A 56,882-nucleotide genomic window follows, 5' to 3' on the forward strand; every position below is an offset into this window, starting at 1 on the left:
ATGCATGATGGCCCGGACGTCCATCGCGCTCTGCGTGGTGTTGTAGGGTTCGAGGTCCGTGCCGGTGTCGACAGTCTCGGTCAGGCAGGTGGCCAGCGGTCCGTCTGCGCCGAACATCGTGTCCTCGTCAGGCTCTACAAAGGCAAGGAACTCTTCCGCCAACTGGTTGTAGCAGGCGATCGTGCGGTCCGAGATGCCCGAGGCGCGCTGGTCGAAGAGCACGATATCGCGTCGGTCGCGCAGAAAATCGAACAGCTTTGCATTCATGGGAATGGACTGCACAGTATAGCCGCCGGGGCCACCATGCAGGTAGATCACCGGATCGGGTGCGGGAGCGACTGCCCGGGACTTGAGCACCGCAAAGGCCAGCGGGATTGTCTCTCCGCCGTCGGCGCCGTGGGTTTCCGGGACGGCCACCCGGCCACAGATGACCGTCTTGCCCTCGACCTCCAGCGTGCCGATCGGGCGCGGGCAGGCTTCCACAGTTACGGGATACCGGTCGTCGTGGCTCCCCTCTTTCAGTCGATCGAACGCGGGGTCGGTGGCCGATGTCATCAGGGCGATGAGGGTCACAATGATCTGATCGGGGGACATGACGGGCCTTTCGGGTCAATGCTTGCGTGGGTGATCGATTGCCCGGCGCCACTGGACATGCGGCGCCGGGCAGGACGTGCGGCTGTCACCCCGGAGCACCCGGGACGAGGTTGTGACACCCGATACGTTCAGAATAGCACATAGCCGCCGACGCCGTTGGTCAGCGTCATTGTCAGGGTGTTGCCGTTGCCACTCCGGTTCCGGACGAGGACGGCAGACCCATGGGCCCCGTCGGTGCAATGCACCGAAGTCGCCTCGCTGCCGACCGTGCCAGGGGCATGGCGGAACAGGCCGGTGCAGAGATTTCCACCACCAGAGACCGTGAGGGCATAGGCGCCTTCCTTGTGGCCGAAGATCTGACCGGTCAATGAATCTCCGCCGTAGATCGTGCCCGATCCGCGGATATTGACGTTCGCCGATGCGGCAGACGGTTCGTGGCTCGCGGTCGGGTGATTTTCCCGCAGATAACTCGCGACGGCATCATGCGCCGAGGACCGCTGCGACCGCGAACAGGAACTGCCGACGGCGATCTCGCGCCCGACCGGGTTGTAGAGCGCGGTGCAGCCGCTGGCGAAACGCACCTCTATCTCGCCCGACGTGCGGGCGTGCAGTTCGGGCACGTCGGGTCTGCCGCCGATCGTGCCGCCCGTCGGCGCGCCGCTCTCGCGCAGATACCGGCCCGAGGCCCAGCCCGTGATCCGTCCGTCCGGCGTTTCGATATGGCACCACCGGCCGTTTCCTTCGCCGCGACACCCGAGGTTGCGGAACACCGCCCCATTTGGCGCCCGTGCGACGACTCGGTTCGAGGTTCCGGGACCGGCGCGAAGGTTCAGCGTGTCGTTGGACGCAACGCCATGAACCTGCCAATAGTCCGGACCCATCTGGGCCAGAGCCGCGCCGGGAAGCGCAACAATGGCGCCCAGGGTCAGCCCGAAAGCCGCCACCCCTGTCCTGAAGAATTTGCCAATTCTAATCATGTCTTGTCCTCCTAATTGCGCATCGGGGTTTCCGGGTCGCCCGGTCAGCCCGCGATGCGGCAGCCTGCTTTTTCACCGTAATTGTCTTCGATCCGCGCCGTGGTCCCGTCGAACGAGATGGCTCCCCAAAACGCCACGAAGTAATCGCCGGGCGTATCCACCGATCTGAGCGAACCGACATACACGCTGTCGCCTTCCTCAACCCGGATCGCCGGAAGCTCGGTGTCGAAGGTGGTGATCGTCACGCTTCGGGCGTTGTCACCGCAGAACCATTCCTGGGTCTCCCTGGGGTCTTCCAGCATGAACTGGGCAACCAGCTGGCCCTCGCGTTGCAGGTATTGCCTTTCGACGCAGACGCGCAGGTCAGGGTCCTTCCAGCATTCGTCGCGCCCCTTGATCCAGCCCCTTTGCGTGGCGCGCAGCAGGTCCTCCGCCTCATTCGCTCCGGCATCGAGACCTTTGGCAACGGACATGGCCGCGGCGAACCGATCCGCCAGCCGACGGTCGAGCGCGGCAAGCGCGGGGTCATCGCAGACAAGCTTTTCGGCTGAGCTTTCGGCCTTGGCGCAGTCGAAGGCGGGACCATCCTGCGCATGGCCCGCAAACGGAGTTGCGAGGAACGTCAGGAGGGCGGCGACTTTGGTCGGGGTCATCACGGGGCCTTTCATGGATGGAGGGTGCAACTGGGTCATGCGGTCGCCGCACCAAGAATCGCCAGAGTGAAGATCGTCCAGTCGTTCAGGATATGGACGGCTGCCGAGACCCAGATGTTGCGGGTGATCAGGTAGGGCATCAGCAGGATCATCCGGACCGGAACAAGGCCGATCAGGGCTTGGGACACGTTCCACTGATAGGTCGGAAGATGAACCAGCGCGAAGATCACGGAGATACCGAGGGCCGCAAGGACGACGGCCGATTTTCGGGCAAGCTTGCGGTCGAGGAAGGCGAGAAAGGCCAGGAACGGCAGGATGGTGAATATCTCTTCACCCAGTAACTGCACGCCGGTCCATCCGAAGAAGATCACCTGCTCGATACCCGTCGCAGCCGCTGCACGATCTCCGGCGGGGTTGGCCGATGTTTCGAACAGGTTGTTCACCAGTATCCCGACCGCTCCGGTCACGATCATGTTCAGCACGAAGAAGCCGAGAATGATCGCGATGTCCTTTCCCCTGAGAGGGCGGAACAGGGCGCGCGGGGCCGCAGTGCCAGCGACCAACGCAAGCGTGATGAGGGGGATCATCACGAAAAGAAGCGCCGGTATGAACGTGCCGATCCCGGTTGTGAATAAGGGTTGAGTGGTGATGAGCGCGCCAAACGCGACCGCAACCGATGCCAGCACGATCAGCCATCCGGCATTGCTGATAGCGACGGGATTACCGCGATAGAACGGGAAGTCGCAGTCGGTGCGTTCAAATCGGAACATGTCGTTCAGGTCTGTTGCAGAGGGGCTGCGGAGACCAGCTTCAGGCATGATACAACCTCATAAAACTCGGCACAGGCCAGCACCTCTTTTAAGGGACGGACTTCAGACCCGATTCCGACGCTATGCCGGCCCCGAAGCGCGGGCTATCCGGTCTGCGTGTCGTCTATCCGATTTGCGCTGCGCCGCATCCGTCCGCGCCGCAATGTGGCAGAAGGCGCTTCTCCGAAGGTTGCCCGGTAAGTCTGCGCGAACCGGCCCAAATGGGAAAATCCGCAGTCGAAGGCGATGGCGGTCACCGTGTCTCCACCGCCAGCCAGAAGGTTTCGCCGAGCCTTGTCCAGACGGTGTGCTGTCAGTCGTTCCCAAGGCGATTGTTTGACAGACTGCCGGAATGCATCCTGAAGCTGGCGGACCGATACGCCGAGCGCTTCGGCCATGATCGGAACGGTGAGAGGCTCACCAAGATTGGCCACCATGAACTCCTCGGCCCGGCTCACCAGAGAGTGCTGGGGCTTCTCGTTCATGATCCTGTCCATGCCCGTCTGGAACATCATGCGGATATGCTCAAGAACGAGCGCCGCAAACAGGTCCGATGCCGGGCGATGGATCAGCGTCGGCATCGGAGACGCGAGATCGCTGAACAGGTAGTGCATCAGCGCCCTGAACCCTGCGAGAGCCTTCGGAGCGGTTGGCAGAACCGGATCGTCCGTCACAACAGGCAAGACATGGCGCAGCGGCGCTGCATCGAGCGAAATCTTCGCGAGATTGGCGCGAAAATCGCGATGGCGCCCTTTTTCTACGCGTGTCCATCGCTCTGAAGGTCCAAGGGCCAGCGCGGACCCTTCCTGGATCACCGTTTTCCGGCGGTCCATGTGGACGTGAGTCTGTCCGTGCGTCGGGATCATGACCGTCAGGTATTTGTCATCGGCGAGGTCGATTTCATGGCCGGATGAGGTGACGCTCAGTAGGCTTGTCCCGATGTCGGGGAAATCCGCCGAATTTACGATCAGTTTCCTGTCGCGCCCCTTCGACATGTTGAAATGATCAGGGGCGCTGAAAAGAAGCGACCCGAAATCGGCGCGGCTTCGTGCGCTCTCTTCCCAGTGTTTCGAATGATAACTCAACATGATTGCACGCAAAGGGATTGAACCTATGCGAAAGTATAATGAATTACCTTTACCCTGTCTGCACCTTTAACGGCATTTCCGTCGTCTCCATCACGGGGTGACGAAATCGAAATTCCGGCCTTGCGCAACCGCTTCGGCTGACAGGTCACCCTGAAGGAAGAGGGCGCCGTGTGAACCGAGCCCGACCTCAAGCCCCCCTGTTCGTGGCGTGAATGTCAGGTCCGACAGGCGCGAAATTCCCGGCAAGGCCAGCTGGATGACATCCTGCCCCGGCCTGAAATCGGTGATCGTGTCGCCCGGTGCGATATCGCCATCCTCGAACCCGAAGACATCCCCCCAGGCCCAGCCCGTCAGCGTATCCGCACCTTCGCCACCGAACAAAGTGTCATGCCCGATGCCGCCATTGAGCGAGTCGTCGCCCTGGTTCCCAAGCAGCAGATCGTCACCCTTGTTGCCGACCAGAACGTCGTCACCCTGTTGGCCAGTCATGACGTCATCGTCGTTGTAGCCGCGCAGCGTATCGTCGCCGCCCCAGCCGCGAAGGGTGTCGTTGCCGGGCGATCCGCGCAATTCGTCGTTCCCGCGACCGCCGATCAGGCTATCGTCGCCCCCGTGGCCGTTGATCAGGTCGTCGCCATCACCGCCGTTCAGCGTATCGTTCATGCCGAAGCCGCCGATGGTGTCGTTGAACGGCGTGCCGTCCAGATCATCTGCTCGCCCGGTGCCGTTGATCACCTCTCCAGCCGTGATCGGCGTGTCGGGATCGACCAGCGTGTCGTCCGGGTGAACCACCGGGTCGGAGAGGTCCACCGCCGATGTAAGCGTGATTTCCATGACCTCGAAGGGCTTGAGCCGCAGCGACACCTCGGGGCTGTCGAAGGTGTGGTCCGTGAAGGCCGCGCGCACGTCGTGTTCGTCGTAGTAATAGGCCCGGCCATCCACCTGGACGGATTGCGACGGGGTGTGGCCCGTGTCGCCGCGCCAGTGGAACCCGTCCGAGCTTTCGGGAGACTGGTCGATGCCGATCTTGATGCCCGTGCCGGTGGCGTCCGGGCCGACCAGCCCGGTCAGATCCACGTCCAGGTTCAGCACGTCGAAAGACCGCGATGAGACATAGACCACCGTCTTGTCCCCGGACTGGTAGGCGTTGATCTCGAAGCTGCCGTCGTCGCCGGCGAATTCGGTCGCGATCAGCTCCATGCCGGGCAGGCTTTCGCGCATCAGGTCGAAGGCCGCGCCGCGGACCGAGTTGGTCACGCGGCCCTCTTCGTCCAGAACCGGGACTTCGCGCGGGCTGCCGACAAGATCGCTGTCGGTGTTGTGCTGCACGGGCCAGACATGGGCACGATCCACGCCGTCTTCCAGCATGTTTTCGAACTGCTCCTGGAGGGTCGAGACCGAGCGGATGCCAACCTCGTCATAGTCCAGCGTGCGGATGTTCCACTCGGTGATGTGCAGGTCCAGGTCCTTGTCGAAGGCCGCGTCCCAGACCGCGAAATCCCGGTCGATGAAGTTCTGTTCGTTGTCGGCGTCAGTATAGGCCAGCTCGGTCTTGTTGTAGTAATAGTGCTCGACGACGCCATCCATGGCTGCGCGGGCCTCGGCCCCCAGTTCGTCGATGATCGCCTGGTTTGCCGCGTCCAGCCGCGCGGTGAACCCGCGCGCATCCCGGCTGCCGATGAAGTCCGACTCGCCCGTGGGGGTTGCCATCTGAACGATGATATCGGCCTGCTGCGCATCGGATAGCCCGGCCGCCAGCATGCCGTCGCGCAGGCCGACCACCGCCAGGTCGGCCTTTTGACCGTATTCGGTTTCGGCCATCGTGGCCCAGTATTCGTTGCCGACTTCGAAGGCCTCGACCACGTCCGCATAGTCGCGCATGACCTGTTCGGCGAAAGGCGAGATGCGATTTTCAACGAAGTCGCCGTAGTCATCGACGCTTTGCAGGCGGGTCGGCACGACAAGCGTGACCTGGGCGTCGTTCTCCCTGGCCCAGTCCAGCATGTCCCTCAGTTCGGGGCGCAGGTCAGTGCCACCGGCGCCATCGGGCACCAGCAGGGTCACGTCCAGCCAGCCCTCGCCGTCGACCAGACCCGCCACAGGATCGCCCTGGCCGGCGGGAAAACGGACATGCTCGATCCCCAGGGCATCCGTGGCGGACGTATAGTTGCCCGTCGGCTCGCCGGCTTCCGTATTGACGGTGAAGACCGCGTTGCCACCGAAGTGTTCGGTCGTTGCAACCGCACCCGTTGCCGTGGCCGATGTCAGCACCGCCGATTTGTCGACGCCGGGTGTGAGGATGCCGGTGTCGCTCAGATCGACCTCATCGACCGGCTCGTCCTCGCCGGCGTCGTCTTCACCCGGTGGAGGGGGCGGGGGCGGTGCAACCGTGTCAGCAAGGTTCGTAAGCCAGGTCGAGGTATCGGCCATCTCGTCCGGTGCGACGCCAAGGAAATAGGCGACCGGTTCGCCTTCGAACAGCAGATAGGTTCCGTCGCCATCCGCATTCGGCTCCAGCGTCAGGCCGGCGGTCACCTCGTCCGCCGTCAGGGGCTCTCCGGCCTCGTCGATCAGGGTCACGGGTTCGGGCGTACCGTCTTCGGACTGCACCTCATATCCGAAAATGGCGACCGGCGCGTTGTCATCGTCACCGGCCACGATCTCATAGCTGTCGCGTCCTTCGAAACCCGCCACGAAATCGCCATCGTCAGCGCGGATCGTGTCCCAGCCTTCGCCGCCCAGAAGCGTATCCGATCCGCTCGTGCCCTCCGGATCGCGCCCGTCGATCAGATCGTCGTCATCCTGACCGTTCAGCCAGTCCTCGCCCCCATTCCCGGTCAGCGTGTCGTCGCCGCTCCCACCTTTCAGGTGGTCGTCCTCTGCCGTGCCATCCAGCGCCTCGCCGGGCTGGATGAGGTTCGGCTCGTGCAGCTGGAAGTTGCCGATCCAGATGGTCTGGTAGAACAACTCGTCCGCCGTGTAGCCCTCGATGATCGCCACCTGTTGGCTGCCGAAAACCACGAAGGCGCCTGATCCGTCCGGCATGTCGCCGATGCCGGCATTCAGCGTGCCATCGAAGAAGGCGCTGCGCGGGTAAATCGCGCCTTCGGCATCGGTGAAGAACACCTGATCCGGCTGTCCGCCGAGCTCCGGGCGGGAGAAGTCGAGGTCCTTGATGACCACCGGCTCCGCGCCCTCGCGGCCAGTCGCAACCATGAACCGGTCGACCCCGTCACCGCCTGTCATCGTGTCGCCGTCGTCGCCCCAGAACCGGTCGTCGCCAGAGCCCCCGTCAATCGCGTCCGGGCCCCCAAGGTTGGAGTCGATGGCCAGGATCACGTCGTCACCCGCACCGCCGACGAAACTGTCGGAGCCGGATATATCATCGAACAGGTCGTCCCCCGACCCCCCATCCATCGTGTCGTTGCCCTCACCACCGAACAGTCGGTCGGCGTCTTGACCGCCGGTCAGAATGTCGTCGCCGGACCCCGCTGAAATCGCGTCGCGCCCGGCACTGCCGTCTATGCCGTCAGCCCCGGACAGGCCCGCGATCGTGTCGTCGCCGGACAGGGCGTCGATTTCGTCCGCATCGCTGGTCCCGACTATAGCATCGTCACCGGGGGTCGCGCCGAAGCCTTCAGGCTCGATCAGAATGTCGTCGCCAGAGGAAGCGACCTGATCAGGTTCATCGGAGGCGTCCGCGGATGGTTCATCATCAAATCCGAAGGCAATCAATCCGATCAGGGCCGGGAACAAGAAAAACAGCAGCATTGCGGCCCCCCAGCCTGAACGCGCATGAACAAAGAATCTATTTTCACTGCCATAATACCGCCATTTTTCGAAGTTGGGCGATAAACAGTTCCGGCCCGATTTGGAAACGATCTCCTTTTATCAATACGTTGCCCGTCTGGGTGCGCCCAAGCCAGCTCACGCTTTGCGGTAAGCGGTGCTTGCCATATCCTTGCCGGGCAAATGCATGTTCCACGAGGTGCCCCATGGTTCAGGATCGGAAGCTGCGACGACGAGATTTTGCGGCCCTGGCCGGAGCGGGCGGTCTGGCCTTTCTCGCGGGGCCGCTGGCGGGCCAGCATGTTTTCAAGGAAGTGAACGCGCTCCAGCCCGGCGAATTCACCTGGCATCCCGAGAGGCAGCCGGTTGGTCCGGTGTCCGTTGTCGTCTCACTCGAAGAACAGCGCGTTCATGTCTATCGAAACGGCGTGCGAATCGCTGTTTCGACCTGTTCGAGTGGAAAGCCCGGGCACGAAACCCCGACAGGTGTCTTCGTGGTGCTTCAAAAGGACCGGGATCACCGGTCATCGACCTACAACAACGCGCCGATGCCGAACATGAACCGGCTGACATGGGGCGGGATTGCACTGCATGCCGGGAACCTGCCCGGGTATCCGGCCAGCCACGGCTGTGTCCGGCTGCCGCTGAAGTTCTCCGCTCTACTCTTCGAAGTCACGCATCTTGGGACGCCGGTGATCATCGCGGCCAGCGGGTCTGCGCCGGACAGCGTTGTCCATCCGGGATTCATCCTCGGGAACTACGAAGAGACAGAGTTCGAGAAGGTCCTTGATACGCTGACCCCGCGCCAGCACCCGTCGGACTGGGACATGGACGGGACCTATCCAATCACGTCGATGATCGCCTCGTCCCACGATGAACGGATCGTCATCATCGAGAACGACCGCCAGGTCGCCGAAGGGCCGCTTATATGGGACGGGAAGCCACTCGGCCCGCATGTCTACGTGCTGCATGGCCCCGACGACGGGTCGCGCGGCATGCAGTGGCAAGCGCTGACCTATGATGGCTCTGCCGAACAGGCAGACCATGACTTGACCCGCGTGGGCACGGACAGGGCGTTCGGCGAGGTGATCACCATCCACAGCCATCCCGGCATGATCTTTGTCTTCACCGATCTTCCATTGCACCCGGACCGGCGGACCGGGCGCGATTTTGTCATTATGTCCTGAGAGGGATGACCTCATGCGCATGTTCGCCATCGCCCTTGCCTTCATGACCTCGCAGGCTGCTGCATCGGACTGGACCATCACGAGCGTCGACGGAGCCGCAACGACCGACGCGCCGACGATATCTTTCGCCGACGGCGGCATCTCAGGCTCGACCGGGTGTAACAGGTTCACGGGCCAGGCCGACGTCGCAGCTGGCAAATTGCAGCTCTCTCCCGCGCTGGCCATGACCCGTCGCGCTTGTCTCGGCGCAGAGTTGTCGACGCAGGAAAACCGCCTGACGACCCTGTTGCAGGGCAGCGTCGAAATGCAGCTCGATCCTTTCGATGACAGCCTGACGCTTGTCGGCAACGGGGTGACCGCGCGTCTTGTCCCCGGACTGCCGCAACCCGCGATTTCATCGGCAGCCTATGTGAGCGTGTCCGGTGTCGATGCCACGTTGAACATCCGAAGTGCGGCCACGACCTCTTCCAGCGTGGTCGCGCATGCCCCACTTGGCATCATCCTGCGCAACGAGGGGTGCGAAGAGGGTAGCGACCGGACATGGTGCCAGATCAGGTTCATCGATGCGTCGGGCATCGAGGGTTGGGCGGCGGCCGAGTTTCTGTCCCCCGCGTCTGCTATTCGTCGCGCGGGGGCTGAGCTGTTCGACCAGATCGGTCGTGTGGATTGCGGCACCGCGGACGGTGCAACCGCTCCCTGCGATTACGGTCTGGCGCGTGAAACCGACGGGTCTGGGGCGATACTGATCTATCTCGCAGACAACCGGCGTCTCCTCCTCGAATTCCGCGGAACCTCCGTGATGGCCAGCGGAAGCGACGGCGCAAGCGAGATCGCGACCGAAATTGGCGACGCTGACGTCGTCGTGACCTCTGGAACCGATCGCGTGACACTTCCCAAGGCAGTGCTACTCGGTGAGTAGGCTGGTCGGCTATCTTGCATCTCTGTCATGGGGGGGGCTTGCCGCGGTGACCTTGGTCGGTGCCATTTTCAGAAACCCGAGCTTACCCGCGATCAACTACGTCATGGTTGCGGTGTTCGCAGCTATCGGCGCTTTCGTCGCCTGGCGAGCGGCGGCAATTGACCAGCTGCTTTGCGGTCTTCCCGCCAGTAAGGAGACCCGGCGCGCCCGACAGGTCGAGTTCATCGCATCATCGGCGATGCTTGGCCTCGGAGCTGTATGCCTGACTGGCGCTTCGCTCCGGATATGGTCGGAAGGCGCTGCGGTCTTCGGATAGGCGGGCAATAGTCCTAATTTTTCTTGAAATTTGCAATGCACAGCAAGTGAAAGCGAAAAGTCTCGATGCTGATGCTGCGTCGCAGCAATCGTAGGTCGCATGAACGTCCGTTAAGGGCCGGGAGCAAACTTGGTCACAAAGGGCGGTGAGCGGTCGTTCGCTGCGATTTGCATGAACGTCCGGAAGGGGCAGAATGCGGTCATCAGAAAGCACGTCCCAAAACGTGGAGGCGGCAGTTGGACCTGGACACAAACGTACCAAGACCCCGCCAGCTTTGCCCCGGGTATCTTTCCATGCTAGCTTTCTCATCTTGGCTTGTTTGGAGGGACGCAGACGACCTTTTATGCTCCGCCTTTACCTCGCCCATTGTTGCAAATTGAACCGCTCCGAAGTTCATCAGACAACAAAAAAATCTTCCGCTATCACTGTTGGATTCCGTTCGAACATTGCGACGTCGACGGCCGCTCCCGCACCTGATCCGTCTGTGTCATAGCGCAGGGTGGTGCCGTCGAAAAGGAAGCGGTGATCGGCGGTCTGGGCACTTTCGCCGAGGTGGAAAGCGTCGGCGGCCACTGCGCCTGTCCCGAGGTTGACCAGCGCGGCCTTGATCACGATTCGGTCTTCTCCGCTGGTGAAATCAGTGATCGTATCTACGTGCTCGCGGCCTAACGTGTCGCTGAAAATGAAGTCGTCCGCCCCTGCACCGCCGGTCAATGTGTCGTTGCCCGTGCGCCCGTTGAGGCTGTTGTCAGTGGCGTTTCCCTGCACGAGATTGTCGAGATTATTGCCGATGGCCGTGAGGTTGTTGACCGGGTTGCCGGTCTTGCCAAGGACGTCCTGTAGGATGATGTCCTCGATCCCGAGCATCAGCTTGTAGCTATTGTGGGCAAGAACAGTGTCGTGGCCGCCCTCCTCGGCGCGAAGTGTCTTTTGACGAGCATTGCCGCCGACCTCTTCGGCGATGTCATCTGCGTGGCGAAGGATGTAGGTGTCGTCACCAAGGCCGCCTTGCAGCGTATCGATGCCTCGGCCGCCATCGAGGGTGTGATCACCGCCCGTACCAATTACGCGATTATTCAAGTCATTCCCGGTTCCAATTCGCGCGATAGAATCTAGTATCAACGCCTCAACCGCCAAACCTGCAAGGGAATAGTCTAAGGAGGCAACTATTGTGTCACCAAAGCCAACAGGTTCCCAACGTGTTCTTTCGAATACGACGTCATTGGGATCGTCGACGTAATATATGTCGTCGCCTGGGCCGCCCCTCATATCGTCAGCACCTGAACCGCCATTGAGTTCATCACCCACCAAACCACCTTTCAGCGTATCATCGCCTCCTTCACCAAAAATCAATTGCTGTGGTGTATGCTTACCGGCGGACAGTATATCATTTCCTTCAGCGCCGTAGATGATGTTGCGTTGACCGTTGTAACCTGAAATTAGATCTGCTGAGCTCGTCCCCCGAAATTCAAAAAATTCTGTTCCCGCAACTTCAAATGAAGTAACTGCTATCATATTGCCGCCTCCACAGGTTCTTGTAGAAAAATACTTTAGGATGACGTTACCATGGAGTCACAGTTACTACCATCGGAGAAGCCCCCTGAAAGTGATCCACCAGCTGGGATAGACCGTCACTTATATTGGAGGATCAGCGATGGATGGGAAAGGCGAAGACACGCTGATCGACGGGAATGTTGACGATGTGTTTGGATTTGACCAGGCGATTGGACCGTGTCAGCTGCTCAAATCCTGATAGCTAAGTTTACAAATGGTACAATGCTCCAGTGCGACGATATTGAGATATTCTGGGTGATCGGATCCTAGAACATGAACCTTACGCGTTCATATACAAAATAAATCCGCCGTATAGGTCAAAGTTGCTGACAGTGAATTTGCTGTCCTCTGGTTCGCACCTCTTTTCGGCGCTGTTCTGGCCAAGGTTTGTTACCACGGCGGATAGGACCGTTGTTATCAGCGCGATATTATTCATGGCGGACATTGGCGCAGCCGCAGCGAAAACTATCTCTGTTCGCGCCTGGGGCCTCGATCACCTGGACGATGCTGCACGGTGTCAGGAAAGTCCGGTGTAAGGACGCCGCGCTGCGGCAGTGTTGGCTCAAGCGAACGGCAGCATTGGGCCGTAAATCACTTGGTGCCCCCACATGGCATCGGTTTGCACAGAAAAACAAACGCTTGCGCGGAAGAAGGGAGATTCTCATGTGGAAGTCCCGCAAATAATGGCGGGGACAGGGCTCTTGATGGTCCCGTCCCCGCAAGAAACCGCTCGCGTGTCACGCTACCAGGCGTCCTTCGCTACAATCTTGACAACAAAAAGCTAATCTCAGCCACCACCGGCGCAGCTTCTCATAGAAATCGCAATCTCGTCCCTTACCTCATCGAACAAATCAGAATTTGCCAGGATATTTACCCTCCCGTAATCCAGATAAACTAGGTCACTTGACTGGCAGGTATTCGCGAATCCGAAAGATTTAACATTTGCCTGGTTTAGTATTTCGAGAGCCATATTGTTTCTCTGATGGATTGGGTGCTGTCGCAAATACGAGTATCCCCCCCTTGCAGATTGCACCTCTGATGCGCGAACCAATACTCGAGCGATGTCCTCTTTGAAGTAAAATGATATCATCGTAATACCATCGTGAGATTTAATCTTTACTTCTTTTACCTCAGACTGATCAATATTTTTTTCATAATAAAGACGGACATCCCCAGAATCGCATTTCCCGATGACCGTTCTATGCATCTTGATCAAACAATTTGACTGCTCGACCACCCAACTAGCTTTTTCGGGTGGCGTGGTTAGGTTCATCGCCGCCGCCAATTTGTCCCAAGTGGAACGATCCGGCTCCGGCGCATCCACCCTGCAGCCCCACACCAAGGCTAGTGACATGAGCGCAACTCTAATCATTGATCAACTTCCTTTTTGGACTGATAGTAGTCGAGATCGCTGATCTCGCCAGCGTCGAATTTTTTCTGCCCTTCGTAGTAGGCTGCACGGTTCACCTTAGGCCCTGGCAGGCCGCGGATTTTCTTGAACACTTCCATGCCTCGAAGCCCTTGCCGCAACAGCATTTCCACGACCTCGCCCCAGCGGATGGTGATTGCGATTGGAAGCCCAGACTTTTCGCCTTGCAGTTTCGCGCGGGCAATGTCCGCATTGGTCCGTTAGCCGACCCCGACCGTTGACATCCCGCAAATCAATGCACAGGGTAGCCCACACATAACCGGGGGTGCTCCGTTCAGGGGCTGAGATGCGCGACCGCGTGAACCCTTTCATAGCTGATCTGGATAATACCAGCGGAGCGAGGTAACTCATGTTCATAGGCGCGCAAGTGTCGCTATATCCGATGACGTCCGATTTCGTGGAGGTCATCATGACCGGGCTCGACGCCCTCACCCCCTACAAATCGGACCTGCGGATCGAAACGGACGACATGTCGACGCTAATGGTCGGCGCGCCCGAACCGCTCTTCGGTGCCATGCGCGACCTGTTCGCGGCATCGACGCGACGGCCTGAGCACGTGACCATGCACGTGACCCTGTCGCGCGGCTGTCCGGGGGAGCCCGATGATCCGACCTGCCGCTGCGACGTGCTGGAAAAAGCCCAGGACGAAAGCCTGGCCGAGCGGCAGGTTCTGGCCGCCGAGGCCGTCCGGTCCGCCGCCGAAACCGGCGTGCAGATCGACCTTCAGTTCTCGCTCTATGTCATGGGCAATGGCGATCACATGGAAGAGATTTACGGCTGCATCGACTTCCTGAGAAACAGCGGCACGTTCCACAAGACGAAGAATTTCTGCACCCGACTGCGGGGTGATGCGGGACCGGTGTTCGAGACCCTGCGCCAGGCCTTCCTGCGCTTCGGTCCGGCGCAGGGACATGTCACAATCGACATGACCGCCTCCGCCAACAGCCCCAGCCTCGCCTGATTCCGCCTGACCGCGGGGGGCGCCGCTCGCGTGCCCCGTGACCGGTGATTCATGTCCGTGGTTCGTCATATCCTTCCGGCCGTCATCCTGGCCATCGCCTGTCTCGGCGGCTGGGAAGCCTACGTCGCCCTGACCGGCACGTCGCCCCTTGTGCTGCCCGCGCCCAGCGACGTGCTGAACGGCCTGCGCGTCGAGCGGACCGCGATTGCGCGTCACGCGGCGGCGACCATCGGGGTCGCGAGCGTAGGTTTCGGCCTCTCGGTGCTCTTTGCCATCGCCGTTTCGGTCGCGCTGCATTTCGCCGGATGGCTGCGCCGCGGGATGATGCCGCTGCTGGTGGCCAGTCAGACGGTGCCGATCGTGGCCCTCGCGCCATTGATGGTGCTGTGGTTCGGCTTCGGGCTTCTGCCCAAGGTGCTTCTGGTCATTCTGGTCACCTTCTTTCCCATGGTGGTCAGCCTTATGGCCGGCTACGCCACCCTGCCGCGGGCCTTCCGCGATCAGCTGGTGTCGATGGGTGCGGGCCGCTGGCAGGTGTTCCGCCGGGCCACCCTGCCCTCGGCACGCGGGCATTTCTTCGCGGGGCTTCGGATCTCGGCCACCTATGCCATCGTCGCCACGATCTTTGCCGAATACGCGGGCGCGCGGCGTGGGCTGGGCATCTACATCCTGACCGCAAAGAACAACTTCCGCGCCGACCTCGTCCTGTCTGCCGTTGTCGTCTCGGCCCTTCTCACGCTGGCCCTGCTGGCGTTGATCCAGCTTGTCGACCGGCTCACCGGCCGCCGGTACCGGAGGGCCACCCATGCTTGAGGTCACCGGTCTGACGATCCGCGCAGGCGGCACGGCACTGGTCGAGGACCTGTCGCTCGACCTTGCGACCGAGCGGCTGACCTGCCTGATCGGGCCGTCCGGCTGCGGCAAAAGCTCTGTCATCAAGTGGCTTTCGGGCGTTCTCGCACTCGAATTGCAGGCCCAGGGCGATGCCCGCCTGGACGAAACGACGCTGTCCCTGCCCCACCCGGCCATCGCCTACCAGCCGCAGCAGGACACCCTGTTTCCCTGGCTCACGATCCTCGAAAACGCGGCCCTCGGGCTCGAGATCAGGGGCGCCCCGCGCAATGTCGCGCGGGACAAAGTCCGCCCGCTCTTCTCCACCTTCGGCCTACAGGGCCACGAAGACAGTTTCCCCGACCAGCTGTCCGGCGGCATGCGCCAGCGCGCCGCCTTTCTGCGCACCATGGTGCAGGACGCCCGCGTCCTTCTGCTGGATGAACCGTTTTCCGCCCTGGATGCCGTCACGCGGCTGAAGATGCAGGATTGGCTGACCGCGCGCCTTGCGGACGATCCCCGCGCGGTCCTTCTGGTCACTCACGACCTTTTCGAGGCGACCCAGATCGCCGACCGCATTCTCGTCATGGGCAGAAACCCCGGCCGCATCGTTGCCGACATCCCCGTCACCACCCCCCGCATCGACCGGACGGAGGCCAGCCTGGCCGACACCCGGTCCATGCTCAAATCCCTGCTACTGGAGGATACAGAATGAAACTCGCCCCCCTCAGCCTTGCCGCCTGCCTCGCCGCGCCCATGGCCATGGCAGACGAGGTCAGCATCGCACTGGACTGGACGCTGAACACCAATCACATCGGCCTTGTCGTCGCACAGGAAAAGGGCTGGTTCGACGAGGCCGGCCTCGAGGTCGAGATCCTGCCCTATTCCGACAGCGCCTCGACCGCGCTGCTGGCCGCCGGCGCGGTGGATTTCGCCTACATGACCGCGCTCGGCTTCATGAGCGCCAAGGCCGGCGGCGCCCCGATCACTGCATTGTGGGTCACGATGCAGCGCGAAGCCGGGCGGCTGGTCTACAATTCCGACCACCCGGACATCACCCGCCCCGCCGACCTCGAGGGCAAGACCTACGCGGGCTTCGGCAGTGCATGGGAAGACGCGCTGATCTCCACCATGATCGAAAACGACGGCGGCACGGCTGACTATGACACAGTCACCCTCGGCACCGGCGCCTACGAGGCGCTGGCCTCTGGCGCGGTCGATTTCACGCTCGAGGTTGCCACCTGGGAAGGCGTGAACAGCGAACTTCTGGGCCGCGACCAGTCGCATTTCGTCTACAACGACTACGGTGTGCCCGAACCGCAGGGCGGCTATATCGGCACCCAGACCGCCACGCTCGAGACTGACCCCGACACCGTCGCCGCCTTCATGGAGGCGACGCGGAAGGGCTATGCCTGGGCGGCCGAGAACCCGGCAGAGGCGGCCGAAATCCTGATCGCCGCCGGCGATTTCCCCAATGCGGACCTCGTGCGCGGCTCCATGCGTGTCATCGACGAAGGGCATTACCTGACGGATGGCACCACACCCGTGGGTCAGATCGATCCCGAGCGACTTCGGACGATGGCGAAATTCCTCTACGACAGCGGCGTGTTGAGGAGCGCGGATGGCGAGCCGCTCGAATGGCCCGGCGACGTGACGGGCTGGTTCGATCAAGGCTGGAGAACGAAGTGACACCAGCACCTGAGCCGAGGCGCCTGCCCTAGGGGCGCACAAATCCATAAGCCATTGACCAGAATGTAAAATACCCCCGCCTCCCACCTGAAATTTTGCTGTGGCCGGGAATCACGTTACGTTCATGGGTGGAAGGAGGTGATACCAATGAACATATTGGAATCACACATCCTGAGCAGACTCGCCGCGAAACGTCATGTTCCCGCGGCCGAGTTTCCGAATTGCGCAGGCACGCTTGCGCTGCTTATCCAGGATGGCTGCATCGAACGACAATCGGGCGAACTGGGCGACGTGATCCGCATCACCGACAAGGGGTTGCAACAATCCGTCGACAGTCGCGCCGCAGGCTCATCCTGACCTCGAACGATCGAGAAGAGGAGGACAAGATATGCAACCAATAGCGGCATCAGAACAGGCGAGCGCGCTCAGACGCGTTCACGGCAACGAAGCCGAAGTGCTGGTCGGAACAAAGATCCGTCAGTGCGAGGCGTCCGGCGAAACGGACAAGGCCGAAAGCTGGAAGATGATCCAACAGGTTCTGCGGCAACGCAGCGGCGCATCCGAAAGCTAATCGGGTGACACAGGGTCAAGCCATCGCGATGGCTTGACCGTCCTTCCCACCCCTTGGGCCCTCCGGGGTTCAGGGGGTGGGAGGCTCCCCTGCGATCGCCTCACGGACCAGGCGAAACCCAAGGTGATCCGGCGGCAACCCCACGGCACAGCCCCCGACACTGGCATCCCTCACGAAGTCGATGATGGCCGCCCGGTGCCGTCCCCCGGCGATGCGGACGCCGCAATAGGGCTCGAGCGACAAGACCGTTCCGTCGCGACCGACCTGTCCGTTTTCCATGCAACCATCCGTCCATTCCCAGACATTGCCCCCCATGTCACTTATCCCGAGGCCGTTCGATCCGAACCCACCTTGCGGGCGGAGGGCAGTATCCGCCTCACCCCGCAGCAGGACGCCGCGTTTGTATTGCGACAGCATCCGCTCCCCGGGATCGAGATCGCTCTCCTCCGGCGATGTATCGCCCTGACGGTCCTCGGCAGCACGCTGCCATTCCGGCGCGGTCGGCAAGCGCCACGTTTCCCCCGTCCGTTCCGACAGCCATTTCGCGTAGGCCCATGCATCATGCCAGTTCACGTTGGTCTGCGGCAGCTGGCCCCGTCCGGTCCCCGCATCCGGGCATGCCCCGGCCGCAACACAGACGGCATAATCGTCACGGCTCACTTGGAAGCGCATGATCTCGAACTCCGCCACCGGCAGCTCCGTCAGCGCCGGCGTCACGGTCTTGCCGTTGTGGCTGAAGTTACCCAATGGGCGGTAGGCGATCGTGCCGGCCTTAATCCGGACCACCACCGGCCCTGCCTCGGTGACACCCGCAGACGGCACGGCCTCTTGCTGCGGCGCGCCAGCCAGCTGCGACAGGATCCCGGCTGAAGCGGCGATGACGAGCGAACCCAAGGCAATACCCAGCAAGACCCCCTGTTTCATGTCCCCACTCCTCTTCTCCCAAAAAGGCGGCCGATCGACACCGGCCGCCCCAATATTCAGCGCCCATCCCCTGAAGGATGGTGACCGTTTCAGGGAAGTGCGGTCTTTCCCTCATAGGCGGCGTTGTATTCCACGGGGGCCTGAACCTGCTCCATCAGGTCATTGTTCCAGTCGCCCTCGACCACCACGTGGGCCGTCGCGCCGAGGTTCACGGCCTCGATCAGGTTGTGGTTCACGTAGGCATAGACGCCCGGCTGAAGGAACTCGTAGAGCGCCGCCCCGGCGGACCCGCCTGCGATGAACCACGTCTCGAGGTCACGCTGCGGCGTGTTGTTGAATTTGCCACGCTCCCAGACGAGGTCCCCATGGCCACCGATCAGGTGCGGCCGGGTATCCCGGTTGGCCTGGCTGTGCACGAACAGGATCTTTTCGCCCTGCGCCGCATGCAGCGCGTTGTCTCCGGTCAGCGAACCGACCTTGCCGTTGAAGACCACGTGGCTCGGGATCAGGCCGTTCATCACTTCGAGCGTGTCGGGATAGCTTTCGGCCACGTCCTCGAACCGCTTGTAGTCGCCGTTTTCGTCCTTCGGGATGTAGAAGTCGTTCTCCCCGATATAGAACACGCGATCATAGCGGACCGGGTCGCCCTTATGGTCGGTCAGACCGCCTCGCGGCAGGACCATGATGCAGCCGGACATGCCGCTGACGACGTGCCAGGGGATCATCGGGCCACCCGGGGCGCAGTGATAGACGAATGTCCCCGGCCGTGTCGCCTTGAACCGCAGCGTGGTCTTCTCGCCGGGATTAATAAGCGTCAGGGACCCGCCGCCGAGCGCGCCGGTCGCGGAGTGGAAGTCGATATTGTGCTGCAACAGGTTCTCGGGCGAATTGTAGAGCGTCAGTTCGACATAGTCGCCTTCGTGAACAACCATCATGGGGCCGGGAACCGACCCGTTGAAGGTCATCGCCTGAAGGTAGGCACCATCGTCGACCTCGATTTCCTTCTCGACGATCTGCATCTCGAATTCGACGATGCGCGGTTCGGCCGGGGCTTCCTGTTCATGTTCGTGCACCATCGGAGGACGCACGAGCTTGCGCTTGATGCGCTTCAGGCTCGACAGATCAGCCGGAGCTGCCATCGAGGTGTCCATGATCTCCTCGGCCTTGGCGGCCTTGGCGAGGACGGGCAGCGCGGCGATGCCGGCAGCGCCCATCATTGCGGCTCTTCTCGTCAGCATTTTCAATCTCCTTTCAGGTGTAAACGCTGTTTGAGACGACGCTACCGGCCCCGGTCCTTGCGAACGTTGCGCAAACACAAACTTCCGGACGGAAAGCCGAGGAGGCCTATGTCAGGCAGCCCGCGACCGCTCATTCAGCGTCGTGGAATTGAACCGCGACGACCGCCAAACCGCATGGGGCCCCAAAGTGACACCCTAAATCGTCATACGATATTGTGCTTCATTTTCTTCGCCGCTAGGATCTCCGGGCAATCGAATCCTGAGAGGCAGACCATGATCCCTGAAAAAACCGAACGAACCCTGCGACTTGAAAGTCAGCTTCAGGCCTTCATGGACGACCATATCTACCCCAACGAAGCGCTCTATTACCGCCAATCCGAAGAGGTCGGCCCCTGGGGCGTGCAGCCCGTGGTCGAAGAGCTGAAGGCAAAGGCCCGCGATCAGGGCCTGTGGAACCTCTTCCTGCCCGACTCGGATCGCGGTCTCGGGCTCAGCAACCTGGAATATGCGCCGCTTTGCGAAATCATGGGGCGTTCGCATCTCGCGCCCGAGGTTTTCAACTGCTCGGCCCCCGATACCGGCAACATGGAGGTGCTGGAACGCTATGGCACGGACGAGCACAAGGACCGCTGGCTCGAACCGCTGCTGAACGGTGAAATCCGGTCCTCCTTCGCGATGACCGAACCCGCCGTCGCCTCGTCGGACGCCACCAACATCGAAAGCTCGATCCGCCGCGATGGCGACGACTACGTGATCAACGGGCGCAAATGGTACACGACCGGCGCCACCGATCCCCGCTGCAAGATCATCATCTTCATGGGCAAGACCGACCCGGATGCAGAAACCTATCGCCAGCAATCCATGATCCTGGTGCCCAAGGACACGCCCGGCGTGACCGTCCAGCGCTCGATCCCGGTCTTCGGATTCTACGGCGTGCCGGACCGCGCCTCCGAAGTGCATTTCGACAATGTCCGCGTGCCCGCCTCCAACATGCTGCTGGGCGAAGGCCGCGGGTTCGAGATCGCCCAGGGCCGTCTCGGGCCGGGCCGCATCCACCATTGCATGCGGCTCATCGGGTTGGCCGAACGCACGTTGGAAAAGATGGTGCTGCGGGCCGGTGACCGGACCGCCTTCGGCAAGCTGCTGTCGGAACAATCGGTCACCCGCGAACGCATTGCCGAAAGCCGCATCATGATCGAACAGAGCCGCCTGCTGACCATGCGCGCGGCGCACCTGATGGACACCGTCGGCAACAAGGAGGCCAAGGCCGACATCGCCATGATCAAGGTCGCCGTGCCCCAGATGGCCTGCCAGGTCCTCGACTGGGCGATCCAGCTCTTCGGTGGTGGCGGCACCAGCAACGATTTCGGCCTCGCCTCGGCCTATGCGACCGCGCGACTGCTGCGCCTCGCCGACGGCCCGGACGAGGTGCACCGCGATCAGATCGCAAGGTTGGAATACAAGCGCCAGAAGGGCCGCAACGACGGCAATGCCGCGCTGCAATTCGGCCCGGCCCTCTCGGCCACCGCGCTCGGTCCGAACGCGAGGGCCGCTGAATAGGCGGAGCTTCGAGCATCCGGGTTTCCCGACTGGACAGATGGGCGGTCTCGCGGATAGATCGCCCGTTGACCCATGTCTGACCCGAAAAGGGGACCCGAAGGTGACAATGACCGACGCGGCCGACAGCCCGAGCGCTGCCGAACTCATCGTGCGCGATATCCTGCGCGGGCTGTACCAGCAGCGCTATGTTGCCGGTCAGCGGCTGGCAGAACCCGACCTGATCGCGCGCTACGGCGTCAGCCGGTCGACGGTGCGCGAGGCGATCAAAAGGCTTGCCGCCCAGGGCGTGGTCGAGATCCGGCGCCACCAGGGCGCCCGTATCCTGAACGTCACCGCCGCCGAGGCGCGCAACATCCTGCTGATCGCCGAGATGATCGTGGGCCTCGCCGCCCGCCAATCGGCGCATGAGATCGACAAGGGCGACAACCGCAAGCTCTTGCAGGAGGCGCTCGATGCCATGGCCACCGCCAGCGCCTCGTCCGAGAAATTCGACGTGGTCCTGGCCCGGAACCGGTTCCATCGCACGCTGGCCCGGATCGCGGGCAGCCCGGTGCTGGAAAACACCCTTGCCAACCTGCACGTCCACCTCGTGCGCAACAAGCTGGTCATGACCCCCGAACAACGCCTCGCCTCGTACCAAAGCATCGCGGAGGCGATCTTTGCCGGCGACGCCGAAACGGCCGAGACCCGGGCGCGGTCCCATGTGCGGGTCATGATCGACCTGCTCGACCAGGACGGCTAGGCCCCCGCCCGTTCACCTGAAGACCGGCTTGCGCTTGGCCACGAAGGCCGAGGTCCCTTCCCGCGCATTGTCCGAGGTCGAGATCGTGGCCCATTGCCGGTCCGTCTCGTCCCAGCCCGCCGCCTCGCCGCCGAACCGTGCGGCACGCATGATCCGTCGGGTCGCGGCCACCGCATCCGGCGCCGCCGTGGCGATGCGTCGGGCGATAGCCAGAGCTCTGTCCATAAGCGCGTCACCCGGCACGACGGCGTTCAACAGGCCCAGCTCCAGCGCCCGCTCCGCCGGGATCGGGTCTCCGGTCAGGGCCATTTCGGCCGCGATCACCGGCGGGACGATCGCCCCCAGCCGCGCGGCCCCGCCCCCCGCCGCGATCAGGCCCAGCTGCACTTCGGGCAGACCGAACCGCGCCTCGGGCACTGCCACGGCCAGGTCGCAGGCCAGCATCAGTTCGAACCCGCCCGCCAGGGCCGGCCCGTTCACAGCCGCGATGAACGGCTTGCTGCGGTCCGATCCGACAAAGCCTGCGAACCGGTCCGGCTCGGTGATACCCGGCTGATCGCCCGCCACGAACCCGGCCAGGTCCATGCCGGCGCAGAAGACCGACCCCTCGCCCGTCAGCACCGCGACACGCAAGGCCGGATCGCCCTCGATCTCGGCCAGCGCCGCGCGCATCTCTTCCATCATCGCCTTGTCCACAGCGTTGCGCGCTTCGGGACGTGTCAGGGTCAGGACCGCGACGGGCCCCTCTCGGGTCAATCGAAGGCGGGGCATGGGATCTCCTCTTGTCAAACTATATTGTCCTACAATACTGTTTGCAAAATTTCGCCAGGGCAAGCGCGAATGCATGGGCGCCAGGGCAAAGAGGGAGGACATCATGACCAAGCCATCCACCGGCCAGGCCGTATCGTTTCACATCGAAGACGGGATCGGTTTCCTGACTATCGACCAGCCCCCGGTCAACGCGATCTCCTTGGCGGTCATCGCTGCCCTGGGCCCCGCGCTCGACGCGTTCGAGGCCAGCGATGCACGCGGCCTTGTCGTGCAGGCCGCCGGTCGGACCTTCGTGGCAGGCGGCGACATCACGATGTTCGACGATCCCGCCTTCACCCCGGCCCCGCTCAATGCGCTGCTGGACCGGATAGAGGCGTCGAACCGTCCCGTCGTGGCGGCACTGCACGGCACCACGCTTGGCGGCGGGCTCGAGATCGCGATGGCCTGCCACCACCGCATCGCCGACCCGGCGACCCGGCTCGGCCTGCCGGAAATCACTCTGGGCCTGATCCCCGGCTCCCTCGGCACCCAGCGTCTGCCCCGCCTCGTCGGGCTTGAGAAAGCCGCCGGGATGATCCTCGGCGGCAAGCCCATCAGCGCCGGCGACGCCCAATCCATCGGCCTGATCGACGCCATAGCCGAGGACCCCAGCGCCGCCGCCATCGCGGCGATCGACACGCTCACCGGCACCGAACCGCGCCGCACCCGCGTGCAGGTGATCCCCGATCTGGACCGCGCCGAGGCGATCCTCGCCCCCCTGCGCGACGTCGCCGCGTCCACCCCCTGGCACCCCGCCAAGGCCGCCGCGATCGAGGCGCTGTCGACCGGCGCCACAGACGGCTACGATGCCGGAGAGGCCACCGAAACCCGCCTGTTCCTCGACCTGGTCAAGACACCCGCCTCCCGCGCTCAACGGCATATCTTCTTCGCCGAACGCGCCGCGCGCCGGATCAGCGACCTGCCCGGGGACACGCCCCTGCGCCGCGTCGAAACCATCGGTATCCTCGGCGCGGGCACGATGGGCGCGGGCATCGCAATGGCCTTTGCCAATGCCGGCTTCACCGTCACGCTGGTCGATGCCAACCCCGAGGCGCTGGACCGCGGCCTGACCCGTATCTCGCAGGATTACGAGCGACTGGCCGCGCGCGGCCGCCTGAGCGCGGATGACGCAGACCGGATCACCGCCCGCATCAGCGGCGCCGAAAGCATCGCCGCCCTGGCCGATGTCGACATGGTCGTCGAGGCCGTCTTCGAAGACATGGACCTGAAATGCCGCGTCGCCGCCGAACTGGGCGCGATCTGCAAGCCGGGCGCGATCCTGGCCACCAACACCTCCACGCTGGACGTGGACCGCATCGCCCAGGCCTCGGGACGGCCCGAGGCGGTGATCGGCACGCATTTCTTCAGCCCCGCCCAGATCATGCGCCTGCTCGAGGTCGTGCGGGCCCGCGACACCGCTCCGGATGTCCTCGCCACCGTGATGTCCGTGGCCAGCCGCATCCGCAAGACCGCCGTCGTCACCGGTGTCTGTTACGGCTTCATCGGCAACCGGATGGCCGAGGTCTACATGCGCGAAAGCGAGGCCATGCAGATGGAGAGCGCCACCCCCGGCCAAATCGACGGCGTGATCGAGGATCCCGCTTGGCTCGGCATGGCCATGGGCCCCAGCCGCATGCTCGACATGGCCGGGGTCGATGTCGGGGCGCGCACCGTGATCGAATGGATCGCCAGCGGCGACGGCCCGCAGGACCCGGCCTATCGCGCGCTCTGCCGGGCTATGTTCGACAGCGGTGCGCATGGCCAGAAAACCGGTCATGGCTATTACCGTTACGAAGGCCGCACCGCGCTGCCCAATGACGACACCCATGCGCTTGCCGCGCAGCTCGCCCGCCAGCACGGCATCACCTCCCGAGATCACGACGCGCAGGAGATCTTCGAACGCCTGCTCTACCCCATGGTCAACGAAGCCGCCCTGATCCTCGACGAGGGCATCGCGCAGCGCGCCTCGGACATCGACGTGGTCTGGACCGCCGGCTACGGCTTCCCCGCCTGGCGCGGCGGGCCGCTCTTCATGGCGGACGAGATCGGCGCCGACGCCATCGTCGCCGCGATGCATCGCCACGGCGCCACCCTCGGCAATGCCGACGGACGCTGGACACCCGCCCCCCTTCTGAGCCGGCTTGCCCGCGAAGGCGGCCGCTTCTCCGACCTTTGAAAGAACCTTCCATGCGTGACGCCGTCATCGTTTCCACCGCCCGCACCGGCATCGGCCGCGCCTTTCGCGGCAGCCTCAACGCCACCAAGGCCCCGACCATGGCGGGCCATGCCCTGTCCCACGCGGTGACCCGCGCCGGCGTCGACCCGGGCGCGATCGAGGATTGCGTGATGGGCACGGTGCTCGCCGCCGGCACCGCAGGCATGAACCTGGGTCGCAACGCCGTGCTGGCCGCAGGCCTGCCCGTGGACGTGCCCGCCATGACCGTGGATCGCCAATGCGCCTCGGGCCTCATGGCGATCTGCATCGCCGCCCGCCAGATCGTCGCCGACGGGATGGACGTGGTCGCCGCCGGAGGCCAGGATCATATCTCCTCCGTGCAGGGCGACTATTTCGACTGGGCCTCACGCGAGGCCGATCCCAACGTGATCGCCAAGGCACCCGATGCCTACATGCCGATGCTGAAAACGGCCGAGGTCGTGGCACAGCGCTACGGCATCACCCGCGAGGCGCAGGACGCCTATTCCGCCGAAAGCCAGGCCCGCACCGCGGCCGCACAGCAGGCCGGACGCTTCGACGACGAGATCGTGCCCTTCACGACCGACATGCTGGTGACCGACAAGGCCACCGGCGCGACCCGGATGCAGACAGTCACCCTGGACCGCGACGAGGGCAACCGCCCCGGCAGCACCGCCGACAGCCTGGCCCAGCTGAAACCGGTAATGGAGGGCGGCGTCATCACCGCCGGCAATGCCAGCCAGCTGTCCGACGGGGCCTCCGCCTGCGTGTTGATGTCGGGCCAGGCTGCCGCCCGGGCCGGGGTCGAACCGCTCGGCACATGGCGCGGCATGGCGGTGGCGGGCTGCGAACCCGACGAGATGGGCATCGGCCCGGTCTTCGCCGTGCCCAATCTGCTGGAAAAGCACGGGCTCCGGGTCGAGGATATCGGCCTGTGGGAGCTGAACGAGGCCTTCGCCGTCCAGGCGCTCTATTGCCGTGATCGGTTGGGCATCGACCCGGAGCGTTACAACGTCAACGGCGGCGGCATCTCCATCGGGCATCCCTACGGCATGTCCGGCGCCCGCCTCGTCGGCCATGCCCTGATCGAGGCGAAACGGCGCGGCGAACGCTACGCGGTGGTCACCATGTGCACCGGCGGCGGCATGGGCGCCGCGGCCCTGTTCGAGGTGAACACCTGACCGCGCACGAAAAAGGCAGGGGCAGCACCGCGCCGCCCCTGCCCGTTCCTTCCAACGTAAAGGGGGCCGTCTACCCCGGCCCCCTCATCAGCAAGCTCAACCGTTCGGGCGGATCATCAGCTTGATCTGGCTGTCGGGCTTGCGCAGCGCCTCGAACGCCTCGGGCAAGCCGGACAGGTCAGTGTGATCGGTGATCATCGCCTTCGCGTCGATCAGCCCCTGGCCCATCATGTCCAGCACCCGCCCGAAATCCTCGTCCAGGTAACCCAGCACGAATTGCAGCCGCAGCTCCTTGAGGGTGGCGGCGATCGGGACGATTTCGTCCGGTTTCATGCAGACCCCGACCAGCACGATGGTGCCGCGCGGGCGCGACAGGTCGATGGCCTGCTGGATCAGCCCCGGCACGCCGACGCATTCGAAGATCACGTCAGGCGGCCCGCCGGCCACCTCGGCAAAGGCCGCGCCGATATCGTCGGTCTCGCCCGGGTCGATGACGTGGCTGGCCCCGAAATCCCGCGCCACGTCGCGCCGCGCGGCGGCATATTCGCTGACCACGACAGACCCTGCGCCGCGCAGGCGGGCAAAGCTGGTCACCGCCAGCCCGATCGGCCCCGCCCCGATCACCAGGACACGCCCGCCCAGCGGGATGTCCGCCCGGTCGACGGCATGCAGCCCGACGGCCAGCGGCTCCACCAGCGCGCCCTCCTCGTAGGACACGCTCTCGGGCAGCGGCACGACCTGTTCAGCCCCGACGCGCACCTGCTGCGCATAGGCCCCTGGCACGGACTTGTCCAAACCGGTGATCCGGTTCTCGGGGCAGAGAATGCCCAGGCCGTTGCGGCATGATCCATGGCCCATGTCGCGGCAGGTCTCGCAGGCATTGACCGGCACCGCCGTGGCCCGCAGCCCCACCGGAACGCCCGGATCATCCGATGCGATGACCTCGCCGGCGAATTCATGGCCCAACACGGTGCCCGGCTCCTGCAGGAAGACCCCCTCCTGCGTCGCGTGCAGATCCGAGCCGCAGACCCCGCAGGCCTCCACCCGCATCACCACGTGGCCGTCCCCGGCCGCCAGTTGCGACATGTCCTCGACAGCAAGCGGCTCTCCCAAACCGCGAAAAAAGATGGCTTTGGCCATTCCCGGATCCTCCTCCATTTTGTTAGTCCTTTTCGTAGGACAATTTTGTGTGTATGTCCATCACCAGGTCTCATCCAGAGGCCGAAACCGAAAATGGGAGGAGAAGACATGGCCCGATTGAACAACAAGGTCGCGCTGATCACGGGGGCAGGCACCGGCGTGGGCCGCGCCTGCATGGAAATTTTCGCGAAGGAAGGCGCCAAGGTGGTCGGCGTGTCCCGGACACAGTCCAACCTTGACGAAGCCCTTGCCGCCGTGACGGATGCAGGCGGCGAAGGCATTGTCGTGGCGGCCGATCTCGCAACCCCCGAAGGCGCGCAGAAGGCGGTGGAGGCGACGCTCGCCGCCTATGGCCGGATCGACGTGCTCGTGAACTCCGCGGGCGTCGGCTACAGCTACCAGGACAACCATCCCGGCACGATGGACGACGTGGTCAACACCACGCCCGAAGCCTGGCGCGAAGTGCTGGCGATCAACCTTGATTCGGGCTTCCACATGTGCCGCCTGGTGATCCCTGAAATGCAGAAGGCCGGCGGCGGGTCGATCGTCAACGTGACCTCGATCAGCGGCTACCAGGGCCTGCCCGGCGCGCATACCTACACGGCGGCCAAGGCGGGGATGATCAACCTCACCCGCTCGCTCTGCGTGGCCTATGCCAAGGACGGGATCCGCGCCAATGCCATCGCGCCCGGCTTCATCGCCACCCGGATGGTCGAAAGCTTCCTGCCGATGTTCGAAGATGCGGCGGTGGCCGAGTCGATCACGCCTATGTCCCGCCCCGGCACGCCCGAGGAAATGGCCTATGGCTGCCTCTATCTCGCCTCGGACGAGGCGGGCTATTGCAACGGCTCGATCCTGACCATCGACGGCGGCACCACGGCCCGCCAGTAATCTGGCCAGAATACCCGCCCTCGGGCGGACCGGGGCGCGCGACACAGAGGTCGCGCGCCCCGTTTCGTGTCAGGCGTTCGCGAAGCCCGGCCGCGCCTTGTAGAGCGCCGCGGTGATTGCGGCGGCAATCACGGCTTTCAGGATGTCCCCGGGGATGAAGGGCATGGCATAGCCCGTCGCCGTCAGCAGCGACACTTTCATCATCACGGCCATGCCGATGATCCCGCAGACGGTCACGACACCGATGCCACCCACCACGGCCCCCGTCAGCGCCGGCAGGAAGGTCTTGGGCTTGGCAAAGCGGTCAGCCACCAGCCCGATCACGAAGGCGCCCAGCGGGAACCCGATCAGGTAACCCAGCGTCGGCCCGGCAAAGACGCCCATCCCGCCACGGCCACCGGCCAGCAACGGCAGGCCCAGGGCCACCAGGAACAGGAACAGCAGCACCGACAGCGCCCCGTTGCGCGCGCCCAGGATGGTGCCGGCCAGCATGATGCCCATGCTCTGCGCCGTGATCGGAATGCCCGAGGCCAGCGTCAACTTGGGCAACAGCCCCAGCACAGCGATGAGGGCAGCGAATAGCGCGATCCGCGCGAGTGTCTTTTCCATGGGAATCCTTCCTTCCTCAGTCAGATCGTATGCGCGCGGGCGCGCATGGCTTCGGCGGCCTGATCGGCTTCGTCGAGGGCGCCAAGGGCAAGCGGCGGCACGATCCGCCAGCTCAGTCGCCGGGGCGATCGCATGCGATAGGCCTCGGCCAGGTGATCGGCCCGCGCCGACAGCGCGGGGATGAAACGCAGGGTCAGCGCCACGGCAAGCGACAGCCTGCGCCGCGCGACCTCGGGCACACGCAGACGGGCAAGGCCCCGGTCCACGACGCCCAGGGTCTCTGCCGGGGATGTCGTGCGCGAAAACACCATCGCCGCGGCGATACAGGCCATCAAGGTGCCCGCCACCGACAGGCCCAGCACAAGGTGCCCGGTCGCCCATTGGAACGCGATGATGAAAACGGCGATCACGGCGGGCATCTTCAGATCCCGCGCGATCAGCGACAGGAACCAGCGTCCGGGGATCAGGCTGGCCAGCATCACCGCCCCGAAGGCCGCCCAGTTCAGCACCGGCAGGTCGGTGACGCCCAGAATTGTGCAGAACACACACAGCCCCAGCAGCTTGCGCGCCGCCGGGATGCGGTGAAACGGCGTTGGCCGGGCCGAGAGCGCTCCGATCATTCAAATCCCCCCTGCCCGGCCATGGCATCGCGATAGGCCCCGATGACCTCTCCCGGTTCGCCGTCCAGCCGCACGGCGCCGGCGTCGATCCACAACACCCGGTCACAGCCCGTCAGGCTGTCCAGGTCATGGCTCGCCTCGATCCGCGCGGCGGGCAGCTCCTCCAGCACCCGGCGCAACGCCAGCGTCGTCGGCAGATCGAGCCCGGCAAAGGCCTCATCCATCAGCAATATATCAGGGTCGCCGATACTCGCCACCATCAGGCCCAGCAGATGTTTCTGCCCCTGCGACAGCGAATGCACCAGCCGGTCGTGCCAATGGGCGACACCGAACCGCGCCAGATGCGCCTTCGCCAGTTGCTCGGCCTCCCGCGCGGTGGCGCCCTTGGCCTTGGGGCCGAAGGTCAGCTCTTCCAGCACGGTGGGAAACAGCAGCGCATGATCGGGGTTCTGGAAGACAAAGCCGATGCGCGACGTCGCCGCCTTGCGGTCCTTCGCCGGATCGAACCCGCCCACCCGGACCGTGCCGTCATCGGGACGGGTCAGCCCGGCGATCAGGCGCAGCAATTGCGACTTGCCCGCACCGTTGCGCCCGACCAGCCCCAGCCGCCGGACATCCAGCGACAGATCCAGCCCGTCAAAGACCGTCCGGTCCTCGAGCGTCAGCCTGACCTTCGACAATTCGATCCGCATCGACCCGTTCATCGACCCATTCCCGGCACTGGCGTTCCGCCGGATGTGCCTGTCGTGGATCACACCCAGTCTTCCTCAAGGGTCGCGGTCAGGTCGGATTGCGCCATGACGGGCGCAAGCCATGCCTGCACATGCGGCAGTTCGAACCCGGCAAAGTAGCGTGCCGCGACCTTGTGCCCGTCATTCAACGGACCGGGCCGAGTTGCAAGGTCCGTCAGCAGCCAACCGGCCACCAGATGCCCCGTCGCGGACAGAAATTGCGTCGCATTGGCCAGCGCGGCGGCCGGATCGTTCTGCCCGCGCACGGTGTCGACCGCCTGTTCCACGGCCGCCCGGGCCGTGCGCAGGGCAGCGGCGCATTCCGGCAGAATGTCCTCCGCGCGGGCCTCGGTCTCGCGGATGCGCTGCATCAGCAGCTCGATCCCCCCGGTCTTGTCAAAGATCACCTTGCGGCCCAGCAGGTCGATCCCCTGGATGCCGGTCGTGCCCTCGTGGATCGGGTTCAGACGGTTGTCGCGGTAGATCTGTTCGACCTCGAAATCACGGGTATAGCCATAGCCGCCATGGATCTGGATGGCGTAATGATTGGCGACCAGCCCCATTTCCGACGGCCAGCTTTTCACGATCGGCGTCAGCAGGCCCAGCAACCGCCCGGCCTCCGCATCGCCGGCCGCCTCCTGGTCGACCAGCCGCGCCGCGTAAAGGCACATGGCGAGGCTGCCCTCGGCAATCGCCTTCTGGGCCAGCAGCATCCGCCGCACATCAGGGTGGCGCAGCAGCGGCACCGGCGCAGGATGGTTGCGATCCTCCAGCGGGCGGCCCTGCACACGTTCCGACGCATAGCCGCGCGAGGCAAGGTAGCCGCGCCAGGCCAGCGCCGCGGCACCGATTCCGACACCGATCCGCGCCTCGTTCATCATCTGGAACATGATCGGCAGACCCTGCCCCTCGGCCCCGATGCGCCAGCCCCGGGCGCCCTCGTTCTCGCCAAAGGCCATCACGCAGTTCGGCGTGCCGCGCCATCCCATCTTGTGGTTCAGCCCGGCCACCGCCACGTCGTTCGGCTCCCCATCCGGCAAAACAGAAGGCACGGCGAACAGCGACAGCCCACCCGATCCCGGGATCAGCGATCCGTCCGGCTGTTCGACCTTGGCCAGCACCAGGTGGACGGTCATCGGGGTGATGTCCTGCCCGCCGGACGAGATCCACATCTTGGTGCCGCGCAACCGGTAGCGCGGGCCCAGATCGTCCTCACCATCGGGCAGCGCCCGGGTCGTGGTGTCCCCCAGCGACGACCCGACCGCAGGCTCGGACAGGCACATCGTGCCAAGCGCCTCGCCCTCCTGCTGCGGCTGGGCAAAGGCGGCGATCTGCGCCGGCGTGCCAAAGGTCCGGATCACCCGGGTATTGGCCACGCTCAGCATCGGGAAGGACGACGCCGCGATATGCGCGGCCATGCTCATCGCCATGGTCCCCGCGACAACGGTAAAGGGCAGCGACATGCCGCCCTCGTCCTCTGGGACGCCCGCCAGGTGCAGCCCGGCATCCAGCCAGGCGCGCACCGCCTTGCGGGTACCGGGTTCGACCACGACCTTGCCATCGACCAGCTGCGGCTCAACCTGGTCCGAGGCCCGCCAGGCCGGCGCGAACGCCTCGCGCGAGATCCGGTCGGCCAGGTCCAGGACCGCACGCCAGTCTTCCGGGGTCTGCCCCTGATGCGCGGGAAGATCGGCAAGGGTGCCGATCTCCAACCAGTTGAACAGAAGCGCGTCCAGCGTCGCGCGGTCGAAAGGGTGGTCGGTCATCACGTTCGCCTGACTGTATTCAACGACGCCGAAATCAGCGCGAGGATCAGAATGCCACCCTGGACGATGTATTGCCAGAAGGTCTGGACCCCCATCACCGACAGCCCGTTGTTGATCACCCCGATCAGCAGCACGCCGATGGCGGTGCCGAGGATGTGGAACTTGCCCGGTTTCAGGGTCGAGGCCCCGATGAACACGGCCACGAAGGCGTTCAGCAGGTAGACGTCGCCCACCCCCTGCGGCCGCCCCGCGCCAAGGTTCGCCCCCGCGACCAGCCCGCCAAGCGCGGCACAGGCCCCGCTGATCCCCATGGCGATCAGCGCATATTTCGAAAAGGTGATACCCGACAACCGCGAGGCCTCGCGGTTGCCGCCAAGCGCATACATGTTCCGCCCCGTCTGCGTGTGCTCCAGGAACACCCACAGCACCAGCCCCAGCAACAGCAGGATCAGCACGGGGTTCGGCACCCCCGCGATCTTGCCCTGCCCGATGATGGTGAAGGCGTCGGGGATCTCGGTCGCGTACACGGTGCGCCCGCCCGACACGCCCAGGATCACCCCGGTCACGACAAAGCTCATCGCCAGCGTCTCGACGATGGCCGAGATACCCAGCTTCGAGATCAGCGCACCGTTCAGCATCCCGATCAGCGCCGACAGCGCCATCACGGCCAGGATGACCAGGACGACGACGAACCAGCTCTCGTAGCCCAACTCCATCAGGAACCGGGCGGCGAAATAGCCGCCGAAGGTCGCCATCGCCCCGATCGACAGGTCGAACAGACCGACGACGAGGCAGATGGTCAGCCCGAAGGCGATCATCCCCAGGATCGACACCTGGTTGAGGATGTTCAGCATGTTGCGCAGGGTCATGAAGACCTCGGGTCGCCCGAAGGAAAACAGGACGATCAGCAGGACAAGCGAAAGTAGCGTCCCCCAGCGGGACAGGAAATCGATCCAGTCGAACTTGCGCGCGGGGGTCGGGTCGGATTTTGCGGTGTCTGATGTGGTCATGCTGCGATTGCCCCTCCAGCGGCGAGTGTCATGATCTTCGCGTCCGTCACATCCGCACCCGACAATTCGCCCACCACCCTGCCGGCGGCAAAGACGAACACCCGGTCACAGACCAGCGCGTATTCTTCCAGTTCGGTCGAGGCAAAGACGATCCCCTTGCCGTCCCGGGCCAGTTCGTCGATCAGCTCGTAGATTTCCTTCTTCGCACCCACGTCCACGGCGGCGGTCGGCGAATTCAGCAGGAAGACCTGCGCGCCGGTGGACAGCCATCGGCCCAGAACGACCTTCTGCTGGTTGCCGCCCGACAGATCGTCGATCGCGGTCTCGATGCCGGGCATCCGCACCCGCATCTTCGCGGTGACCTGGTTGGCCGCCGCATCCTCACGCCCGCGATGCACGAGGCGCAGGAACGGCTCGCGCAGATATTGCGCAAGGCTCGGCAGGGTGACGTTCGACCGGATGCTCTCGGCGTGGAAAATCGCCTCCGTCAGGCGGTTCTTCGGCACATAGGCAATCCCGGCGGCGATGGCATCGGCCGGATCGCGCAGGCGGATCGGCCGGTCCAGGACCTCCACCTCGCCCGCCGTCGGACGGCTGCGCCCGAACAGAAGGTTCAGCGTCTCGTCCGCGCCCGATCCGGGCAGCCCGGCGACGCCCACGATCTCTCCGGGGGCCAGGTCGAACGTGATGCCCCGCGCCCGCTGCCCCGACAGGTCGCGCACCCGCATGATGCGCCCCTCGCGGGCATGGGACCGGAGGCGCCGCTCGGCCAGGGCGCCGCCCCGGCCCACGATGGCCTCCACGATCTTCTCATGGGTGATGTCTTCGCCCTCGAACGTGCCCGCATTGCGCCCGTCGCGCAGAACCGTGGCACGATCCGCGATCTCGAACACCTCCGACAGGCGGTGCGAAACGTAGAGGAACGAATGCCCCTTCGCCGCCAAGGCCCGCATCTGGTCGAACAGCCGTTCGACCTCGTGCGGCAACAGCGCGTTGGTGGGTTCGTCCAGGATAATGATCCGCGCATCGGTCGACACCGCCCGCGCGATCGAGATCATCGCCTGCTGTTCCGGCCGCAGCGCGCTCACCGGGGTCGAGGTCGGAATATCCACGCCGACCTTGTCCAGGATGGCCCGGGCGCGCTTGTGCACGGCGGCCCAGTTCAGCAGCCCGGCACGCCGCGGCAGCGGCTCGCCCAGGTGCAGGTTTTCCGCGACGCTCAGCGTCGGCACCAGGTTCATGTGCTGATGCACCACGGCAATGCCCGCGGCGGTGGCGTCGGCCGGGGTGGCGATGTCGACGGACTTGCCGTCGATCCGGATCTCGCCCGAGCTTGGCGCATAGGCCCCGCAGACGCATTTGATCAGCGTCGATTTCCCGGCCCCGTTTTCGCCCAACAGCGCGTGGATTTCTCCCTCGCGCACGTCGAACCCGACATTGTCCAGCGCCAGGGTGCCGGGAAACTGCTTGGTCAGGCCACGGATGGTCAGAACCTCGCCGGGACGCGGCCCGGCGGTTTGGTCGTCATGTGTCATGATGGGTCTCGCAACAGGAAAACCGGGCCGCGCGAACGCGACCCGGGTGTCGTCTCAGTTGCCGGCGACGCTCTCTCCCGAGAACAGGCCGCAGGTCGAAAAGTCCAGCGACTCGCCCTTGGCCGGGGCGCTCGACGCGGTGACGAGGCAGGGCTTCAGCGTCAGCAGCTGCGTCGGCGGAGGGTTGCCCTCGAGCGTGGACTTGATCACGTCCACGGCGACCACGCCCATCCGGTCCACGTTATAGGCCACGGTCAGCTCTGCCGGGCCGTCCTGGCGCACCAGTTCCAGCACTTCGGGGATGCCGTCCTGGCTGACGACGAACACATCCGCCTCGCGGCCCGACTGCTCGATCGCGCGCACCACCGGGGCGACCAGCTCGTCCCAGCCGACCCAGAAGGCGTCGAGGTCGGGATTGGCCAGCAGCAGGTTGTTGGCCTGGGCATAGGCATCGTCGACCTGCCCCGGCACCTTGATCTCGATCTTGGTCACCTCGATCTCGGGATAGCCTGCCATCACCGCATCGAACCCGCGTTCCCGCTCGATCAGCGCCGGCAGCACGTTCCAGTTCAGCGCGGCCACCTTGCCCGTGCCCTCGATCCGGCCGGCAAGCTCGGTCGCGGCGATCACGCCGTCAGCGGTGTTGTTGGACCCGATATCGGCCGTGATCCCCGGCACCAGGCCCGAGAAGGTCGAGACGAACGGCACGTCCTTTTCATTCGCATAGCCGATCACGCCCGACATCTGCGTATTGGCCGAGGCCACGTTCAGGATTGCATCGAAATCGCGGTCCATGAAGGCCATCGCGGCGTTGTTCGTGGCAACCTGGTCGCCCTGCCCGTCGAACAGTTCGACCTCCCAGCCCAGCTCCTTGGCATAGGCGATGCCGCTATCGGCCTGGCGCTGGATCGAGGGCGAGTTGTAGTTCACCGCCACGACGCCCAGCTTGACGTCCTGTGCAAAGGCCGCTCCGGCCATGCCGACAACGCCAAAGGCGCCGGCGACGAGTTTCGCAGTCAAATTCATAATGTCCTCCCTTGGCGCATTGCTTGCGCCTTTTCCTGTCGGATGCGGCGCCTCCTCCTGACGCGGTGTCATCCGATGCAGATCACGCTAAACCGCTCAAACAACTTTGGTCAACGGTTTTGCCCAACAAGATTGTAAAACAATTTGAACGCAGATACACAGAAGCCAAGAAATGCAGGCGTTTCAGCGCAGGTGTTCAGGTTCTAAATTGATCCAAACAGGGGATTTTTTCGTGATACAGCAGCGAAAACTGCCATTCGAAGGCGCCGCGAACTTTCGCGATCTCGGGGGATATCCGGCCGGTCCGGGACGGCAAACCCGCTGGCATCTTGTCTATCGAAGCGATTCGCTGGCCGAGCTGACAGAGGCCGACCTGGACCGCCTCGACGCGCTCGATCTCTTCGCGCTCTTCGACTTCCGCCTGCCCGACGAAGCCGCGCAGAAACCCGACCGCCTGCCCGATGGCCACGCGATCCGGCTCGCCAATCCCGGCTTCCTGCCGGAAAACACCGACGTGATGCTGGCGCGTATCCGTCGCGGCCAGATCACCGCGGCCGAGGTCATCGCCGAGGTGACGGGCCATTACACGCTCTTTGCCGAACGCCACATCGCCAATTACCGCGACTATTTCCGCACCCTGCTGGAGGCCGATGGCCGTCCCGTCCTGATCCATTGCACCTCGGGCAAGGATCGCACCGGATGGGGCTCTGCCCTGACGCTGCTGGCAGCGGGATGCGACGACGACACCGCCGCCCGGGATTACGTCCTGACCGACCAATATCGACGCGATGTGGCCTTCATGTTCCCCGGCGGTGTCGCGACCGAAACGCTGGACGTCCTGACCTCCGCCCGCCGCGCCTATATAGACACGGCGCTGGCCACGCTGCGCCGGCGCCACGGCCCCGGCAACGACTGGATGGCCGAGCTGGGCTTCGACGCCGCCGACCGTCAGGCGCTGCAGGCCCTGCTGACAGAGCCCACAGCGTGACTGCCGCCCCCGCGCTCAGGCGAAACTCGCCTCCAGCGCCTTCAGCGACCGGTCCGCGGTCATGTCCAGCTGAATGGGCGTCACCGAGATCTCGTTGTTCTCGATGGCGTCCAGGTCGGTGCCCCGGGTTACATCATGATCGACCCGCATGATCTTGATCCACCAGTAATCCTTGCGCCGGGCATCGGTGCGCTTGGTCGGCTTGAACGACCCCGGCGGGCGCTGGCCCAGACGGCAGACGCGGATGCCCTTCACCTTGTCCGGCGCCACGGGCGGGAAGTTGACGTTCACGAAGGTGCCCGGTGCGATCCCCGCATCAAGGATGCCGTCGATCACCTCGGGGGCAAAGCGTTCGGCGGTCTCCCAATGGACCTCCTCGAAGGCATGGACCAGGCTCATCGCGACCGACGGCACCCCCAGAAGCGCCCCTTCCATCGCCGCCGAGGCGGTGCCGGAATAGGTCAGGTCCTCCGCCAGGTTGGCGCCCCAGTTGATGCCGGACAACAGCAGGCTCGGCGGTTCCGGCATCAGCTCGTAGATACCCATCAGCGCGCAATCGGTGGGCGTGCCCTTGATCGCGTGGCGATGCGCATCCAGCTGACGGTGACGAATCGGATTATGCATCGAGATCGAATGCGACGCGCCCGATTGCTCCTCTGCCGGGGCCACCACCCAGGTCTCGTCGCAATGGGGTTTCACCAGCCGTTCAAGCAGCTTGATCCCGTCGGCTTCGATCCCGTCGTCATTGCACAGCAGCACCCTGTGTCCGTTCAGGTTCTTCATGGTCTCTCCTCCGTTTTCTAAATTGTCCTACAACATTGTTGGGCATTATGATAGGTGAATTCACAGGGAATCGAACCGGGGTCGGAGGGGCCCCGGAAGGGAGGACATCATGGAAAGTTGGATCGCCGGTGTCGGCATGACACCCTTTGGACGCCATCCGGACCTGTCGGTGCGCGACATGGCCGAACAGGCCGTCAGGGACGCACTCGCCGACGCGGGGCTCGAGGCCGGGGACCTCGGCGCCGTCTTCTTCGGCAATGCGGTGCAGGGCGCGATCGAGGGGCAATATGGCGTGCGCGGCCAGATCGCCATGCGCGACCTGCCGCTGGGCCCCATCCCCATCATCAATGTCGAAAACGCCTGCGCCAGCGCCACCACCGCGCTGCACCTGGCGCTGGCCCATGTCCAGACCGGCCAGGCCGACATCGCGCTGGCGGTCGGCTCGGAAAAGATGGTCCACCCCGACAGCGCGGTCTCGATGACCGCCTTCGAAGGCTCCTGGGAACGCGGCGAACGCGACCACGTCATCGACCGCCTCGGCGATCTGGGGCGCAACACCCCGACCCCGCCCGAGGCCGCGGCCCGCGAAACCCCGCATTCCGTCTTCATGGATGTCTATTCCGCCTTCGCCAAGTGGCACATGGCCGAATACGGCACCACCGAACGCCAGATCGCCGCCATCGCGTCCAAGAACCACGGCCATTCGGTGCACAATCACCGCGCCCAGTTCCAGCGCGCCTTCTCCACCGATGACATCCTCGCGGCCCGGCTGATCGCCTGGCCCTTCACCCTGCCCATGTGCTCTGCCATTTCCGACGGGGCGGCGGCGGCCATCGTGTGCAACAAGGCCGGGCTGGCCCGCATCAACGCCGCCCGCGCCGTCAGGGTCCGGGCCGCCGTGATGATGCATGGCGGCCGCCGCGCACCCGACGATTACGCCAACCACATCTCGCGCAAGGCCTCGGCCCGCGCCTACGAGGTTGCCGGGCTGGGACCGCAGGACATCGACGTCGTCGAATGCCACGACGCCACCGCCTTCGGCGAGCTTCAGCAATCCGAACTGCTGGGCTTCACCGAACTCGGCGGCGGCGGCGCGCTGGCCGACAGCGGGGCCACGACGCTGGGCGGCCGTATCCCCTTCAACCCCTCCGGCGGGCTGGAAAGCCGCGGCCACCCGATCGGCGCGACGGGCCTCGCCCAGACCTTCGAACTCGTCACCCAGCTGCGCGGAGAGGCCGGTCCCCGCCAGGTCGACGGCGCCCGCATCGCCCTGGCCGAAAACGGCGGGGGGTTGATGGGCGTCGAAGAGGCCGCCATCGGCATCACCATCCTCGAGGCCGCGTCATGAGCCTCGCGACGCTGCTTCACGAAGCCGCGCGCAGCCATCCCACCCGGCCCGCCATCTCGGTCGGCAACCGCCAGGCGCTGGATTATGCCGGGCTGGCCCGCGAAGCGGCCGGCATCGCCGCGTCCCTCGCCCGGCGCGGGCTGCGCCCCGGCGACCCCGTGCTGCTGGCGATGAAGAACACCGAGAGTTACTTCTCGTGGCTCTTCGGATGCTGGTGGGGCGGCTTCGTCGCCGCACCGGTCAATGCCACGCTGCACGGGCGCGAAATCGCTGGCATCATCGGTGACCTGGCCCCGAAACTCGCGATCACCGATCCGGCCATCGCGACCGAGATCGCGCCCCTCTGCCCGACCCTCGACATCATCGAACGTGGCAGCGCCGCGGCGACCGGCGCCGCGCAGACCGACCCCGACGGGCCACCCTGCCCCGTGGCGCTGACCGACACCGCCTGGGTCTTCTACACCTCCGGCACCACGGGCACGCCCAAGGGCGCCTGCCTCAGCCATGCGAACCTTTTGTCCATGACCACCGGCTACCTGGCTGACGTGGACCGCCTGACACCGGACGACACGCTCCTGCACCTCGCCGCCACGTCCCATGCCTCGGGCCTATTCGGGCTCAGCTTCGTGGCGCGGGCCGCCGAACATGTCCTCATGCCCTCGGGCGGCTATGATCCGGATGACATGCGCGCCATCCTGACGGCCCGCAAGGCGGTGACCTTCTTCGCCCCCACGACCCTGCTGAGCCGGATGCGCCAGGACGGCATCGGCGACCTGGCGCAGGACCATATCCGCACGGTGCTGACCGGCGCCGGACCGGTGCTGGCGCAGGATGTGCGCAACGCGGTCGACACCTTCGGGCCAAGGCTCTGGAACGGCTACGGCCAGGGCGAAAGCCCCTGCACCATCACCGCCAACGACCAGGCCTCCATCGCGCGGGCCATCGCCGAGGGCGACGATACCGGCCTCGTCTCCGTCGGCATCCCGCGCACCGGCGTCACGCTCCGCCTGCTCGCCCCCGACGGGTCAGAGGTCCCGCAGGGCGAGGCGGGCGAGGTCTGCCTGCGTGCCCCCACCGTTATGTCGGGTTACCTGAACCGGCCAGAGGCCACGGCGGACACGCTCGCCGGCGGCTGGCTCCATACCGGCGATATCGGCCGGCTGGACGATCGCGGGCGGCTGACCCTGCTGGACCGGATCAAGGATGTCATCATCTCGGGCGGCATGAATGTCTATGCGCGCGAGGTCGAGGACGTGCTCTCCACCCACCCCGCCGTGGCCGAGGTCGCGGTGATCGGCACCCCCGATCCCAAATGGGGCGAGAGCGTCGTCGCGCTGATCGTGCCCGCCCCCGGCGCCACGCCCCCGGCGCTGGCGGAATCGCTCGATGCCCACTGCCTGGATCGGCTGGCCCGGTTCAAGCGCCCCAAGCGCTACGAAATCCGCGAAAACCTGCCCAGAAACGCCGCCGGGAAGGTGCTCAAGGCGCAGCTACGCAATTGAAATTTACATAAAATCCTTACGTCCAACTAAATTGTCTAACAATCTTGTCTTAACATTGTTGACAGGACGCAAGGTGAAACGGCAAAGTCAATTCGTGACCCCGAGGAGGAGAAGGGGATCACCACAGGGAGGACATAATGGCCAAACTATACACCGACACTGACAAGTTCGGGGACGCCAACGCATCGCCGACGGTGGAGGCATTCCACGCCGCCGTTAAGGACATCGTGCGCCAGAAGCTGGCGGAATCCGGCGGGCATTGGGACAGTTTCGTATTCGACAAATCCTACACGCTGATCACCGAAGAGGACATGAAGGGCGTCGAGAAGATGCTGCTCGATGCCGGGCATCTCTTCGACTGGTCCGCGGCGATCTCGCCCACCGAACGGCCCGAGGCCTACAAGCCCGTCGAAGGCGTCAGCGATGACGATATGGGCGAGTTCAGCTTCGAACACGAAGACGCCGTGACCGCCGCCGCCGAAGGCGGGCTGGAACAGCGCGGCCAGGGCGACAACGTGGCCCGCTACGCCGAGGATTGCGAGGGCGTCGCGCGCTACATCCGTTCGCCCATGCAGGTGATGAAGTTTCTCGAAGAGGGCGTTCCGGACAACACCATCGCCATCATCGACGACAGTGGCGGCACCCTGACCGCGCCGATCCTGGAACAGTTCAAGGGCGTGATCTGCGCCGGCGGCACCACCCGGTCCCACCTGGGGATCCTGACCCGTGAATACGGGGTGCCCTGCGTCATGAACGCCAAGGTCAGCGGCATCAAGCAGGGCGACACCGTGCGCATCGAAAGCACGGGCGACCCGAAAACCGCCGCCGATTACCAGAAGAATGTCGAACGGACCGTCAAGGTCTGGCGCGTCGCCGGCGCAAGCTGAGCCGCGCAAGGGAGGAGACAGACAATGACAATGCCGCTGAATTACAGCCAGTTGCTGGAAACCAACAACCTGATCCAGCAGAACGTCGACGAAAGCTATTGGCTCTGCGTCACCCGCACGGTCCAGGAATCCAAGCTGTTCCCGGTGCCGTCCTACATGATGCTCAGCTACCTGATGGCCTTCTACCGCTATCCGTCGCTGCTGCGTAAGATCGAAACCCGCATGTCCGCCGAGGAACTGGGCGACCGGTCCCGCGAAATGGCGATGAAGCACCGCGCCCCGGGCGTCAGCTGGGGCCTGCCGAACTTCTACCTGCTGGGCCGCGAATGGCTGATCAACATGGGCGTGATCAAGCCGACCGACGCGATCGAGGACGTCATGTACGTCATGGATTTCTGGAAACGCTTCCAGCTCGCGCTCTACCGCAATGATGGGCATATCAGCCGCGTGCAATACGGCCACCGCGCCCAGATCCTGTCGGAACGCCAGACCCAGGTCTTCCATTCCGATCTCTACACCTGCGAGAACGGCGACGAGTTGCACGAGGCCGCGCACCAGTTCATGGCCTCCGCCTCGCAATATGGGTTCCTGATCTCCTGCGAAAGCCGGATCAGCCTGCACAACCATGGCCCCTACAAGCTGAACGAGAATTCCGAGATGATCGTGCGGGACTTCATGGACCTCGCCGAAAGCGATTTCCCATGGCTCGACGGCGTCGCCGAAGGGGTGGAGTTCAACAACATCACCGTCACGATGGCCGCCAAGGATTGCCATTTCTACCTGGTCGACGACTGGGGCAGCTTCGAGGCCGAGCCCGAGTTTTCCGCCGACAAGCTGATCGGCGTCGGGCTCTACACCTCCGACAACCTCTCCGAAGGTTACGTACCGCTGGGCATGGACAGCCGTGAGGACCTGATCGCGATGTTCAAGAAGCTCGACGCGCAGGTGAAAGAGGCGATGAACAACCTCTGGAAGCGCATCGCGGGCTATTCCCGCGACCAGATGATGGATGCGGGCGCGATCACCTATTTCGCGATCATCAAGGACCTCGCCCATATCGCCGGCGTCTACGACGTGGACGACTGGATGAAGGTCGACGAACGCGCCGAACGCTTCCGTCCGCTGCTCAACGACGAATATGGCCGTGATGTGCTGGGCGAACTGGTGGGGCTGCTGTCCAACCCCAGCCAGAAGCTGTCGGAGTATCAGATGATGATGCACTCCAATGCGCCGACCAAGATGTACACGCCGATCCCCTATTCGGTTCTGTCGGGCGAAACCTACACGCCCACGGCGGGCCCGCTCTATCCCGGCATCACCAACCTGCCCGAGAAGAAGGACGTCTATACCACCACGCGCGGCAAGATGAACTTCGCCGAGTACAACAAGGCCAGCCAGGAATTCTGCCCCGCGGCGCTCGTCCCCGAGAACCGGTTCCTGTGCGAAACCTGGGTCAAGTACAACGCCGGGTCCGAAAAGGCCGACGCGCTCTACGAAGTGTCGCAGCAGGCCTCGCGCAAGCTGGCCGGCAAAGGGTCCTCCCTGTCCCGCGACGAGGTCGAAGGCCTCCGGGACTGATGTCGGCGGGAGGGGTTCGCCCCTCCCCCGGCCCCAAAGACAGGATAATTACCAATGCAGATCGGATCTCTCATCCGACGCGCAGCGCGTCATTTCAAGACCGCGCCCTGCCTCGTGCAGGACGACCGCGTCATGAGCTTCGCCGAATTCGACGCGGCCACCGACCGTCTGGGCAACGCGCTTCTGGCTTCGGGCCTCGAACCGGGTGACCAGGTCGGTGTGCTCCTGCCCAATTCCATCGAATGCATCGTCGCCTATTACGCCCTGGCGAAATCCGGGCTGGTGCGGGTCGGGATGAACACCCGCGAAACCATCGGCGATCATGCCTACAAGCTGACCGACAGCCAGTCCCGCGCGGTGATCCATCCCGGCGACGACGATTTCCCGGTCGAGATGAAGATCGACCTGGCCACGCTCAACCGCATGATCGACACCGGCGACAGCACCCCCTGTTCCGTCGCCCGCGCGCTCGATGCGCCCTACCGCATGGGCTATACCGGCGGCACCACCGGCCAGCCCAAGGCTGTCACCCTGACCGAACGCGGCGAACTGGCGGAATTGTCGGCCTTCCTGACCGACCTGATGCCCGACATCCGCGAAGGCGACACCTTCCTGCACGCGGCCCCCATTGCCCATGCCTCGGGCGCGTTCTTCCTGCCCGCGCTGGTGCGCGGCGCGCGCAGCCTGATGATGACGAAATTCGACGCCGCGCAATTCGTCGACATGGCCCAGGCCGAAAAGGCGACGCTGACCTTCCTCGTGCCGACCATGCTGTCGATGATCCTCGAGGAACCGGGCTGCGCCGACGCCACCTTCGACCTGCGCCGCATCGCCTATGGCGCCTCCCCGATCTCCGAGGCCGTGCTGCGCCGCGCCGAGGCCCGCTTCGGCCAGGTCTTCGCCCAATGCTACGGCCAGGCCGAAAGCCCCATGGTCATCACCTGCCTCAAACCCGAGGATCACGACCGGATCGGCTCCTGCGGGCGGCCCTTCACCATCGTCGAGGTCAAGGTGCTGGACGATGACGACAACGAGGTCCCGGTCGGCGAAACCGGCGAGATCTGCTGCCGCGGCCCCCAGACCATGGCCTATTACTGGAACCGTCCCGAGGCGACGGCCAAGACCTTCCGCAACGGATGGCTTCACACCGGCGATGTCGGGCGCATGGACGAGGACGGGTTCTTTTACATCCTCGACCGCAAGAACGACATGCTGATCTCGGGCGGCTACAACGTCTACCCCCGCGAGGTCGAGGACATCCTGCTCGAGGTCGAGGGCGTCGTCGAGGTCGCCGTGATCGGCCTGCCCGACGAAAAATGGGGCGATCGCGTCCATGCGGTCGTGTCGGGCCGCCCGGGTCTCGACCCCGATGCCGTTCTGAAACACGCTAAATCGCGGCTGGCCGGACATAAATGCCCCAAGGGCGTGGATGTCTGGGACAGCCTGCCAAAAAGCGGCGCGGGCAAGATCCTGCGGCGCAAGGTTCGCGACGACATGATCGCGGGCAGCAAACACAGGGAGATGTCCGAATGATGAAGGATCCGCAGCTGGCCCTCCACGGGCTGGCGATCAAGAAACACGGAACCGCCGAAGAGGTCGCCGCCATCACCGCGCTCGATCCAGCCGTGGTCACCAAGCACCTCGATGCCGCCGCCGAGACGGGCCGCGCGCTCAAGACCGGCGACAAGTACATGTTGCAGCCCACGGCGCAGATCGCGCTCAAATCGGCCTATTCCCGCGATTATTCCGATGAACGCGCCAATGCCGACATGCAGGCCGCCTATGACGATTTCGAACGGGTGAACGAACAGCTGAAATCGCTCATCACCGAATGGCAGACCATGACTGTCGGCGGCAAGTCGATGCCCAACGACCATTCCGACAAGGCCTATGACGACAAGATCATCGACCGCCTGGGCGACCTGCACGAACGGGCCGAGCCGGTGCTGGACCGGCTGGCCGCCGGGCTGCCGCGCCTGTCGGTCTGGAAACAGCTGCTGCTGACCGCGCTGGAACGCGCCGAGGACGGAGAGATCGACTGGGTCTCCGACGCCCGTTGCATGAGCTACCACACCGCCTGGTTCGAAATGCACGAGGACCTGATCCGCGTGCTTGGCCGCGAACGCCTGGAGTAACCCATGACCCGCTGGACCACGAAACTCGACGGCTCGGACCTGCCCGACAAGCTGCTGATCGGCGGCAAGGGCTGGTCGGTCGCGCGCATGGCCGCCCTTGGCCTGACCGTGCCGCCCGCCTTCGTCATCACGACCGAGGCCTGCACCGAATACCGCCGCACCAAGGATTTCCCCGACGGCCTGATCGACGAGATCGCCGAGGGCCTGTCCTGGCTCGAGGCACAGACCGGCCGCACCTATGGCCACGGCCCCTCGCCGCTGCTGGTCTCCGTGCGCTCCGGTGCCGCGATCTCCATGCCCGGCATGATGGATACCGTGCTCAACATGGGCATCTGCGGCGAAACCGAAACCGCCCTGACCGAGGAATGCGGCGACCCGGCCTTTGCCCGGGACACCCATCGCCGGTTTCATGAACTCTACAGCCACATCGTGCTCAAGACCGACGCGGGCGAGCTGTCCAATGACGACACGGCGCAGGACTGGGCCGAAACCATCCGCGCGGCCTCGGGCAAGGACCTGCCCGCCGACCCGACCGACCGGCTGCACGCCGCCGTCCGCGCGGTGTTCGAAAGCTGGGACTCGCGGCGGGCCAAGCGCTACCGCAAGCATCACGACATCTCGGACGATCTCGGCACGGCCGTGGTCATCCAGGCGATGGTCTTCGGCAACATGAGCGGCGCCTCGGGCACCGGCGTCATGTTCTCGCGCAACCCGATCGACGGCAATCCGACGCCCTACGGCGAATACCTCGTCAACGCCCAGGGCGAAGACGTGGTGTCGGGCAAGTTCACGCCCAGGCCACTCGACACGATGCGCGACACCGTGCCCGAGGCGCATGACGCCCTGCTCGACGGCGCCCGCCGGCTCGAGGTCGAAAACGGCGACGTGCAGGACATCGAATTCACCGTGCAGGACGGCACGCTCTATTTCCTTCAGGCCCGCGCCGCCAAACGCGCGCCCGAAGCGGCGCTGAAGATCGCCACCGACATGCTGGACGAGGGCACGATCGACGAGGCCACCGCCCTCACCCGCATCACCCCCGACCAGGTCCGCTCCCTGCTGGCCCCGCGCCTGGCCGACGGCGCCGCCGCCTCTGCGGAAACGCTGGCAAGGGGCGAAGCGGCCTCTCCCGGCATCGGCATCGGTGTCGTCGTCACCGACAGTGACGAGGCCGAACGCCGCGCCGCCAATGGCGAGGCCGTGATCCTGGCCCGCGCCACCACCAGCCCCGACGACCTGCACGGCATGATCGCCGCCATGGCCGTCGTGACCGAACGGGGCGGATCGACCAGCCATGCCGCCGTCGTCAGCCGCGCCCTGGGCGTGCCCTGCGTCACCGGCTGCGGCGACGCCACCGTCACCGCGCTTGCGGGCCGCACCATCACCGTCGACGGCGCCGAGGGCCTGATCCTCGCCGATGCGCTCGACGTGCAGGAACCCGACGAAACCGCGCTCTCGGGCATCGTGCGCCTGACCCGGATCGCCGAAGGCGTCAGCCCGGTCAGGGTCATCCTGCCCGGCGACGCGCCGTCATCGGCGCTCGATCTGAACGCGGTCGAGGGCGGCAGCGAACTGGATCGCCTGCCCGAACTGCTGAAAGGCGTCGATATCGCCGGCGGCGGTGCGCTGGCCGATGACAAGGGCGTCGCCATCGCGGTCGCGGCCGGGGTGAAAACCATCGTCGGCCAACCCCGCCTCGCCATCCTGCTCGCCGCCCTGCGCGCGCAGAAAACCAACGAGGATCGCGAAACCATCGCGGTCGAGGCTTCGGTCTGAACCCCCAAGGACCCGGTCAGGAACGGAAAAGAACATGACACTGAAACAAACCGATATCGAGGCTCTGGTCGAACTCTTCGGCGACAGCTCCTGGAAAGAGATGCACCTGCGCATGGGCGAGGACGAGTTGTTCCTGACCAAGGATGCCAACGCCACCAGCCCGATGGCCCGCGGCAATGCCCAACCGGCCACCGCCCCGGCGCCCGCACAGGCTCCAACCCCGGCCCCGGCTCCCGCACAGGCCCCAACACCAGCCCCCGCCGCGGCCCCGGCCCCCGCGGACAGCACCGACCGCTCCGGCTGGATCGAGGTCAAGGCCCCGAACCTCGGCACCTTCTACCGCGCCCCCAGCCCCGAGGCCGACCCCTACGTGACCGTGGGCGCAACCGTGACCGAAGAGACCGAGATCTGCCTGATCGAGGTGATGAAACTCTTCACCACCATGCGCGCGGGTCTCAAGGGCACCGTTCGCGAGATCGTGGCCCAGGACGGCGACATGGTCGAATTCGGTGCCACGCTCATGTGGATCGAACCCGAGGCCTGATCCATGACCGTATCCCGCATCTTCGTGGCCAACCGTGGCGAGATCGCCCAGAGGGTTCTGCGCACCGCCCGCGACATGGGCCTGGAAACCGTGATCGGCGTGTCCCAGGCCGATGCCGAGGGGCTGCCCGCCCAGATGGCCGACCGCGCCGTCGTGCTGGGCCCCGCCCAGGCCACGCAAAGCTACCTCAACGTCGACCTTGTGCTTCACGCGGCCAAGGCCACGGGCTGTGACGCGCTGCATCCGGGCTACGGCTTCCTGTCGGAAAAACCCGAACTGGCCCGCCGCTGCGCCGAAGAGGGCATCACCTTCATCGGCCCGCGCCCCGAAACCATCGAGGATATGGGCGACAAGCTCTCGGCCATCGCCGTGGCCCGCGCCGCCAAGGTGGCGACCGTGCCCGGCACCGACATGATCGACAGCGCCTCCAAGGCCAAGGCCGCGGCCGAAGAGCTCGGCTACCCCGTGGTGATGAAGGCCAGCGCCGGCGGCGGTGGCAAGGGCATGTTCCTCGCCCGCTCCGCCGACGGGCTGGAAAGCGCCTTCAACCGCGCCACCCGCGAGGCCCAGGCCGCCTTCGGCGATGGCCGGCTCTACATGGAACGCTTCGTCGAAGCCGCCCGCCACGTGGAGGTGCAGGTGATCGGCGACGGCGAAGGCAACGTGATCCATTTCGGCGACCGCGACTGTTCCGTGCAGCGCCGCTACCAGAAACTGATCGAAGAGGCGCCGGTCACCGCCATGTCCCCTGCCCTGCAGCAGAAACTGCGCGAGGCGGCGGTGCGGCTCTGTGCCCATGCGAAATATCGCGGCGCCGGCACGGTCGAGTTCCTCTACGATGTCGCGCGCGAGGATTTCTACTTCATCGAGGTCAACTCGCGCATCCAGGTCGAACACCCGGTGACCGAGGAGATCTCGGGCCACGACCTGATCCACCACCAGATCCTCGCCGCCAGCGGCCAGGGCCTTGTCCTGTCACAGGACGAGATCACCCTGTCCGGTCACGCGCTCGAGGTCCGCATCAACGCCGAAGACCCGGCCCGCGACTTCGCCCCGGCGCCCGGCCGCCTGACCGCCTGGGCTCCGCCCTTGCAAGACGGCGTGCGACTCGACAGTCACATGCGCGACGGCGATCTCGTGCCGCCCTTCTATGACAGCATGGTCGGCAAGCTGATCACCCGCGCCAGGACCCGCGACGACGCGATCGAAGCAATGCTGCGCGCCATCCGCGATTTCCGGGTCGAGGGCATCACCACGACGCTGCCCTTCGCCGCCCGCATCATCGACCACCCCGATTTCCGGGAAAACCGTATCACCACGCGCTGGCTCGAGGATCAGTTCCTCGCGGCGCAAGACGTTGCCTGAAGGAGACCAAGATGGCCCATGTTGAATTCCTCGACGAGACCATGCGCGACGGCCAGCAAAGCCTCTGGGGCATGAGAATGCAGGCCGGCATGGCCTTGCCGGTCTCCCCCCTCATCGACCGGACCGGGTTCCGGGTGATCGACCTGGCCGGGTCGTCGCTGATGGAGGTGCTGATCAAGCACGCCCAGGAAAACCCCTGGGAAGGGCTCGACCTGCTGGTCAATTCCATGCCGCGCACGCGGCTGCGGGGCGGCATGCGCTCCAACGCCTCCGTCACCTTCGGGGTGACGCCGGATGCGCTGATGGACCTGTGGATGCGGCAGCTGAACGAACACGGCATCCGGTCCTTCTGGATCTACGACGTGCTCTACAACATCGACAAGATGCACCGCCTCGCCAAGGTGGCCAAGGAATACGGGTCCGAGGTCGCCGGATCGATCATGTACGTGCAATCGCCGGTCCATACCGACGATTACTTTGCTGAAAAGGCCGGGCAGATGGCCGCCTCTCCGGATATCGACACGATCCTGCTTTATGATACTGCCGGCGTGCTGGAAAAAGAGCGGCTTCAGACCCTGATCCCCGCGATCCGCGCCAAGATCGGCGACAAGCCGATCGAGTTTCACGCCAACAACATCCTCGGCCAGTCCGGCAAGGCCTACCTGGACGCGGTGGACCTGGGCGTCACGATCCTGCACACCGCCTCGCGCTCCATGGCCAACGGCCCCTCGGTGCCGTCGACGGAAAGCGTGGTCAAGAACCTCGAGATCCTGGGCCACACCCACAACCTCGACAAGACGCTCTTCAAACCGGTCGAGGAGCACTTCCGCGCCGTCGGCAAGGCGGCGGGCTTCCTGGTGGACCAGTTCAACGAATACGACGTGCTGGCCGTGCATCACCAGATCCCCGGCGGCATGACCGGCACGCTCAAGGCGCAGCTGGCTCAGCACAAAATGACCGACCGCCTGGATGACGTGCTCGAGGAAACCGCCAAGGTGCGGCGCGAACTGGGCTATCCCGGCATGGCGACGCCGTTCTCCCAGCTGGTGGGCACGCTCGCGGTGCTCAACATCGTCACCGGCAAGCGCTACTCCGTCATCCCCGACGAGGTGATCCAGTACGCCGCCGGCTATTACGGCGAAACCGTCGCGCCGATCGACGACAACGTGCTTGACCAGATCATGACCTCCTCCCGCGCGAAAGAGGTCCTGGCCGCCCCGCCCGAACAGCCCTCCATCGAGGATCTGCAAAAGCAATACGGCACCACCGACCCGGACGAGCTGATCCTGCGCGCCCTGGTTCCCGGCCCTGCACTGGACAAGATGCGCGCCGCCGGGCCGGTCAAGACGACCTACCCGCTGCTCTCCAGCCCGGAACTGGACCAGGTGCGCAAGCTGCTGAAAGTGGCCAACCTGCCGCTCGTCCAGATCCAGAGCAGCCAGCTCGACCTGACCCTGCGTGGCGGGGCCTGACATGCGCCGCGCCGTCATCGTCGATATCCTGCGGACCCCCTTCGGCAAAGGCCGCGAGGGGGGCGCGCTCTCTCACCTGCACCCGGTGGACCTCTATGCCCGCACGCTGCAGGCACTGCTGGCCCGCACCGGCATCGACCCGGACCTGGTCGAGGACGTGATCACCGGCTGCGTCATCCAGGTCGGCGAACAGGCGGCCAATATCGGCCGCCAGGCCGTGCTGGCCGCCGGCCTGCCCGAAACCGTGCCCTCGGTCACGCTGGACCGCAAATGCGGCTCGGCCCAGCAGGCGATGGATTTCGCCGCCCAGGGCGTCATCGCGGGCGCCTATGACGTCGTGATCGCCGGCGGTGTCGAGATGATGAGCCGCGTGTCGATGAAATCGAACCGCATGGGCAAGGACAACATGGGCCCCATGTTCCACGCCCGCTATCCCGATGGGCTGGTCCACCAGGGCATCTCGGCCGAGCTGATCGCCGCCAAGTGGGGCCTCGACCGCGACGCGATGGACCGCTTCGCCCTGCGCTCCCACCAGCTGGCCGATGCCGCCCGCGACCGGATCGGCGCGGATGTCATCGACATCGACGGCGTCACCGCCGACGAGGGTCTGCGCCCGTCCTCGACGCTGGACGCCCTCGGCGGCCTGCGCATCGCCTTCCAGGACGACGCCCTGCACGACCGCTTCCCGCAGATCAACTGGTCCGTCACCGCGGGCAATTCCAGCCAGGTCACCGACGGCGCAGGCGCCGCCCTGATCATGGAGGAAAGCCTCGCGCTCAAGCTCGGCCTGACACCGCGTGCCGCCTTTGCGGGCTTTGCCACCGTGGGTGACGATCCGGTGATGATGCTGACAGGCCCGATCCCCGCCACCGCGAAATTGCTGGCCCGCAAGGGGCTGACCATCGACGACATCGCCGCCTTCGAGGTGAACGAGGCCTTCGCGTCGGTCGTGCTGGCCTGGCAGGCCGAAACCGGTGCCGACCCGGACCGCGTGAACCGCTATGGCGGCGCCATCGCGCTTGGCCACCCGGTCGGAGCGTCGGGGATGCGCCTCATGGCCAACCTCGTCGCAGCACTCGAGGACGGCGCAGGCCGTTACGGGCTTCAGACCATGTGTGAAAGCGGCGGCATGGCCAATGCCACCCTGATCGAACGCGTATAGGAGGCCGCGATGTACATCGTATCCGTGCTCTACCCCAAGGGCAATTTCGACCTCGACTATTACCGGCAGAGCCACCTGCCCCTGGTCGACCGGCTGCTCACCCCCGAAGGGATGAGCGAAATGGCCTATTGGCAACCGACCGAGGACGCCCCCGACGCGCCGTTTCAACTGATCGCCGAGCTGCGCTTTGCCGATGCCGAAACCGCCGGAAAGGCGCTGGCGCTGCATGGCAAGACCACGCAGGACGACATCCCGAACTTCACCTCGGTGACACCCTTGATCCTGACGGGAACGCTGCGCGCGGGCTGATCCTCAGCCCGCCGCCAGCGGTCGCACCATCCGGTCCACGCCGGCCTGGAACGCATTGTCGTCCAGCCGCGAAATCGACAGCCGCGACCGCCAGATATGGATGCGCATCAGGCGGTCGGCGCGGATGAACTGCCCTGCCTTGATCGCCGCGATCACCGCCCGGTATTCGTCGAACTGCTTGCTGCGGTCGGGTTCCGACATCAGCGTCTGGAATTGCAGCCGCAGCAGGTGGATCTGCATCAGCGGGATGATCCGGTGCAGCTCGTCATTGCCCGAGGCCCGGAACAGGATGTCGTAGAACTTGCGCCGCGCCTCGATGAAGCTGCGGGAATCCCCCCGATCCTCATGCGCCAACAACTCTTCGCTGACCGCGTCGAATTCCTCGCGCATGTAGCCCTTGGACACCTGCCGCGCCGCCAGGTTCGCCCCCAGCCCGCAGGTCACTTCCAGCACCTGCAACAGGTCCTGCGCATCCTTGCGGTCCAGCGCGCGGACGAAGGCGCCGCGGTTCTGGTTCAGCGTCACGATCCCTTCGGCCGCCAGGCGTTTCAGCGCCTCGCGGACCGGGCCACGGCTGACGCCCAGGCTTTCGGTCAGGTCGGCCTCGACCAGGCGCTGGCCCGGCACCAGCGTGCTGTTCTGAATGGCGGTGATGATGGCGTCGAACACGATGTCCGGTGAACTCTTGGTCACGATCTTGGCCTCGGTCACAGTCCTGGAAGACGGTTTCTTCATATATTAATCCCAAACACCGTTATCGCACAGACCACCTGCCTGTCACGGTGGCCCCGTTGAAAGTCTATCACAAGATCTCGTGGATATGGTAGCGAGGGCCCTCGGCCAGCCGCTCTCCGATACCCACGCACATTAGGCGGTTCAGCCAGGTCCAATCCGGATGCGCCGTCTCGAACCGTGGCAGGATGCGGAAATACAGCCGCTCCGGCGGCACCTCCCGCCCCTCGGCCAGGGCGGCGATATCCTCGTCCGACCCGTGGCGCATGCCCGCATAGGTCATGTGGATCTGCGCGCCGTCCTCCGTTTCGAGGGTCAGGCGCACATCCAGCTCCAGCACCCCGTCGGCCCGGGTCAGCGCCCAGTCGCCGCCGAAGGGCAGCACATCGGCATTGATCCGTCCCCGCATGTCGCCGCCGATCACCGGCACGATCTTGCGGTTGCCCTGCGGCGTGTCACCCAGTTTCTGCGCCGGTCCCAGCTTGGCCGTCAGAACCGCCAGCGGGCGGGTTCTGGGCACCGTCCAATCTTCCACGTTCACCTCCCGGTCCATGATTTCAACCTCCAGTATAAAGCAAACCGCAAATATATGAAGAACAATATTGCACTACAATTTTGTCTTGCTAGACTTTCCCCTCACCAGAGGAGGAGACAGCAATGGCCATCATCATCACCGGCGGAACCAAGGGGATCGGACGCGATGTCGCCCTCGCCTTCAGCGCGCCGGGCAAGACCGTCGTCGTCAACTACCATTCCGACAGCGCGGCCGCCCAGGCCACCGCCGCCGAGATCGAAAAAGCCGGGGCCACAGCCATCGTCGTGCAGGCCGATGCGGGCACGCCCGAGGGCTGCGCCGACCTGGCCCGCGCGGTCAGCGATGCCGGCGAACGCGCCGAAATGCTGGTCCATTGCGCCGTCGATGCCTACGCGACCCCCACGCTCGACGCAGCGCCCGACCGGTTCACCAAGGCGGTGACTACCAACGGCATCTCGCTCCTTTTCCTGGTGCAGGCCTTCGATGCCCTGCTCGACAGCGGATCGACCGTGTTCTTCTTCTCCAGTCGCGGCGGCCGGATCGTCGTGCCGAACTACGCCGCCATCGGCGTCGGCAAGGCCGCGACCGAGGCGCTGATCCGCTACATGGCGACCGAACTTGCCCCGCGCGGCATCCGCGTCAATTCCGTCGCCCCCTCCATCGTCGGGACCGAGGCGGTGCGCACCATCTTCGGTGAGGACACCACCACATCGCTGATGGAGCACGCGGCCCGCGACAACCCCTCCGGCCGTGCCGTCGCCCCGGACGATTATTGCGAGCTGATCCGCTTCCTCGCCTCCCCCGCCGCGCAGTTCATCACCGGCCAGGTGATCTACGTGAACGGCGGCGCCAACCTCGCCGCGTGACGCACGGCGGGGCCTCGGCCCCGTCGGATCTGGCCCCGTCGGATCTGGCCCTGTCGGGTCTGGCCGCGTCGGGTCCTGGCTCCGGGCGAAAGCGCCGCATCAGATGCCCGTCCGGCGGCCCAAGAGGGCGGTCATCCGCACCGACGCAATACCGACCGGATACCGACGTGATACCGACGTGCCGTTCGGTGGGGTAACGAACCCGCGCCGGGGTGGTCGGCCTGCGCCCCGCTCCTGTCTTCCGGACACGAAAAACCCCGCCGCGCGGAACGCGGCGGGGCTGTTTTCGTCGGGCTGGAAAATCAGCCGATGATCTTGTTCAAAGTCTCGGACGGGCGCATCACGGATGCGGTTTTTTCCGGGTCGGTATGGTAGTAGCCACCCAGGTCCGCAGCCGAACCCTGTGCCGCTGCCAGCTCACCCACGATGGCCGCTTCGCCTTCGGCCAAGGCCTTGGCAATAGGCGCAAAATGCGCGGCGATCTCGGTGTCCTTGGATTGTGCGGCCAGCGCTTCCGCCCAATAGCGGGCGAACCAGTAATGGCTGTCGCGGTTGTCCGGCTCACCCACCTTGCGCGAGGGCGACCGGTTGTGGTCCAGGATGCCCTGGGTGGCGACGTCCACGCCCTCGCCCAGCACCCGTGCCTTTTCGTTGCTCCGGGCATCGGCTAGGAACTTCAGGCTTTCGCCCAAGGCACAGAATTCGCCCAGAGAATCCCACCGAAGGTGGTTCTCTTCCTGCAGCTGCTGCACGTGTTTCGGTGCCGATCCACCGGCCCCGGTTTCGAACAGACCGCCGCCATTCATCAGCTTGACGATGGACAGCATCTTGGCCGAGGTCGCCAGTTCCAGGATCGGGAACAGGTCGGTCAGGTAGTCGCGCAGCACGTTCCCGGTGATCGCGATGGAGTTCTCGCCCTTGGTGATCGTCTCCAGCGTCTTCACGGTCGCCTTGGCGGGCGACATGATGGCGAACTTGTCCGCGACACCCTTGGCTTCGAGGATCGGCTTCACGTACTTGATCAGCTCCGCGTCATGGGCGCGGTCCTCGTCCAGCCAGAAGATCGCCTCGCAGCCTTCGGCCTTCTGACGTTCGATGGCCAGGTTCACCCAGTCTTCGATCGGCGCCTTGCGGGCCGAGGCCGAGCGCCAGATATCGCCCTTCTCCACCTTGTGCTCGTGCAGCACGGTGCCGTCGTCGAGGATCATCTTGACGGTGCCACCTTCGGGGATCTCGAAGGTCGTCGGATGCGATCCGTATTCCTCGGCCTTCTGTGCCATCAGGCCGATATTCTGCACCGTGCCTGCGGTCGCCGGGTCGAGTTTCCCGTTCTTTTTGAAGAACTTGATCGTCTCGTCATAGACCGGCGCGTAGGAATTGTCGGGGATCACGCAGTTCGTGTCGTGCTGCTTGTTGTCCGGGCCCCAGCCCTTGCCCCCGTCGCGGATCAGCGCCGGCATGGAGGCGTCGATGATCACGTCGGAGGGCACGTGCAGGTTGGTGATGCCCTTGTCGGAATTCACCATGTACATCGGCGGGCGCATCTCGCGCACTTCCTCGATCGCGGCCATGATCTCGGGCTCGCCCGACACCTTGTCCAGCAGAGAGCCCATGCCGCCATTGGGATCGACGCCCAGCTCTTCCATCTTGTCGCCGTACTTGTCGAAGACCGGCTTGAGCCACTGCTTGACCGCGTGACCGAAGATGATCGGGTCCGAAACCTTCATCATCGTGGCCTTCATGTGCAGCGAGAACAGAACGCCCTCTTCCTTGGTCTTCTCGATTTCCTCGGCCAGGAAAGCGTCCAGCGCCTTGGCGGACATGTAGGTCGCGTCGACCACGGTGCCCTCGGGGTAGGACACGCCCTCTTTCAGGACGATCTCGCCACCTGCGGTTTCCAGGACGATCTTGGCGGTCGCGGCCTTGTCCAGCGTCGCGGACACCTCGTTGGAGGAGAAATCGCCCGACGACATCGACGCCACGCGGGTCTTGCTGTCGGCGGTCCACTCGCCCATGCGGTGCGGGTTGGACTGGGCGTATTTCTTCACCGCGATGGCGGCACGGCGATCCGAGTTGCCTTCGCGCAGGACCGGGTTCACGGCGGAACCCTTGATCGTGTCGTACTTGGCGCGGACGGCCTTTTCTTCTTCGGTTTCAGGCTCGTAGGGATAATCGGGCAGCGCGTATCCCTGCGCCTGCAATTCCTTCACCGCCGCGACCAGCTGCGGGACGGAAGCGGAGATGTTGGGCAGCTTGATGACGTTGGCTTCGGGCGTCTTCACCAGTTCGCCCAGCACGGCCAAGTCGTCGGTGATGCGCTGGTCTTCGGTCAGGGCCTCCGGGAAGGTCGAGATGATACGACCGGCCAGGGAGATATCCTTGGTGCCGACCGACACGCCCGCGGCGGCGGCGAAGGTCTGAATGATCGGAAGCAGAGAGGCCGATGCGAGCTCCGGCGCTTCGTCTACCTTTGTATACACAATATCGGGGGTTTTGCTGTCAGCCATGATTTCCAAGCCTTTGTTGAGCCGCCGCACGCTTATCTCACAAGGGCGCAAACGTCCACCGCCCTGTCACGGCTGCGACGGTTTATCAGCCGAAACCGCCTCGGGCCCGGCGTCTGCCTGCCTGAAAATGCGCCCCTGATCGGGGCCGGCTGTGGGACGCTACTTGCGCTTTCCGGCCCCGTCGATCTCCCCCACCGTCAAAACGGGTGAGGCGTCGATCTTGTGGGCGTCCATCATCGCGGCGACCCGTTCCAGTGACGAAACGAGTTGCGCCTGCTCCCAATCGGCAAGCTTGACGAATTCCCGGACATAGCGCTGCTGCAGAGCGTCGGGCGCCTCTTCCAGCGATCCGCGGCCGGTGACTGTCAGGATGATGTTGGTCTGGCGCCGGTCGGTTTCCGACGGGGTGCGCCGGACATGGCCCCGCGACACGAGCTTGTCGACGACCGAGGTGACGGTGGCCTGGCTGACACCCATCTGCTGCGCCAGTGCCTTGGGCGTGGCGGTGGTGTCGGGCTTGCTGGCCAGAATCTGAAGCACGCGCAGCTGCGCGGGCGACAATCCGGCCGCAGAGGCCAGGTCGCGCTCGTACTGCTCTGTTGCGCGCAGGATGCGGCGCAGGGCAATAAGGCTTTCGTCAACGCGGTCTGGTTCGATTTCGCTCATGGCAGAAATTATCTCATTCCCGTCTGATCGGTTCAACTCCCAAAGTACTTCCTTTAGGGTCGCGAAGCATAAAGCGGTGCGACAACACTACTACTTTACCTTTCGAACCTTTTAAATGGCCACCAATCCCCTAAAAACAAGGGGTTTAGCCGCCATACCCACGATTTTCTGCCGGAAAGGCCCAAAATTTTACTTCAAAGGTTGAAACTTTTCCGCACCCCAACTAGTTTGTCACTCGAAGGAAATAACAAGGGTCAGATTGAAATGCCGAAAGATCTAGAGCAGACACGAACTCGCAAGCCCCTCCTGCGCAAACCAGAAGCGACGGATGGGGCCGAAATCTGGGAGCTCATCCGCGACTGCAAGCCGCTGGACGAGAACTC

At 64.6% G+C, this 56,882-nt stretch carries 54 protein-coding genes and 1 riboswitch (2 of these 55 cut by a window edge); of the genes, 28 read left to right on the forward strand and 26 right to left on the reverse strand.

Annotated elements, in window-relative coordinates:
* The 7 genes from ATO9_RS09225 to ATO9_RS24255 form a co-directional block, all read right to left on the reverse strand.
* Positions 1-594: the start of an alpha/beta hydrolase gene (locus tag ATO9_RS09225; protein WP_043747706.1), read on the reverse strand. Its footprint begins 1,335 nt before the window's first position; 594 of the gene's 1,929 nt are visible here — the first part of the coding sequence; the start codon lies at positions 592-594; its stop codon lies beyond the left edge, outside the window.
* A 128-nt stretch (positions 595-722) separates the two neighbouring features.
* A complete protein-coding gene (locus ATO9_RS09230; RefSeq protein WP_043747708.1) occupies positions 723-1,571 on the reverse strand; it encodes an SH3 domain-containing protein in 849 nt (282 codons plus the stop codon).
* A 44-nt stretch (positions 1,572-1,615) separates the two neighbouring features.
* On the reverse strand, positions 1,616-2,224 hold the full coding sequence (locus ATO9_RS09235; RefSeq protein WP_043748578.1) for a lysozyme inhibitor LprI family protein: 609 nt from the start codon (positions 2,222-2,224) through the stop codon (positions 1,616-1,618).
* Positions 2,225-2,259: 35 nt separating this feature from the next.
* On the reverse strand, positions 2,260-3,042 hold the full coding sequence (locus ATO9_RS09240) for a CPBP family intramembrane glutamic endopeptidase (protein ID WP_043747710.1): 783 nt from the start codon (positions 3,040-3,042) through the stop codon (positions 2,260-2,262).
* A gap of 95 nt (positions 3,043-3,137) precedes the next feature.
* Positions 3,138-4,121 (reverse strand): AraC family transcriptional regulator, encoded by a 984-nt coding sequence (locus tag ATO9_RS09245; protein WP_043748580.1) that lies wholly within the window; start codon positions 4,119-4,121, stop codon positions 3,138-3,140.
* Positions 4,122-4,211: 90 nt separating this feature from the next.
* A complete protein-coding gene (locus tag ATO9_RS09250) occupies positions 4,212-7,892 on the reverse strand; it encodes a calcium-binding protein (protein WP_052418200.1) in 3,681 nt (1,226 codons plus the stop codon).
* Between the two features lie 43 nt (positions 7,893-7,935).
* The gene (locus ATO9_RS24255) at positions 7,936-8,106 is read right to left on the reverse strand and encodes a hypothetical protein (protein ID WP_162183064.1); all 171 of its coding nucleotides are present in this window, start codon (positions 8,104-8,106) and stop codon (positions 7,936-7,938) included.
* A 10-nt stretch (positions 8,107-8,116) separates the two neighbouring features.
* Between ATO9_RS24255 and ATO9_RS09255 the strand changes: the two genes are divergently transcribed.
* Positions 8,117-9,097: a L,D-transpeptidase family protein gene (locus tag ATO9_RS09255; RefSeq protein WP_043747712.1), complete on the forward strand. Its 981-nt coding sequence runs from the start codon at positions 8,117-8,119 to the stop codon at positions 9,095-9,097.
* A 13-nt stretch (positions 9,098-9,110) separates the two neighbouring features.
* Positions 9,111-10,016: an META domain-containing protein gene (locus ATO9_RS23440; RefSeq protein ID WP_052418201.1), complete on the forward strand. Its 906-nt coding sequence runs from the start codon at positions 9,111-9,113 to the stop codon at positions 10,014-10,016.
* Between the two features lie 712 nt (positions 10,017-10,728).
* Here ATO9_RS23440 and ATO9_RS24260 read toward each other — a convergent pair.
* From ATO9_RS24260 to ATO9_RS24265, 3 genes are all read right to left on the reverse strand, one after another.
* Complete coding sequence (locus ATO9_RS24260) at positions 10,729-11,847, reverse strand: calcium-binding protein (RefSeq protein WP_156127831.1); 1,119 nt, start codon at positions 11,845-11,847, stop codon at positions 10,729-10,731.
* An 826-nt stretch (positions 11,848-12,673) separates the two neighbouring features.
* Positions 12,674-13,258: a hypothetical protein gene (locus tag ATO9_RS09275; protein ID WP_043747716.1), complete on the reverse strand. Its 585-nt coding sequence runs from the start codon at positions 13,256-13,258 to the stop codon at positions 12,674-12,676.
* The gene (locus ATO9_RS24265) at positions 13,255-13,428 is read right to left on the reverse strand and encodes a hypothetical protein (RefSeq protein WP_156127832.1); all 174 of its coding nucleotides are present in this window, start codon (positions 13,426-13,428) and stop codon (positions 13,255-13,257) included. Before ATO9_RS24265 ends, ATO9_RS09275 begins: the two co-directional genes overlap by 4 nt.
* A 138-nt stretch (positions 13,429-13,566) precedes the next feature.
* Positions 13,567-13,673: riboswitch (TPP riboswitch) on the forward strand.
* Here ATO9_RS24265 and ATO9_RS09280 point away from each other — a divergent pair.
* The 6 genes from ATO9_RS09280 (at position 13,665) to ATO9_RS09305 (ending at position 17,367) form a co-directional block, all read left to right on the forward strand.
* Entirely contained in the window at positions 13,665-14,276 is a 612-nt protein-coding gene (locus ATO9_RS09280; protein WP_043747718.1) for a YkoF family thiamine/hydroxymethylpyrimidine-binding protein, read from the forward strand. (Overlaps the previous riboswitch by 9 nt.)
* A gap of 51 nt (positions 14,277-14,327) precedes the next feature.
* The gene (locus tag ATO9_RS09285; RefSeq protein WP_043747720.1) at positions 14,328-15,089 is read left to right on the forward strand and encodes an ABC transporter permease; all 762 of its coding nucleotides are present in this window, start codon (positions 14,328-14,330) and stop codon (positions 15,087-15,089) included.
* Positions 15,082-15,822: an ABC transporter ATP-binding protein gene (locus tag ATO9_RS09290; RefSeq protein ID WP_043747722.1), complete on the forward strand. Its 741-nt coding sequence runs from the start codon at positions 15,082-15,084 to the stop codon at positions 15,820-15,822. The genes ATO9_RS09285 and ATO9_RS09290 overlap by 8 nt, the downstream gene beginning before the upstream one ends.
* Positions 15,819-16,796 carry an ABC transporter substrate-binding protein gene (locus ATO9_RS09295; protein ID WP_043747725.1) on the forward strand — a complete coding sequence of 326 codons (978 nt, stop codon included), beginning with the start codon at positions 15,819-15,821 and terminating at the stop codon, positions 16,794-16,796. Before ATO9_RS09290 ends, ATO9_RS09295 begins: the two co-directional genes overlap by 4 nt.
* A gap of 147 nt (positions 16,797-16,943) precedes the next feature.
* Entirely contained in the window at positions 16,944-17,153 is a 210-nt protein-coding gene (locus ATO9_RS09300; RefSeq protein ID WP_043747727.1) for a hypothetical protein, read from the forward strand.
* 31 nt (positions 17,154-17,184) lie between these two features.
* Positions 17,185-17,367: a hypothetical protein gene (locus ATO9_RS09305; RefSeq protein ID WP_043747730.1), complete on the forward strand. Its 183-nt coding sequence runs from the start codon at positions 17,185-17,187 to the stop codon at positions 17,365-17,367.
* Between the two features lie 69 nt (positions 17,368-17,436).
* Here ATO9_RS09305 and ATO9_RS09310 read toward each other — a convergent pair whose 3' ends face one another.
* Both ATO9_RS09310 and nirK read right to left on the reverse strand, forming a co-directional pair.
* Positions 17,437-18,291 carry a formylglycine-generating enzyme family protein gene (locus ATO9_RS09310; protein WP_043747732.1) on the reverse strand — a complete coding sequence of 285 codons (855 nt, stop codon included), beginning with the start codon at positions 18,289-18,291 and terminating at the stop codon, positions 17,437-17,439.
* A gap of 89 nt (positions 18,292-18,380) precedes the next feature.
* Entirely contained in the window at positions 18,381-19,529 is a 1,149-nt protein-coding gene (gene nirK / locus ATO9_RS09315) for a copper-containing nitrite reductase (RefSeq protein ID WP_043747734.1), read from the reverse strand.
* Positions 19,530-19,802: 273 nt separating this feature from the next.
* On the opposite strand from nirK, the gene ATO9_RS09320 reads away from it, so the two are divergent.
* Positions 19,803-21,089 carry an acyl-CoA dehydrogenase family protein gene (locus ATO9_RS09320; protein WP_043747735.1) on the forward strand — a complete coding sequence of 429 codons (1,287 nt, stop codon included), beginning with the start codon at positions 19,803-19,805 and terminating at the stop codon, positions 21,087-21,089.
* Positions 21,090-21,195: 106 nt separating this feature from the next.
* Positions 21,196-21,831 (forward strand): GntR family transcriptional regulator, encoded by a 636-nt coding sequence (locus ATO9_RS09325; protein ID WP_043747737.1) that lies wholly within the window; start codon positions 21,196-21,198, stop codon positions 21,829-21,831.
* A 12-nt stretch (positions 21,832-21,843) separates the two neighbouring features.
* Here ATO9_RS09325 and ATO9_RS09330 read toward each other — a convergent pair whose 3' ends face one another.
* Positions 21,844-22,602: an enoyl-CoA hydratase/isomerase family protein gene (locus ATO9_RS09330; RefSeq protein WP_043747740.1), complete on the reverse strand. Its 759-nt coding sequence runs from the start codon at positions 22,600-22,602 to the stop codon at positions 21,844-21,846.
* Positions 22,603-22,705: 103 nt separating this feature from the next.
* On the opposite strand from ATO9_RS09330, the gene ATO9_RS09335 reads away from it, so the two are divergent.
* Both ATO9_RS09335 and ATO9_RS09340 read left to right on the forward strand, forming a co-directional pair.
* Positions 22,706-24,817, forward strand: coding sequence for a 3-hydroxyacyl-CoA dehydrogenase NAD-binding domain-containing protein (locus ATO9_RS09335; RefSeq protein ID WP_043747743.1), 2,112 nt, complete (start codon positions 22,706-22,708; stop codon positions 24,815-24,817).
* Between the two features lie 11 nt (positions 24,818-24,828).
* The gene (locus tag ATO9_RS09340) at positions 24,829-26,016 is read left to right on the forward strand and encodes an acetyl-CoA C-acyltransferase (RefSeq protein WP_043747744.1); all 1,188 of its coding nucleotides are present in this window, start codon (positions 24,829-24,831) and stop codon (positions 26,014-26,016) included.
* A gap of 96 nt (positions 26,017-26,112) precedes the next feature.
* Here the strand turns inward: ATO9_RS09340 and ATO9_RS09345 are convergent, their stop codons facing one another.
* Entirely contained in the window at positions 26,113-27,156 is a 1,044-nt protein-coding gene (locus tag ATO9_RS09345) for a zinc-binding dehydrogenase (RefSeq protein WP_043748594.1), read from the reverse strand.
* Between the two features lie 108 nt (positions 27,157-27,264).
* Here ATO9_RS09345 and ATO9_RS09350 point away from each other — a divergent pair, with 108 nt between their 5' ends.
* Positions 27,265-28,047, forward strand: coding sequence for an SDR family NAD(P)-dependent oxidoreductase (locus tag ATO9_RS09350; RefSeq protein ID WP_043747746.1), 783 nt, complete (start codon positions 27,265-27,267; stop codon positions 28,045-28,047).
* Between the two features lie 69 nt (positions 28,048-28,116).
* On the opposite strand, the gene ATO9_RS09355 is transcribed toward ATO9_RS09350, so the two are convergent.
* Genes ATO9_RS09355 through ATO9_RS09385 form a run of 7 tightly spaced genes read right to left on the reverse strand, consistent with a single transcriptional unit; the run spans position 28,117 to position 35,344 of the window.
* Complete coding sequence (locus ATO9_RS09355; RefSeq protein ID WP_043747747.1) at positions 28,117-28,656, reverse strand: biotin transporter BioY; 540 nt, start codon at positions 28,654-28,656, stop codon at positions 28,117-28,119.
* 20 nt (positions 28,657-28,676) lie between these two features.
* Positions 28,677-29,276, reverse strand: a complete 600-nt coding sequence (locus ATO9_RS09360) for an energy-coupling factor transporter transmembrane component T family protein (protein WP_043747749.1) — start codon at positions 29,274-29,276, stop codon at positions 28,677-28,679.
* On the reverse strand, positions 29,273-30,031 hold the full coding sequence (locus tag ATO9_RS09365) for an energy-coupling factor ABC transporter ATP-binding protein (RefSeq protein ID WP_238318707.1): 759 nt from the start codon (positions 30,029-30,031) through the stop codon (positions 29,273-29,275). The genes ATO9_RS09360 and ATO9_RS09365 overlap by 4 nt, the downstream gene beginning before the upstream one ends.
* Positions 30,028-31,773: an acyl-CoA dehydrogenase family protein gene (locus ATO9_RS09370; protein WP_043747751.1), complete on the reverse strand. Its 1,746-nt coding sequence runs from the start codon at positions 31,771-31,773 to the stop codon at positions 30,028-30,030. Before ATO9_RS09370 ends, ATO9_RS09365 begins: the two co-directional genes overlap by 4 nt.
* Positions 31,773-32,783 carry an ABC transporter permease gene (locus tag ATO9_RS09375; protein ID WP_043747753.1) on the reverse strand — a complete coding sequence of 337 codons (1,011 nt, stop codon included), beginning with the start codon at positions 32,781-32,783 and terminating at the stop codon, positions 31,773-31,775. Before ATO9_RS09375 ends, ATO9_RS09370 begins: the two co-directional genes overlap by 1 nt.
* Complete coding sequence (locus tag ATO9_RS09380; RefSeq protein WP_043747757.1) at positions 32,780-34,318, reverse strand: sugar ABC transporter ATP-binding protein; 1,539 nt, start codon at positions 34,316-34,318, stop codon at positions 32,780-32,782. Before ATO9_RS09380 ends, ATO9_RS09375 begins: the two co-directional genes overlap by 4 nt.
* A 54-nt stretch (positions 34,319-34,372) precedes the next feature.
* A complete protein-coding gene (locus tag ATO9_RS09385; RefSeq protein ID WP_043747759.1) occupies positions 34,373-35,344 on the reverse strand; it encodes a sugar ABC transporter substrate-binding protein in 972 nt (323 codons plus the stop codon).
* 232 nt (positions 35,345-35,576) lie between these two features.
* On the opposite strand from ATO9_RS09385, the gene ATO9_RS09390 reads away from it, so the two are divergent.
* Positions 35,577-36,332, forward strand: coding sequence for a tyrosine-protein phosphatase (locus tag ATO9_RS09390; protein WP_043747762.1), 756 nt, complete (start codon positions 35,577-35,579; stop codon positions 36,330-36,332).
* A gap of 15 nt (positions 36,333-36,347) precedes the next feature.
* Here the strand turns inward: ATO9_RS09390 and surE are convergent, their stop codons facing one another.
* Complete coding sequence (gene surE, locus ATO9_RS09395) at positions 36,348-37,115, reverse strand: 5'/3'-nucleotidase SurE (protein ID WP_043747765.1); 768 nt, start codon at positions 37,113-37,115, stop codon at positions 36,348-36,350.
* 109 nt (positions 37,116-37,224) lie between these two features.
* Here surE and ATO9_RS09400 point away from each other — a divergent pair, with 109 nt between their 5' ends.
* The 12 genes from ATO9_RS09400 (at position 37,225) to ATO9_RS09455 (ending at position 51,193) form a co-directional block, all read left to right on the forward strand.
* Complete coding sequence (locus ATO9_RS09400; protein ID WP_238318708.1) at positions 37,225-38,463, forward strand: thiolase family protein; 1,239 nt, start codon at positions 37,225-37,227, stop codon at positions 38,461-38,463.
* The gene (locus tag ATO9_RS09405) at positions 38,460-39,965 is read left to right on the forward strand and encodes a class I adenylate-forming enzyme family protein (protein ID WP_043747771.1); all 1,506 of its coding nucleotides are present in this window, start codon (positions 38,460-38,462) and stop codon (positions 39,963-39,965) included. Before ATO9_RS09400 ends, ATO9_RS09405 begins: the two co-directional genes overlap by 4 nt.
* 137 nt (positions 39,966-40,102) lie before the next feature.
* A complete protein-coding gene (locus ATO9_RS09410; RefSeq protein ID WP_043747773.1) occupies positions 40,103-40,852 on the forward strand; it encodes a PEP-utilizing enzyme in 750 nt (249 codons plus the stop codon).
* Between the two features lie 24 nt (positions 40,853-40,876).
* The gene (locus ATO9_RS09415; RefSeq protein ID WP_043747777.1) at positions 40,877-42,430 is read left to right on the forward strand and encodes a hypothetical protein; all 1,554 of its coding nucleotides are present in this window, start codon (positions 40,877-40,879) and stop codon (positions 42,428-42,430) included.
* Between the two features lie 54 nt (positions 42,431-42,484).
* Complete coding sequence (locus ATO9_RS09420) at positions 42,485-43,963, forward strand: AMP-binding protein (protein WP_043747779.1); 1,479 nt, start codon at positions 42,485-42,487, stop codon at positions 43,961-43,963.
* Positions 43,960-44,565 (forward strand): hypothetical protein, encoded by a 606-nt coding sequence (locus tag ATO9_RS09425; RefSeq protein WP_052418204.1) that lies wholly within the window; start codon positions 43,960-43,962, stop codon positions 44,563-44,565. The genes ATO9_RS09420 and ATO9_RS09425 overlap by 4 nt, the downstream gene beginning before the upstream one ends.
* 3 nt (positions 44,566-44,568) lie before the next feature.
* Positions 44,569-46,341 (forward strand): pyruvate, phosphate dikinase, encoded by a 1,773-nt coding sequence (locus ATO9_RS09430; protein WP_043747781.1) that lies wholly within the window; start codon positions 44,569-44,571, stop codon positions 46,339-46,341.
* A gap of 34 nt (positions 46,342-46,375) precedes the next feature.
* Entirely contained in the window at positions 46,376-46,885 is a 510-nt protein-coding gene (gene accB, locus ATO9_RS09435) for an acetyl-CoA carboxylase biotin carboxyl carrier protein (RefSeq protein WP_043747784.1), read from the forward strand.
* A 3-nt stretch (positions 46,886-46,888) separates the two neighbouring features.
* Complete coding sequence (locus tag ATO9_RS09440; protein WP_043747786.1) at positions 46,889-48,250, forward strand: acetyl-CoA carboxylase biotin carboxylase subunit; 1,362 nt, start codon at positions 46,889-46,891, stop codon at positions 48,248-48,250.
* A gap of 11 nt (positions 48,251-48,261) precedes the next feature.
* Positions 48,262-49,722, forward strand: a complete 1,461-nt coding sequence (locus tag ATO9_RS09445; protein ID WP_052418205.1) for a pyruvate carboxylase — start codon at positions 48,262-48,264, stop codon at positions 49,720-49,722.
* A gap of 1 nt (position 49,723) precedes the next feature.
* A complete protein-coding gene (locus ATO9_RS09450) occupies positions 49,724-50,884 on the forward strand; it encodes a thiolase family protein (RefSeq protein WP_043747789.1) in 1,161 nt (386 codons plus the stop codon).
* Positions 50,885-50,893: 9 nt separating this feature from the next.
* The gene (locus ATO9_RS09455; protein ID WP_043747793.1) at positions 50,894-51,193 is read left to right on the forward strand and encodes an EthD family reductase; all 300 of its coding nucleotides are present in this window, start codon (positions 50,894-50,896) and stop codon (positions 51,191-51,193) included.
* A gap of 3 nt (positions 51,194-51,196) precedes the next feature.
* Here ATO9_RS09455 and ATO9_RS09460 read toward each other — a convergent pair whose 3' ends face one another.
* Together ATO9_RS09460 and ATO9_RS09465 are read right to left on the reverse strand one after the other, a co-directional pair.
* Positions 51,197-51,928 (reverse strand): GntR family transcriptional regulator, encoded by a 732-nt coding sequence (locus tag ATO9_RS09460; RefSeq protein WP_081979512.1) that lies wholly within the window; start codon positions 51,926-51,928, stop codon positions 51,197-51,199.
* Between the two features lie 67 nt (positions 51,929-51,995).
* Positions 51,996-52,460, reverse strand: a complete 465-nt coding sequence (locus ATO9_RS09465; protein WP_162183065.1) for a DUF3237 domain-containing protein — start codon at positions 52,458-52,460, stop codon at positions 51,996-51,998.
* A 122-nt stretch (positions 52,461-52,582) separates the two neighbouring features.
* On the opposite strand from ATO9_RS09465, the gene ATO9_RS23445 reads away from it, so the two are divergent.
* Positions 52,583-53,326, forward strand: a complete 744-nt coding sequence (locus tag ATO9_RS23445; protein WP_052418208.1) for an SDR family oxidoreductase — start codon at positions 52,583-52,585, stop codon at positions 53,324-53,326.
* Between the two features lie 302 nt (positions 53,327-53,628).
* On the opposite strand, the gene ATO9_RS09475 is transcribed toward ATO9_RS23445, so the two are convergent.
* Together ATO9_RS09475 and ATO9_RS09480 are read right to left on the reverse strand one after the other, a co-directional pair.
* Positions 53,629-55,833, reverse strand: coding sequence for an NADP-dependent isocitrate dehydrogenase (locus ATO9_RS09475; protein ID WP_043747795.1), 2,205 nt, complete (start codon positions 55,831-55,833; stop codon positions 53,629-53,631).
* A gap of 159 nt (positions 55,834-55,992) precedes the next feature.
* A complete protein-coding gene (locus ATO9_RS09480; protein WP_043747797.1) occupies positions 55,993-56,499 on the reverse strand; it encodes a MarR family winged helix-turn-helix transcriptional regulator in 507 nt (168 codons plus the stop codon).
* Positions 56,500-56,763: 264 nt separating this feature from the next.
* Here ATO9_RS09480 and ectA point away from each other — a divergent pair, with 264 nt between their 5' ends.
* Positions 56,764-56,882: the 5' portion of a diaminobutyrate acetyltransferase gene (ectA, locus tag ATO9_RS09485; RefSeq protein ID WP_043747799.1), read on the forward strand. 418 nt of this gene lie beyond the right edge of the window; the window shows 119 of its 537 coding nt (coding positions 1-119); its start codon is at positions 56,764-56,766; its stop codon lies beyond the right edge, outside the window.

Source organism: Pseudooceanicola atlanticus, from assembly GCF_000768315.1.
GTDB classification, from domain to species: Bacteria; Pseudomonadota; Alphaproteobacteria; order Rhodobacterales; family Rhodobacteraceae; genus Pseudooceanicola; species Pseudooceanicola atlanticus.

Excerpts from the sequence above, each read along its gene's own strand:
- ATO9_RS09385 (WP_043747759.1), bottom strand. The coding sequence starts at position 35,344 with ATGAATTTGACTGCGAAACTCGTCGCCGGCGCCTTTGGCGTTGTCGGC.
- ATO9_RS23440 (WP_052418201.1), top strand. The coding sequence starts at position 9,111 with ATGCGCATGTTCGCCATCGCCCTTGCCTTCATGACCTCGCAGGCTGCT.
- ATO9_RS09375 (WP_043747753.1), bottom strand. The coding sequence starts at position 32,783 with ATGACCACATCAGACACCGCAAAATCCGACCCGACCCCCGCGCGCAAG.
- ATO9_RS09280 (WP_043747718.1), top strand. The coding sequence starts at position 13,665 with ATGTTCATAGGCGCGCAAGTGTCGCTATATCCGATGACGTCCGATTTC.
- ATO9_RS09380 (WP_043747757.1), bottom strand. The coding sequence starts at position 34,318 with ATGACACATGACGACCAAACCGCCGGGCCGCGTCCCGGCGAGGTTCTG.
- ATO9_RS09340 (WP_043747744.1), top strand. The coding sequence starts at position 24,829 with ATGCGTGACGCCGTCATCGTTTCCACCGCCCGCACCGGCATCGGCCGC.
- ATO9_RS09255 (WP_043747712.1), top strand. The coding sequence starts at position 8,117 with ATGGTTCAGGATCGGAAGCTGCGACGACGAGATTTTGCGGCCCTGGCC.
- ATO9_RS09475 (WP_043747795.1), bottom strand. The coding sequence starts at position 55,833 with ATGGCTGACAGCAAAACCCCCGATATTGTGTATACAAAGGTAGACGAA.
- ATO9_RS09455 (WP_043747793.1), top strand. The coding sequence starts at position 50,894 with ATGTACATCGTATCCGTGCTCTACCCCAAGGGCAATTTCGACCTCGAC.
- ATO9_RS09290 (WP_043747722.1), top strand. The coding sequence starts at position 15,082 with ATGCTTGAGGTCACCGGTCTGACGATCCGCGCAGGCGGCACGGCACTG.
- ATO9_RS09360 (WP_043747749.1), bottom strand. The coding sequence starts at position 29,276 with ATGATCGGAGCGCTCTCGGCCCGGCCAACGCCGTTTCACCGCATCCCG.
- ATO9_RS09415 (WP_043747777.1), top strand. The coding sequence starts at position 40,877 with ATGACAATGCCGCTGAATTACAGCCAGTTGCTGGAAACCAACAACCTG.
- ATO9_RS09250 (WP_052418200.1), bottom strand. The coding sequence starts at position 7,892 with ATGCTGCTGTTTTTCTTGTTCCCGGCCCTGATCGGATTGATTGCCTTC.
- ATO9_RS09460 (WP_081979512.1), bottom strand. The coding sequence starts at position 51,928 with ATGAAGAAACCGTCTTCCAGGACTGTGACCGAGGCCAAGATCGTGACC.
- ATO9_RS09285 (WP_043747720.1), top strand. The coding sequence starts at position 14,328 with ATGTCCGTGGTTCGTCATATCCTTCCGGCCGTCATCCTGGCCATCGCC.
- ATO9_RS09335 (WP_043747743.1), top strand. The coding sequence starts at position 22,706 with ATGACCAAGCCATCCACCGGCCAGGCCGTATCGTTTCACATCGAAGAC.
- ATO9_RS09320 (WP_043747735.1), top strand. The coding sequence starts at position 19,803 with ATGATCCCTGAAAAAACCGAACGAACCCTGCGACTTGAAAGTCAGCTT.
- ATO9_RS09275 (WP_043747716.1), bottom strand. The coding sequence starts at position 13,258 with ATGATTAGAGTTGCGCTCATGTCACTAGCCTTGGTGTGGGGCTGCAGG.
- ATO9_RS09325 (WP_043747737.1), top strand. The coding sequence starts at position 21,196 with ATGACCGACGCGGCCGACAGCCCGAGCGCTGCCGAACTCATCGTGCGC.
- ATO9_RS09240 (WP_043747710.1), bottom strand. The coding sequence starts at position 3,042 with ATGCCTGAAGCTGGTCTCCGCAGCCCCTCTGCAACAGACCTGAACGAC.
- ATO9_RS09300 (WP_043747727.1), top strand. The coding sequence starts at position 16,944 with ATGAACATATTGGAATCACACATCCTGAGCAGACTCGCCGCGAAACGT.
- ATO9_RS09330 (WP_043747740.1), bottom strand. The coding sequence starts at position 22,602 with ATGCCCCGCCTTCGATTGACCCGAGAGGGGCCCGTCGCGGTCCTGACC.
- ATO9_RS09420 (WP_043747779.1), top strand. The coding sequence starts at position 42,485 with ATGCAGATCGGATCTCTCATCCGACGCGCAGCGCGTCATTTCAAGACC.
- ATO9_RS09405 (WP_043747771.1), top strand. The coding sequence starts at position 38,460 with ATGAGCCTCGCGACGCTGCTTCACGAAGCCGCGCGCAGCCATCCCACC.
- ATO9_RS09370 (WP_043747751.1), bottom strand. The coding sequence starts at position 31,773 with ATGACCGACCACCCTTTCGACCGCGCGACGCTGGACGCGCTTCTGTTC.
- ATO9_RS09245 (WP_043748580.1), bottom strand. The coding sequence starts at position 4,121 with ATGTTGAGTTATCATTCGAAACACTGGGAAGAGAGCGCACGAAGCCGC.
- ATO9_RS09355 (WP_043747747.1), bottom strand. The coding sequence starts at position 28,656 with ATGGAAAAGACACTCGCGCGGATCGCGCTATTCGCTGCCCTCATCGCT.
- ATO9_RS09310 (WP_043747732.1), bottom strand. The coding sequence starts at position 18,291 with ATGAAACAGGGGGTCTTGCTGGGTATTGCCTTGGGTTCGCTCGTCATC.
- ATO9_RS24260 (WP_156127831.1), bottom strand. The coding sequence starts at position 11,847 with ATGATAGCAGTTACTTCATTTGAAGTTGCGGGAACAGAATTTTTTGAA.
- ATO9_RS09445 (WP_052418205.1), top strand. The coding sequence starts at position 48,262 with ATGGCCCATGTTGAATTCCTCGACGAGACCATGCGCGACGGCCAGCAA.
- ATO9_RS09345 (WP_043748594.1), bottom strand. The coding sequence starts at position 27,156 with ATGGCCAAAGCCATCTTTTTTCGCGGTTTGGGAGAGCCGCTTGCTGTC.
- ATO9_RS09350 (WP_043747746.1), top strand. The coding sequence starts at position 27,265 with ATGGCCCGATTGAACAACAAGGTCGCGCTGATCACGGGGGCAGGCACC.
- nirK (WP_043747734.1), bottom strand. The coding sequence starts at position 19,529 with ATGCTGACGAGAAGAGCCGCAATGATGGGCGCTGCCGGCATCGCCGCG.
- ATO9_RS09450 (WP_043747789.1), top strand. The coding sequence starts at position 49,724 with ATGCGCCGCGCCGTCATCGTCGATATCCTGCGGACCCCCTTCGGCAAA.
- ATO9_RS09230 (WP_043747708.1), bottom strand. The coding sequence starts at position 1,571 with ATGATTAGAATTGGCAAATTCTTCAGGACAGGGGTGGCGGCTTTCGGG.
- ATO9_RS09430 (WP_043747781.1), top strand. The coding sequence starts at position 44,569 with ATGACCCGCTGGACCACGAAACTCGACGGCTCGGACCTGCCCGACAAG.
- ATO9_RS09400 (WP_238318708.1), top strand. The coding sequence starts at position 37,225 with ATGGAAAGTTGGATCGCCGGTGTCGGCATGACACCCTTTGGACGCCAT.
- ATO9_RS09295 (WP_043747725.1), top strand. The coding sequence starts at position 15,819 with ATGAAACTCGCCCCCCTCAGCCTTGCCGCCTGCCTCGCCGCGCCCATG.
- ATO9_RS09410 (WP_043747773.1), top strand. The coding sequence starts at position 40,103 with ATGGCCAAACTATACACCGACACTGACAAGTTCGGGGACGCCAACGCA.
- ATO9_RS09305 (WP_043747730.1), top strand. The coding sequence starts at position 17,185 with ATGCAACCAATAGCGGCATCAGAACAGGCGAGCGCGCTCAGACGCGTT.
- accB (WP_043747784.1), top strand. The coding sequence starts at position 46,376 with ATGACACTGAAACAAACCGATATCGAGGCTCTGGTCGAACTCTTCGGC.
- ATO9_RS09425 (WP_052418204.1), top strand. The coding sequence starts at position 43,960 with ATGATGAAGGATCCGCAGCTGGCCCTCCACGGGCTGGCGATCAAGAAA.
- surE (WP_043747765.1), bottom strand. The coding sequence starts at position 37,115 with ATGAAGAACCTGAACGGACACAGGGTGCTGCTGTGCAATGACGACGGG.
- ATO9_RS09235 (WP_043748578.1), bottom strand. The coding sequence starts at position 2,224 with ATGACCCCGACCAAAGTCGCCGCCCTCCTGACGTTCCTCGCAACTCCG.
- ATO9_RS09480 (WP_043747797.1), bottom strand. The coding sequence starts at position 56,499 with ATGAGCGAAATCGAACCAGACCGCGTTGACGAAAGCCTTATTGCCCTG.
- ATO9_RS23445 (WP_052418208.1), top strand. The coding sequence starts at position 52,583 with ATGGCCATCATCATCACCGGCGGAACCAAGGGGATCGGACGCGATGTC.
- ATO9_RS09440 (WP_043747786.1), top strand. The coding sequence starts at position 46,889 with ATGACCGTATCCCGCATCTTCGTGGCCAACCGTGGCGAGATCGCCCAG.